Source organism: Halomonas sp. HNIBRBA4712 (genome assembly GCF_043558675.1).
Taxonomy (GTDB): Bacteria; Pseudomonadota; Gammaproteobacteria; order Pseudomonadales; family Halomonadaceae; genus Vreelandella.
In genome coordinates this window covers 113,309-170,979 of sequence record NZ_JBIFXR010000002.1, presented here as the reverse complement: position 1 = coordinate 170,979, position 57,671 = coordinate 113,309, and the positions used below count along the sequence as shown (strand labels likewise).

General features: G+C 58.8%; 46 protein-coding genes, 2 tRNA genes and 1 other RNA gene (1 of these 49 cut by a window edge). 23 read left to right on the top strand and 26 right to left on the bottom strand.

Features of this window, described 5'->3' with window-relative positions; genetic code table 11:
- Positions 1-91 precede the first annotated feature (91 nt).
- A complete protein-coding gene (locus ACGK9R_RS05150; RefSeq protein WP_394578894.1) occupies positions 92-1,351 on the top strand; it encodes a 6-phosphofructokinase in 1,260 nt (419 codons plus the stop codon).
- Positions 1,352-1,453: 102 nt separating this feature from the next.
- Here ACGK9R_RS05150 and ACGK9R_RS05145 read toward each other — a convergent pair whose 3' ends face one another.
- Positions 1,454-3,169 (bottom strand): protein kinase, encoded by a 1,716-nt coding sequence (locus ACGK9R_RS05145; protein ID WP_394578892.1) that lies wholly within the window; start codon positions 3,167-3,169, stop codon positions 1,454-1,456.
- A 313-nt stretch (positions 3,170-3,482) separates the two neighbouring features.
- Between ACGK9R_RS05145 and ppa the strand changes: the two genes are divergently transcribed.
- The 8 genes from ppa (at position 3,483) to purH (ending at position 12,154) form a co-directional block, all read left to right on the top strand.
- Positions 3,483-4,013, top strand: coding sequence for an inorganic diphosphatase (gene ppa, locus ACGK9R_RS05140; protein WP_394578890.1), 531 nt, complete (start codon positions 3,483-3,485; stop codon positions 4,011-4,013).
- A 145-nt stretch (positions 4,014-4,158) separates the two neighbouring features.
- Positions 4,159-6,015, top strand: coding sequence for a protein-disulfide reductase DsbD (dsbD, locus tag ACGK9R_RS05135; RefSeq protein WP_394578888.1), 1,857 nt, complete (start codon positions 4,159-4,161; stop codon positions 6,013-6,015).
- A gap of 222 nt (positions 6,016-6,237) precedes the next feature.
- Positions 6,238-6,711, top strand: coding sequence for an acetyl-CoA carboxylase biotin carboxyl carrier protein (accB, locus tag ACGK9R_RS05130; protein ID WP_394578886.1), 474 nt, complete (start codon positions 6,238-6,240; stop codon positions 6,709-6,711).
- Positions 6,712-6,741: 30 nt separating this feature from the next.
- Complete coding sequence (gene accC / locus ACGK9R_RS05125; RefSeq protein ID WP_394578884.1) at positions 6,742-8,082, top strand: acetyl-CoA carboxylase biotin carboxylase subunit; 1,341 nt, start codon at positions 6,742-6,744, stop codon at positions 8,080-8,082.
- A 79-nt stretch (positions 8,083-8,161) separates the two neighbouring features.
- Positions 8,162-9,076 carry a 50S ribosomal protein L11 methyltransferase gene (prmA, locus tag ACGK9R_RS05120; RefSeq protein ID WP_394578882.1) on the top strand — a complete coding sequence of 305 codons (915 nt, stop codon included), beginning with the start codon at positions 8,162-8,164 and terminating at the stop codon, positions 9,074-9,076.
- A gap of 90 nt (positions 9,077-9,166) precedes the next feature.
- The gene (gene dusB / locus ACGK9R_RS05115) at positions 9,167-10,207 is read left to right on the top strand and encodes a tRNA dihydrouridine synthase DusB (protein ID WP_394578880.1); all 1,041 of its coding nucleotides are present in this window, start codon (positions 9,167-9,169) and stop codon (positions 10,205-10,207) included.
- Entirely contained in the window at positions 10,204-10,509 is a 306-nt protein-coding gene (gene fis, locus ACGK9R_RS05110) for a DNA-binding transcriptional regulator Fis (RefSeq protein WP_394578878.1), read from the top strand. The genes dusB and fis overlap by 4 nt, the downstream gene beginning before the upstream one ends.
- Before the next feature lie 64 nt (positions 10,510-10,573).
- Positions 10,574-12,154: a bifunctional phosphoribosylaminoimidazolecarboxamide formyltransferase/IMP cyclohydrolase gene (purH, locus tag ACGK9R_RS05105; protein WP_394578876.1), complete on the top strand. Its 1,581-nt coding sequence runs from the start codon at positions 10,574-10,576 to the stop codon at positions 12,152-12,154.
- A gap of 87 nt (positions 12,155-12,241) precedes the next feature.
- Here the strand turns inward: purH and ACGK9R_RS05100 are convergent, their stop codons facing one another.
- From ACGK9R_RS05100 to ACGK9R_RS05085, 4 genes are all read right to left on the bottom strand, one after another.
- Positions 12,242-13,702: an NAD-dependent succinate-semialdehyde dehydrogenase gene (locus tag ACGK9R_RS05100; RefSeq protein WP_394578874.1), complete on the bottom strand. Its 1,461-nt coding sequence runs from the start codon at positions 13,700-13,702 to the stop codon at positions 12,242-12,244.
- 119 nt (positions 13,703-13,821) lie between these two features.
- Positions 13,822-14,373, bottom strand: a complete 552-nt coding sequence (folE, locus tag ACGK9R_RS05095; RefSeq protein WP_394578872.1) for a GTP cyclohydrolase I FolE — start codon at positions 14,371-14,373, stop codon at positions 13,822-13,824.
- Positions 14,374-14,483: 110 nt separating this feature from the next.
- On the bottom strand, positions 14,484-15,458 hold the full coding sequence (locus ACGK9R_RS05090; protein ID WP_394578870.1) for a serine/threonine protein kinase: 975 nt from the start codon (positions 15,456-15,458) through the stop codon (positions 14,484-14,486).
- A 33-nt stretch (positions 15,459-15,491) separates the two neighbouring features.
- Positions 15,492-16,175, bottom strand: a complete 684-nt coding sequence (locus tag ACGK9R_RS05085) for a ComF family protein (protein ID WP_394578868.1) — start codon at positions 16,173-16,175, stop codon at positions 15,492-15,494.
- 112 nt (positions 16,176-16,287) lie between these two features.
- On the opposite strand from ACGK9R_RS05085, the gene ACGK9R_RS05080 reads away from it, so the two are divergent.
- The 3 genes from ACGK9R_RS05080 (at position 16,288) to ACGK9R_RS05070 (ending at position 18,437) form a co-directional block, all read left to right on the top strand.
- A tRNA-Leu gene (locus ACGK9R_RS05080) sits at positions 16,288-16,372 on the top strand.
- Between the two features lie 371 nt (positions 16,373-16,743).
- Positions 16,744-17,373 carry a hypothetical protein gene (locus ACGK9R_RS05075; RefSeq protein WP_394578866.1) on the top strand — a complete coding sequence of 210 codons (630 nt, stop codon included), beginning with the start codon at positions 16,744-16,746 and terminating at the stop codon, positions 17,371-17,373.
- A 56-nt stretch (positions 17,374-17,429) separates the two neighbouring features.
- Positions 17,430-18,437, top strand: a complete 1,008-nt coding sequence (locus ACGK9R_RS05070; protein ID WP_394578865.1) for a hypothetical protein — start codon at positions 17,430-17,432, stop codon at positions 18,435-18,437.
- Between the two features lie 21 nt (positions 18,438-18,458).
- On the opposite strand, the gene ACGK9R_RS05065 is transcribed toward ACGK9R_RS05070, so the two are convergent.
- Positions 18,459-19,220, bottom strand: coding sequence for an SDR family oxidoreductase (locus ACGK9R_RS05065; protein ID WP_394578863.1), 762 nt, complete (start codon positions 19,218-19,220; stop codon positions 18,459-18,461).
- Positions 19,221-19,336: 116 nt separating this feature from the next.
- Here ACGK9R_RS05065 and ACGK9R_RS05060 point away from each other — a divergent pair, with 116 nt between their 5' ends.
- The 4 genes from ACGK9R_RS05060 to ACGK9R_RS05045 all read left to right on the top strand — a co-directional run bounded on the left by ACGK9R_RS05060 (position 19,337) and on the right by ACGK9R_RS05045 (position 22,960).
- Entirely contained in the window at positions 19,337-19,846 is a 510-nt protein-coding gene (locus tag ACGK9R_RS05060) for an FxsA family protein (protein ID WP_394578861.1), read from the top strand.
- A gap of 224 nt (positions 19,847-20,070) precedes the next feature.
- Positions 20,071-20,364 carry a co-chaperone GroES gene (locus ACGK9R_RS05055; protein ID WP_252108658.1) on the top strand — a complete coding sequence of 98 codons (294 nt, stop codon included), beginning with the start codon at positions 20,071-20,073 and terminating at the stop codon, positions 20,362-20,364.
- 58 nt (positions 20,365-20,422) lie between these two features.
- Positions 20,423-22,066, top strand: a complete 1,644-nt coding sequence (groL, locus tag ACGK9R_RS05050) for a chaperonin GroEL (RefSeq protein WP_394578858.1) — start codon at positions 20,423-20,425, stop codon at positions 22,064-22,066.
- Positions 22,067-22,222: 156 nt separating this feature from the next.
- On the top strand, positions 22,223-22,960 hold the full coding sequence (locus ACGK9R_RS05045) for an RNA methyltransferase (RefSeq protein WP_394578856.1): 738 nt from the start codon (positions 22,223-22,225) through the stop codon (positions 22,958-22,960).
- 69 nt (positions 22,961-23,029) lie between these two features.
- Here the strand turns inward: ACGK9R_RS05045 and ACGK9R_RS05040 are convergent, their stop codons facing one another.
- Complete coding sequence (locus tag ACGK9R_RS05040; protein ID WP_394578854.1) at positions 23,030-24,376, bottom strand: Na+/H+ antiporter family protein; 1,347 nt, start codon at positions 24,374-24,376, stop codon at positions 23,030-23,032.
- Positions 24,377-24,602: 226 nt separating this feature from the next.
- Here ACGK9R_RS05040 and ACGK9R_RS05035 point away from each other — a divergent pair, with 226 nt between their 5' ends.
- A complete protein-coding gene (locus tag ACGK9R_RS05035; RefSeq protein ID WP_394578852.1) occupies positions 24,603-25,994 on the top strand; it encodes a GntP family permease in 1,392 nt (463 codons plus the stop codon).
- 214 nt (positions 25,995-26,208) lie between these two features.
- On the top strand, positions 26,209-26,685 hold the full coding sequence (mntR, locus tag ACGK9R_RS05030) for a manganese-binding transcriptional regulator MntR (protein WP_394578850.1): 477 nt from the start codon (positions 26,209-26,211) through the stop codon (positions 26,683-26,685).
- 15 nt (positions 26,686-26,700) lie between these two features.
- Here the strand turns inward: mntR and ACGK9R_RS05025 are convergent, their stop codons facing one another.
- The 19 genes from ACGK9R_RS05025 to ACGK9R_RS04935 form a co-directional block, all read right to left on the bottom strand.
- Complete coding sequence (locus ACGK9R_RS05025) at positions 26,701-27,402, bottom strand: RES family NAD+ phosphorylase (protein WP_394578848.1); 702 nt, start codon at positions 27,400-27,402, stop codon at positions 26,701-26,703.
- Positions 27,396-27,794, bottom strand: coding sequence for an antitoxin Xre-like helix-turn-helix domain-containing protein (locus ACGK9R_RS05020; protein ID WP_394578846.1), 399 nt, complete (start codon positions 27,792-27,794; stop codon positions 27,396-27,398). The genes ACGK9R_RS05025 and ACGK9R_RS05020 overlap by 7 nt, the downstream gene beginning before the upstream one ends.
- Before the next feature lie 74 nt (positions 27,795-27,868).
- Positions 27,869-28,630: a DUF3750 domain-containing protein gene (locus ACGK9R_RS05015; protein WP_394578844.1), complete on the bottom strand. Its 762-nt coding sequence runs from the start codon at positions 28,628-28,630 to the stop codon at positions 27,869-27,871.
- A gap of 225 nt (positions 28,631-28,855) precedes the next feature.
- Positions 28,856-30,049, bottom strand: coding sequence for a peptidoglycan-binding protein (locus tag ACGK9R_RS05010; RefSeq protein WP_394578842.1), 1,194 nt, complete (start codon positions 30,047-30,049; stop codon positions 28,856-28,858).
- Positions 30,050-30,202: 153 nt separating this feature from the next.
- Positions 30,203-32,299: a protease Lon-related BREX system protein BrxL gene (gene brxL / locus ACGK9R_RS05005; RefSeq protein ID WP_394578840.1), complete on the bottom strand. Its 2,097-nt coding sequence runs from the start codon at positions 32,297-32,299 to the stop codon at positions 30,203-30,205.
- A gap of 72 nt (positions 32,300-32,371) precedes the next feature.
- Complete coding sequence (gene pglZ / locus ACGK9R_RS05000) at positions 32,372-35,002, bottom strand: BREX-1 system phosphatase PglZ type A (RefSeq protein WP_394578838.1); 2,631 nt, start codon at positions 35,000-35,002, stop codon at positions 32,372-32,374.
- 147 nt (positions 35,003-35,149) lie between these two features.
- Positions 35,150-35,989: a fructosamine kinase family protein gene (locus ACGK9R_RS04995; protein ID WP_394578835.1), complete on the bottom strand. Its 840-nt coding sequence runs from the start codon at positions 35,987-35,989 to the stop codon at positions 35,150-35,152.
- 192 nt (positions 35,990-36,181) lie between these two features.
- Positions 36,182-36,466 carry a hypothetical protein gene (locus ACGK9R_RS04990; protein WP_394578833.1) on the bottom strand — a complete coding sequence of 95 codons (285 nt, stop codon included), beginning with the start codon at positions 36,464-36,466 and terminating at the stop codon, positions 36,182-36,184.
- On the bottom strand, positions 36,463-37,158 hold the full coding sequence (locus ACGK9R_RS04985; RefSeq protein ID WP_394578831.1) for a DUF6977 family protein: 696 nt from the start codon (positions 37,156-37,158) through the stop codon (positions 36,463-36,465). The genes ACGK9R_RS04990 and ACGK9R_RS04985 overlap by 4 nt, the downstream gene beginning before the upstream one ends.
- 1 nt (position 37,159) lies before the next feature.
- Positions 37,160-38,116 carry a DarT ssDNA thymidine ADP-ribosyltransferase family protein gene (locus ACGK9R_RS04980; protein WP_394578829.1) on the bottom strand — a complete coding sequence of 319 codons (957 nt, stop codon included), beginning with the start codon at positions 38,114-38,116 and terminating at the stop codon, positions 37,160-37,162.
- Between the two features lie 38 nt (positions 38,117-38,154).
- Positions 38,155-38,682 carry a hypothetical protein gene (locus tag ACGK9R_RS04975; RefSeq protein WP_394578827.1) on the bottom strand — a complete coding sequence of 176 codons (528 nt, stop codon included), beginning with the start codon at positions 38,680-38,682 and terminating at the stop codon, positions 38,155-38,157.
- Between the two features lie 45 nt (positions 38,683-38,727).
- A complete protein-coding gene (gene pglX, locus ACGK9R_RS04970) occupies positions 38,728-42,414 on the bottom strand; it encodes a BREX-1 system adenine-specific DNA-methyltransferase PglX (RefSeq protein ID WP_394578824.1) in 3,687 nt (1,228 codons plus the stop codon).
- Positions 42,411-43,862 (bottom strand): ATP-binding protein, encoded by a 1,452-nt coding sequence (locus ACGK9R_RS04965; protein WP_394578822.1) that lies wholly within the window; start codon positions 43,860-43,862, stop codon positions 42,411-42,413. Before ACGK9R_RS04965 ends, pglX begins: the two co-directional genes overlap by 4 nt.
- A gap of 111 nt (positions 43,863-43,973) precedes the next feature.
- The gene (brxC, locus tag ACGK9R_RS04960) at positions 43,974-47,657 is read right to left on the bottom strand and encodes a BREX system P-loop protein BrxC (protein WP_394578820.1); all 3,684 of its coding nucleotides are present in this window, start codon (positions 47,655-47,657) and stop codon (positions 43,974-43,976) included.
- 113 nt (positions 47,658-47,770) lie between these two features.
- Positions 47,771-48,394, bottom strand: coding sequence for a DUF1788 domain-containing protein (locus tag ACGK9R_RS04955; RefSeq protein WP_394578818.1), 624 nt, complete (start codon positions 48,392-48,394; stop codon positions 47,771-47,773).
- Positions 48,395-48,556: 162 nt separating this feature from the next.
- The gene (locus ACGK9R_RS04950) at positions 48,557-49,156 is read right to left on the bottom strand and encodes a DUF1819 family protein (protein ID WP_394578816.1); all 600 of its coding nucleotides are present in this window, start codon (positions 49,154-49,156) and stop codon (positions 48,557-48,559) included.
- 119 nt (positions 49,157-49,275) lie between these two features.
- Positions 49,276-49,372, bottom strand: an RNA gene (ffs, locus tag ACGK9R_RS04945) — signal recognition particle sRNA small type.
- A gap of 52 nt (positions 49,373-49,424) precedes the next feature.
- Positions 49,425-49,501 (bottom strand) — tRNA-Met (locus tag ACGK9R_RS04940).
- A gap of 114 nt (positions 49,502-49,615) precedes the next feature.
- A complete protein-coding gene (locus ACGK9R_RS04935; protein ID WP_394578814.1) occupies positions 49,616-50,545 on the bottom strand; it encodes a choline ABC transporter substrate-binding protein in 930 nt (309 codons plus the stop codon).
- A 212-nt stretch (positions 50,546-50,757) separates the two neighbouring features.
- Between ACGK9R_RS04935 and betI the strand changes: the two genes are divergently transcribed.
- The 5 genes from betI to ACGK9R_RS04910 all read left to right on the top strand — a co-directional run.
- A complete protein-coding gene (gene betI / locus ACGK9R_RS04930; protein ID WP_394578813.1) occupies positions 50,758-51,342 on the top strand; it encodes a transcriptional regulator BetI in 585 nt (194 codons plus the stop codon).
- A 41-nt stretch (positions 51,343-51,383) separates the two neighbouring features.
- Positions 51,384-52,853 carry a betaine-aldehyde dehydrogenase gene (gene betB, locus ACGK9R_RS04925; RefSeq protein ID WP_394578811.1) on the top strand — a complete coding sequence of 490 codons (1,470 nt, stop codon included), beginning with the start codon at positions 51,384-51,386 and terminating at the stop codon, positions 52,851-52,853.
- Between the two features lie 46 nt (positions 52,854-52,899).
- Positions 52,900-54,594: a choline dehydrogenase gene (gene betA, locus ACGK9R_RS04920; protein ID WP_394578809.1), complete on the top strand. Its 1,695-nt coding sequence runs from the start codon at positions 52,900-52,902 to the stop codon at positions 54,592-54,594.
- 234 nt (positions 54,595-54,828) lie between these two features.
- Positions 54,829-57,315 (top strand): acyl-CoA dehydrogenase, encoded by a 2,487-nt coding sequence (locus ACGK9R_RS04915; protein ID WP_394578807.1) that lies wholly within the window; start codon positions 54,829-54,831, stop codon positions 57,313-57,315.
- Positions 57,316-57,581: 266 nt separating this feature from the next.
- Positions 57,582-57,671: the 5' end (the start) of a glycerol-3-phosphate dehydrogenase/oxidase gene (locus ACGK9R_RS04910; RefSeq protein ID WP_394578805.1), read on the top strand. Its footprint extends 1,548 nt past the window's final position; only the first 90 of its 1,638 coding nucleotides appear in the window; the start codon lies at positions 57,582-57,584; the stop codon falls past the right edge of the window.

The window sequence follows — 57,671 nt, the reverse complement described above, 5'->3', positions numbered from 1 at the left end:
GCTAAACTTCGCGCCGATCATGGCGCGATTGGCCGCGCCCGCCCCGGCCGACCCCGCTCATTTACGTCGATTCAGGAGTTAAAAGGTTTCCATGGCTCAGCATAACGCCTTCTACGCCCAGTCCGGTGGCGTCACCGCCGTCATCAACGCAAGCGCCTGTGGCGTCGTCGAAGCCTGCCGTCAGGCGCCCGACCAGATCGGCAAGGTATACGCCGGCCACAACGGCATCATCGGCGCGCTGACCGAGGACCTGATCGACGTCACCCAGGAGAGCGACGAGGCGATCGCCGCGCTACGCCACACCCCCGGCGGCGCGTTTGGGTCGTGTCGCTACAAGCTCAAGGACATCGAGACTCACCGTGCCCAGTACGAGCGGCTGATCGAGGTGTTCAAGGCCCACGACATCCGCTATTTCTTCTACAACGGCGGCGGCGACAGCGCCGATACCTGCCTGAAGGTGTCGCAGCTTTCCGAGAAGCTCGGCTATCCGCTGACCGCCATCCACGTGCCCAAGACCGTGGACAACGACCTGCCGATCACCGACAACAGCCCAGGCTTTGGCAGCGTGGCCAAGTACATCGCCACCTCTACCCGCGAAGCGTCGCTCGATATCGCCTCGATGTGCGCCACTTCCACCAAGGTGTTCGTACTCGAGGTGATGGGCCGCCATGCCGGTTGGATCGCCGCCGCCGGCGGGCTCGCCGGTGAAGGCGAGGGCGAGCCGCCGCACCTGATCATCTTCCCGGAAGTGGCGTTTGATCGCCGCGCGGTAATGGCGCAGGTCGATGAAAGCGTCAAGAAGTACGGCTACTGCGTGATCGTGGTGTCCGAAGGCGCGCGCTATGAGGACGGCACCTTTTTGGCGGATGCAGGCAACACCGACGCCTTCGGCCACCGCCAGCTCGGCGGCGTGGCGCCGACGCTTGCCGGTATGGTCAAGCAGGACCTGGGCTACAAGTATCACTGGGCGGTGGCGGATTATCTGCAGCGCGCCGCGCGCCATCTGGCGTCCAAAACCGACGTCGAGCAGGCCTACGCCGTGGGCCGCGAAGCGGTCAGCCTGGCGCTAGCGGGCAAGAACTCGATGATGCCGGCGATCCGCCGTATCAGCCAGGCACCCTACCAGTGGGACGTGATCTCGGCGCCGCTTGCACAGATCGCCAACCAGGAGAAGTTCATGCCGCGGGACTTCATCTCGGACAACGGGTTTGCCATCACAAAGGCCTGCCGCGATTACCTCTCGCCTTTGATTCAGGGCGAAGACTTCCCGCCTTTCGAGAACGGCCTGCCAAAAGTAGCCAAATTGAAGCTTGCCCGCGTCGAGCAGAAGCTCCCGGCGTTTTCGCTGTAAGCTTTTCTGATCCAGGCGTTGCCCACACGCGACGCCAGTAAAAAGCCGGGGCGATAGTGACATCGCCCCGGCTTTTTTAGCTCGAGTGCTTTTCAGGTGCGTTCAGCGCAAAAGCCAGGAGAGCACCAGCAGAAGCAGTAGAATGCCCGCCACGCCCTGCCAGAAACGGCGCGGTTCGCGGCGCATGTCGGTATCCATTGACACCTGGCCGAGTGATACGCGCAGCGCGTAGAGAAGCTCAGAGAGCTTGCGAAAACGCAGCGCCCGCTGCGGGTCGAGCGCACGTTTGAGCGCATCATCCAATGCCGGAGTGATCTCCGGGTTGGCGCCGCGCGCGCTCCTGTAGGAGAGCGACTCGAGATCGGTATGGCTACGCAGCCGATCCGGGGTCAGGGTGTAGGGTAGCTCGCCAGTCAGAAGCCAGTAGACCGTGGAGGCGAGCGAGTACTGATCGCTTCGTCGGCCGATGCTATCGCCCAGCGCATACTCCGGCGCGGTGTGCTCGCTGAACCCGACCTGGCGCAGAAGCTCCCCGGAGTTGCGGTGCCCTTCCATATCGCGCATATGGCAGGCGCTGAAGTCCGCCAGCACCACTTGGCCGTGGGCATCGATCAGCACGTTATCCGGCGAAATCTGTTGATGAATGATGTCGCGATGATGAAGCGCCTGAACCGCCTTGCCCAGCTGGTTGGCAATATCAAGCCGCTGCTTGAGACTCGCTTGGGGGTGACGGTCCGCCCACTCCCTGAGCGTTTCGCTTTCGATGTAGGCCATCAGGTAGTAGAGGTAGCGCCGGGGCCTGGAGGGGTCGATCACCTTGACCACGAAAGGCGAGTTGACTCGCTCCACCACCCACTGCTGAAGCAGAAAGTGCTCGAGGTAGGCATTTCTCAGCGAAAGCTCGGGGCTTGGCGCCTTCATCACCATGCGCCGCCTGGAGTGGGCGTCGCGCACCTGGTAGACCCGGGACTGGGCGTTTCGCGACAGTACCCGCTCGATCTCCAGGCCGTCGAAGCGCTGACCCGGTGAAAGCTCCGGTGGAATGGGCAGATCGCCGTAGATCAGCGCCGGGTCGTCCTCGGTCTCTTCGGGGAGTTCATCGATACGCAGGATCTGAAAGCAGAACTGATCGCCGCCGTAGCCGCGCTCCTGAGCGCGCTGCTTGGCCTCGCTGGCGAGCCCGTCGCAGGCGGCGTTCAGATCGCTTGCGTTGGCGCGAATCAGGCGCACGTAGTCCGAGGGCATCAGCGTACCGCGCACCCCCTGGGTGGTGAAGACGAAAAAATCGCCCTGCTTGAGTTCGATTCGGCTATAGTCGATATCGAGGCTGCCATCCATCCCCAGCGCCCGCGAGGGGTAGCGGTAGCCGCCCACGTCGGTGACATGGTCGCGGGTGAGCTGCTCGAACTCGGCGCCGCGCAGGCGAAACACCAGGGTGTCGCCCATGTGAAACAGGTTCGCCTCGCCGCCTTTGTAAATCATCGCCGACATCGAGGAGACGAAGCTGCCCTCCTTGACGTGCTGGCTCTGGCTATAACACCAGCTGTTGAGCGCCAGCATCACCCGCGTTGCCGAGGTCTTGATGTCCCAGTGTTCCGGCGTCGAATAGTAGTCGGACAGAAACCCGCGCACGCTCAAGTCACCGGCCTGTTTAGCCATGGTATTGCGCGAGATCGAGTCGCTGATCACCGCGCAGGCGCCCTTCAGGTTGATCAAAGGGGCCTCGGGCACGCTGACCGACATGGAGCTTCGATGCTTGCGGCGGTCCGGGGCGACGAACGCCTGGCCGTAACTGATCAGTAACTGTGCGTGCGCCAAATCATCCTCCTTGGCCTGGTCCATCCAGGGCGAGCCTCGCCCGTAAGCCTTCGACACCGGTGGGCCGTCGCTGACCCACGCTATCATACACGTTGGATGAAAGCCGCGATGCCCCGCCGATGGTCGGTAGCCGCCTTCACGTCAATGGCTTGGCGAAACAGGCTACGTTGGGTGGCAAGCAAAGCGCGGACAAATTCGACGTTTAGCGTCACGGAATTGGTAATCCTACGGTCTTGTTCGTATAATTCGTCGCAATCAGGCAATACATCAACCGCTTGAACCACTTACGTCAAAGCCAAGCCAAGGATTTCAAATGAACTTCGACCACATTCCCGCCGGGAAGGATCTGCCCAACGATATTTTTGTTGCGATCGAAATTCCGGCAAACCACGCTCCCATCAAGTACGAAATCGACAAGGACATGGGCGCGCTGCTGGTTGACCGTTTCATGGCAACGCCGATGTTCTACCCGGCGAACTACGGCTTTATTCCCCACACTCTGGCCGACGACGGTGATCCGCTGGACGCGCTAGTAGTCACGCCGCATCCGGTCGCCCCGGGCAGCATCATCCGCGCCCGTCCGGTCGGTATCCTGAACATGACCGACGAAGCCGGCGAAGACGCCAAGCTCGTGTGCGTACCGCACCCGAAACTCAGCTCGCTCTACGACGACGTTCAGGAAGTCACCGACCTGCCGGAGCTGCTGCGTCAGCAGATCGCTCACTTCTTCGAGAACTACAAGGATCTCGAAAAAGGCAAGTGGGTGAAGGTCGAGTCCTGGGAAGGCGTGGAAGCCGCACGCAAGGCGATCGGAAAGTCGGTAGCCGCCTACAAGAAGGCGTAACCCGGAACAAACGCTTTTCCCTTAAGTCGGAAGGCCGCCCTCGAGGCGGCCTTCTGCGTTCATGGCGCGTCACGTTAGCGCAGCCGCTACGCGCCCGCGCCCGGGTGCGCTATCCTGACCGGGTCACGATTTTCAGGAATTCGCTGTGTTATTGATCAAGCGCTTGGCACTGACGCTGCTACTGGGGCTTCCGCTGATTGCCCACGCCCAGTGGTTCTCCTCCGAAGGCCAATCCGATTTTCTGCCCGTGCTCGAGGCTTTTCAAAGCCAGGCCTGGCACGACGGTGAGAACGTCTATGTCGGCGTCGATATCGCGCCGGGCTACTATCTCTATCGTCACCAGCTGGGGCTCGAAGGCGCCGGCGATGAGCCGGCGGTACTCGGCGAGCCGGTGATCGCGCCGGGCGAGCCCTACAGCGACGAGTTCATGGGCGATGTCCACGTGTTTCGCGACCAGCTGGTGTTCGAGGCACCTTTTGAAGCGGCGCAGACCGGGCCGGTCACGCTCGACGTTCGCTTTCAAGGCTGCGCCGACGCCGGACTCTGCTACCCGCCGGAGCAGATCACTTTGAGCGCCGCGCAAACCTCGCCCCCGGCGGCCTTCGCCGGGTGGCAAGGCGCCGCTCAAGCACAGAGCACCACGCCCCAGGTGCGCCAGGAACCATCGTCTGACGAGGCCTTCGATGCGCCCAAAAGCGAAGACGGACGTTTTAGTGCGCTGATCAGCGAGGCAAGCCTGCCCGTGGCGCTGGGGCTTTTCCTGCTGGCGGGCATCGGGCTCACTTTCACACCCTGCGTGCTGCCGATGCTGCCGATTCTCTCCTCGATCATCGTGGGCCAGAACCCGACCCGGCCGCGCGCCTTCGCGCTCTCGGCAAGCTATGTGCTGGGTATGGCCTCGACCTACGCCCTGGTTGGTGTACTGATGGGGCTTTTCGGCGCCGGGCTCAACCTGCAGGCAAGGCTCCAGTCGGCGCCGGTGCTGATCGGCTTTGCGCTGCTGTTCGTACTGTTTGGGGTGGCCATGCTCGGCGCCTTCAATTTGCGCCTGTCGCCGCGCTTGGCCCAGCATGTCGAGCGCTGGCAGACCCGCGCGCAGCAAAGCGGCCCTTTGGGCCTGGCGCTGGCCGGGGCGCTGTCGGTGCTGGTGGTGTCGCCGTGTGTGACCGCGCCGCTGGCCGGTGCGCTGGTGTTCATTTCGAGTACGGGTGACGCCTGGATGGGGGCCCTGGTGCTATTCGCTCTTGGCTTGGGCATGGGGCTTCCGCTGCTGCTGGTGGGCACCTTCGGCACGACCCTGCTGCCGCGCTCGGGCGCGTGGATGAACGGTGTCAAGGTGGCCTTCGGGCTGCTGCTTTTCGGCGTGGCGATCTGGATGATCGAACGGCTGATCGCCGCCCCGGTGGCACTGCTCTTGTGGGCGGCGCTGGCGATCGCCACCGCCCTCATGCTGGGCGCGCTGAGCCTGGACACCCGCGGCTGGGCGCGCGCGCGCCAGACCCTCGGGCTACTGCTACTGGCCTGGGGCGTTGCGCTGGTGCTGGGTGCCGCCCAGGGCGGCAGCGACCCGCTGCGCCCGCTGGCGGGCAGCACTTTGACGCAGAGCGCGTCCGAGCGGCTTCCCTCTCCCACCTTCGAAACCGTGCACGGGCTAGACGAGCTCGAGGGCGCGCTCGCTCGAAACGACGCGTCGCTGGCCTTCGTCCACTTCACCGCGGACTGGTGCATCAGCTGCAAGGTGATGGAGCGCGAGGTCTACCCGGACCCGCGAGTGGTCGAGGCAATGAGCGACATGGCACTCATCGAGGTCGATGTCACCGATACCAACGCCGACAGCCGCGCTGCGCTCGAGGCGTTTGGCCTCTTTGGCCCGCCGAGCCTTTTGTTTTTCGAGCATGGCAATGAAATTCGTCAGGCTCGCATTCAGGGCGAGATCGATGCCAAAAACCTGGCCGAACATCTGAACGCGCTCAAACGCTTTAAGTCGCAAGCAAGCGCCTGAAACTCGCCGAACCTCGTCGAAAAACCCTCGCGCTGGACAAGCCGAGGGTTTTTCGGCAAACTCCGCCCCATATCGACCAAATACGCGTTTGCAAGGCCTTGAGGCGTGTAACGTTCGTTAACGTGCAGCTTTTAGGCTTTTTTACCACCTGGTTTACTGCGCATTTTCGCTCTTGTTTTTCAAGGGTAGCGCTTACTTTTTCACTCACATCGGGGCATCTCAATGGATATCCGCAAGGTCAAGAAGCTCATCGAACTGCTCGAAGAATCCAACATCAGTGAAATCGAGATTCAGGAAGGCGAAGAGTCGGTGCGTATCAGCCGCCACCCGGACGGCTCGAACTGGCAGCCCCAGCCGATGCCGCAGTACGGCTACCAGGGCTATAGCCAGCCCGCTCCTGCACCTGCGGCACCCGCTGCCGGCGGTGAAGCCGCCCCGGAAGCCCCGGCGGCCAGCTATCGTGGCGAAGCGGTCAACTCGCCGATGGTCGGCACCTTTTATCGCAGCCCGGCGCCGGGCGCGAAAGCCTTCGTCGAAGTTGGCGATACCGTGAAACAGGGCGACACGGTCTGCATCGTCGAAGCCATGAAAATGATGAACCAGATCGAAGCCGATCGCGACGGCGTGGTAGAGGCCATCCTGGTGGAAGACGGCGAGCCGGTGGAATTCGACCAACCCATGGTCGTCATCGCTTAATCTTTCATTTCAATACGGGTGGATTCTCCCATGCTGGACAAGGTACTTATCGCGAATCGCGGCGAGATTGCCCTGCGCATTCTGCGCGCCTGTAAAGAGCTGGGTATCAAGACCGTGGCGGTGCACTCCAAGGCCGACCGGGAACTGATGCACGTTCGCCTGGCCGACGAAGCGGTCTGCATCGGGCCGGCGCCGTCGGCTCAGTCCTATCTCAACATTCCGGCGTTGATCAGCGCCGCCGAGGTCACCGATTCGAGCGCCATACACCCCGGCTACGGCTTTCTCTCCGAAAACGCCAACTTTGCCGAGCAGGTCGAGCGCTCCGGTTTTACCTTTATTGGCCCCCGCGCCGAGACCATCCGCCTGATGGGCGACAAGGTCAGCGCCATCGAGTCGATGAAAGCGGCGGGCGTGCCGACCGTACCCGGCTCCGACGGCCCCCTTGGTGATGACGACGCCACCAACCTGGCGACCGCCAAGCGCATCGGCTACCCGGTGATCATCAAGGCCGCCGCCGGCGGTGGCGGGCGCGGCATGCGCGTGGTCCACACCGAAGGCCACCTGCTCTCGGCGATTACCGTCACCCAAACCGAGGCCCACGCAGCCTTCGGCGACGGCACGGTCTACATGGAGAAATTCCTCGAGAAGCCGCGCCACGTGGAAGTCCAGGTGATCGCCGATGGCCAGGGCAACGCCATTCACCTTTATGACCGCGACTGCTCGCTGCAGCGCCGCCATCAGAAGGTGCTCGAAGAGGCGCCGGCGCCGGGTATCGACCCGGAGGCCCGCGCGAAGGTGCTCCAGGCGTGTCGCGACGCCTGTATCGAGATCGGCTACCGCGGCGCCGGCACCTTCGAGTTTCTCTACGAAGACGGCGAGTTCTTCTTCATCGAGATGAACACCCGCGTTCAGGTCGAGCACCCGGTCACCGAAATGGTCACCGGCGTCGACATCGTCAAGGAGCAGCTGCGTATCGCCTCGGGTCTGCCGCTATCGATTCGCCAGGAAGACGTGCAGATCAACGGCCACGCCTTCGAGTGCCGTATCAACGCCGAGGATGCGCGCACCTTCATGCCTTCACCGGGCAAGGTCACGCTGTTCCACGCGCCGGGCGGGCTTGGCGTGCGTATGGATTCGCACATGTACACCGGCTACAGCGTACCGCCGCACTACGACTCGCTGATCGGCAAGCTGATCACCTGGGGGGCGAGCCGTGAAATCGCGCTGACGCGTATGCGCAACGCCCTCGACGAGCTTTTGGTCGAAGGCATCAAGACCAACATCGACCTGCAGAAGGACCTGGTGCGCGACAGCTACTTCCGCCAGGGTGGAGTCAATATCCACTACCTCGAGAAAAAACTCAGCAGCTAAGCGCTGTTTTCTCGCCCATGACGGGGTGGCCTGGCCACCCCGTTAGCGTTTTTCGCCGCCACATTTTTTGGAGAGCGCCATGCCCTGGCTACAGCTTCGCGCCCACGTCGCCCCCGAGCAGGCAGAGCTGCTCGAAGAGCTTCTGCTCGAGGAAGGCGCAAGCGCGATCGGCCTTCAGGACGCCGAAGACGACCCGGTGTTCGAACCCGACCGCGGCACCACCCCGCTCTGGCAGGATACCGTTCTCACCGGCCTTTATGACGACCTGGAAGGCATCGAGGCGATGCTTTCACGCATCGAGGCGGCCTGGGCGGAGCATATGCCCGGTGAAACCTGCCCCGCCATCGAGTACGAGCTTCTTGCCGATCGCGACTGGGAGCGCGAGTGGATGGACGACTTCACCCCGCTCAGGATGGGTGAGCGGCTCTGGATCGTGCCCAGCTGGCACGCCCCGCCGGCGCCCGAGGCGGTCAACCTGATTTTGGACCCGGGTTTGGCCTTCGGCACCGGCACCCACGCCACCACCGCGCTGTGTCTTGAGTGGCTCGACGCTCTGGCCATCGACGGCGTGCTCGAAGGCAAGCGCGTGCTCGATGTCGGCTGCGGCTCGGGGATTCTGGCGATCGCCGCGCTCAAGCTGGGAGCGGCCCGCGCCGACGCCACCGATATCGACCCCCAGGCGCTTCAGGCGAGCCGAGAGAACGCCGAGCGCAACGCCATCGCCTTCGAGCGGCTGTCGCTTTACTACCCCGAGCAGCTTGAAAGCAATGAGGGTTACCCGGTCGTGACCGCCAACATTCTCGCAGGCCCTCTAATCGAGCTTGCCGCGACCATCGCCGGTTACGTGGCGGTGGAGGGGAAGATCGCGCTTTCCGGCATTCTCGCCCACCAGGCGGACGAGGTGGTAAGCGCCTATGAGGCCCAGGGGCTTTTGATCGACGAGCCGCAAACCCGCGAGGGCTGGGTGCGCATCACCGGCAGCCGACCGCGATAATTGACCCTTGGCCTTCACGCTTGTGGTCGGTCGGCGTATCATACGCCCCTTTACACCGCGCCTGCCCGCACGTTTGATGCCTGAACCAACATGACACGAGACCCGCAACCGCTACCCGCTATCGGCCCCTACACCCTGCCCGGCCCGGTCATGCTGGCGCCGATGGCCGGCGTGACCGACCGCCCGTTTCGCAGGCTCTGCCGACGCCTGGGCGCGGGCTGGGTAGTGGGCGAAATGGTCACCGCCGACCCGACGCTCTGGAACACGCGCAAGTCTCGCCTGAGGATGGATCACCAGGGCGAGCCGTCCCCGCGCGTGGTACAGATCGCCGGCGGCGATGCGGCGATGCTCGCCCAGGCCGCCCGGCTCAACGTCGAGCTCGGCGCCGAGGTAATCGACATCAACATGGGCTGCCCGGCCAAGAAGGTGTGCAACAAGGCGGCGGGCTCGGCGCTGATGCGCGACGAGCCGCTGGTCGCCGAGATTCTCGAGGCGGTGGTCGCCGCGGTCGACGTGCCGGTCACGCTCAAGATTCGTACCGGTTGGTGCGCGGACTCCAACAACGCGCTAACGATTGCCAAACTCGCCGAGCAAAGCGGTATAAAGGCGCTGGCGATCCATGGCCGCCACCGGGAACAGCGCTATACTGGTTGTGCCGAGTACGACACCATCGCCCGCGTCAAATCCGCGCTTTCGATTCCCGTTATCGCCAACGGCGACATCACCTCACCGGAGAAGGCCGAGTTCGTGCGCCGATACACCGGCGCCGACGCGCTGATGGTGGGCCGCGCCGCCCAAGGCAACCCGTGGATCTTCGAGCAGATCAACCACTACCTGGCGTGCGGCGAGAAGCTCGCAACGCCACCGCTCGAGGCGCGCCAGGCAGTGCTCGAAGAACATATCCAGGCCCTGCACGCTTTCTATGGCGAGACCATGGGCGTTCGTATCGCGCGCAAGCATCTTGGCTGGTACCTCGAGGAGGATGCGCGCTTTCTCGAGACGCAACGCAAGTCACTAAAACAACAATTCAATGCCCTCGGCACGCCCCAGGCACAGTTTGAATGGATCAATAAAGCGATGTCGCCTGACGCCGCGGCGCTTTTGCTAGCTAAAGGAAGCCACGCTGCATGAACGAACGTTTCGTAATGAAAAGCGAAGTGAGTGCGCAAGGTGCGCCCACCCCGAGCGCGATGGATGCGCCGCAGCCCCTGAGAGAAGCCGTGGAAAGCGCGATGCGCCGCTACTTCGAGCATCTCGATGGCAGTCAGGCATCTGATCTGTACGCCATGGTGATGGCCGAAGTGGAGGCGCCGCTTCTCGCCTGCGTGCTGGAGCATACCGACGGCAACCAGACCCGCGCGGCCGACGTACTCGGGCTCAACCGCGGCACGCTGCGCAAGAAACTCAAGCAGTACGGCCTGATCGACCTGTGATTGAAAGCGACGCCCCTTTTGTGGGGCGTCGCCGTTTTTAACCCTGACCCTGACGAGCATCTTGATGGCAGAAACCACCCTAACCCCCGTTCGCCGCGCCCTACTGAGCGTCTCCGATAAAACCGGCATCGTCGACTTCGCACGCGGGCTCAGCGAGCAGGGTGTTGCGCTTTTATCGACCGGCGGCACCTTCCGCCTGCTCAAGGAGAACGGCATCGACGTGCAGGAAGTCTCCGAGCACACCGGCTTTCCGGAGATCATGGACGGGCGCGTCAAGACGCTCCACCCGAAGATCCACGGCGGCATTCTGGCCCGCCGTGGTCAGGACGACGCGGTCATGGCGGAAAACGCCATCGACCCGATCGATATGGTGGTGGTGAACCTCTACCCGTTCGAGGCGACCGTCGCCCGCGACGATTGCACCCTCGAGGATGCCATCGAGAACATCGATATCGGCGGGCCGACCATGGTGCGCGCCTGCGCCAAGAACCACGCCTACACCACCATCGTGGTCAACGCCGAGGACTACGCCCGCGTGCTGGATGAGATGGCCGTCGGCAACGGTGCGGTCAGCGACGCCACCCGCTTCGATCTCGCGGTCAAGGCGTTCGAACACACCGCCGGCTACGACGGTGCCATTGCCAACTACCTGGGCCGCAAGGTCAGCGAAAGCGACACCCGTTTCGCCCGCACCTTCAACCTGCAGCTCGAAAAGAAGCAGGACATGCGCTACGGCGAAAACCCGCACCAGCAGGCGGCGTTCTACGTCGATCCGAAAGCGACCGAGCCAAGCGTCGCCACGGCGCGCATCCGCCAGGGTAAAGCGCTCTCCTATAACAACGTCGCCGACACCGACGCCGCCTTCGAGACGGTCAAGGCGTTTAGTGAGACCGCCTGCGTGATCGTCAAGCACGCCAACCCCTGCGGCGTGGCCACCGGCGCGACGGCCCTGGAAGCCTACGACAAGGCCTTCGCCACCGACCCGACCAGCGCCTTCGGCGGCATCATCGCCTTCAACGTGGCGCTCGATGCCGAGACCGCCCGCGCCATCGTCGAGCGCCAGTTCGTCGAGGTGATCATCGCCCCCGGCGTCAGCGATGACGCCGCCGAGATCGTCGCGGCGAAGAAAAACGTGCGTCTGCTGGAAGTCGATGAGCTCAACGCAGGCGCCACCCAGCCGGCGTTCGACTTCAAGCGCGTCAGCGGCGGGCTTCTGGTTCAGGAACTCGACCAGGGCGCGGTGACTCGCGACGAGCTGACCGTGGTCAGCAAACGCGCGCCCACCGAGCAGGAGCTTGCGGATTTGCTCTTCGCCTGGCGGGTGGCGAAGTTCGTCAAGTCCAACGCCATCGTCTACGCCAAGGATGGCCAGACCATCGGCGTGGGCGCGGGCCAGATGAGCCGGGTGTATTCTGCGAAAATCGCCGGTATCAAGGCCGAGGACGAAGGCCTCAGCGTGCCAGGCTCTGTGATGGCGTCGGACGCCTTCTTCCCCTTCCGTGACGGCATCGACGCCGCCGCGAAGGCCGGCATCACTGCGGTGATCCAGCCCGGCGGTTCGATGCGCGACCAGGAAGTGATCGACGCCGCCGATGAGGCCGACATCGCCATGGTCTTTACCGGTATGCGCCACTTCCGTCATTAACCATACGGCCCATGAAAAGGCCTGGGCGATTGCCCAGGCCTTTTTACTTGCATAGCGCTGTCAGGCGGCGTCTTAAAACCCGCGCGTTCAGCTGCCCAGGTCGATACACAGGTACTTGGTTTCCAGGTACTCTTCGATCCCCTGGTGGCCGCCTTCGCGACCAAGGCCGGAGGCCTTCACCCCGCCAAAGGGCGCGGCGGCGTTGGAGATCAGACCGGTATTGATTCCCACCATGCCGTACTCCAGCGCCTCGGCGACTCGCCATACCCGGGCAAGATCCTTCGAATAGAAGTAGGAGGCAAGCCCGTACTCGGTGTCGTTGGCCATCTCGATGGCGGTCTGCTCGTCATCGAAGGGGAACACCGCCGCCAGCGGACCGAAGGTTTCCTCGTGCGCCACCTTCATTTTGTCGTTGGCGAAGCTGATCAGCGTCGGGGTGAAGAAGTTACCGCCCAGCGGATGCGGCTGGCCGCCCAGCAGCAGCTCGCCGCCGTTGTCCACCGCATCCTGAACGTGCTCGCTGACCTTCTGTACCGCCTTTTCATCAATCAGTGGGCCAATATTGACGCCCGACTGGGTGCCGTCGCCGACGGTAAGCTCGCTGTTCATCGCCACCGCGAGTTTTTCACAAAAAGCGTTGATGACGCTGGACTGCACCAGAAAGCGGTTGGTGCACACGCAGGTCTGTCCGGCGTTGCGGAACTTGGCCGCCATCGCGCCTTCGACCGCGGCGTCGAGATCCGCATCCTCGAACACGATGAACGGCGCGTTGCCGCCCAGCTCCAGCGAGATCTTCTGCACGTGCTGGGCGGCATTGGCCATCAGTTCGCGCCCCACTTCGGTGGAGCCGGTGAAGGTGATCTTGCGCACCTTGGGCGACTCGGTCAGCGCCTTGGCGATCTCGGCGGCGCTGCCAGGCACCACGTTGAATACGCCGCGCGGAATGCCCGCACGCTCGGCCAGAAGCGCAAGGGCAGTGGCGGAAAACGGCGTCTGGCTGGCCGGCTTGATGACGATGGTGCAGCCGGCGGCCAGCGCCGCCCCGGCCTTGCGGGTAATCATCGCCGCCGGGAAGTTCCAGGGCGTAATCGCGCCGACCACGCCGACGGGCTGCTTGGTCACCACGATGCGCTGGCTCGCCTTCACCGCTGGCACGGTTTCACCGTAGATGCGGCGCGCCTCTTCGGCGAACCAACGGATGAAGCTCGCCGCGTAGGCGATCTCGCCCTCGGCCTCCTTCACCGGCTTGCCCTGCTCGTAGGTCATCAGCACGGCCAGGTCGTGCTGATGCTCCATCATCAGGTCGTACCACTTGAACAAAAGGTCCGAGCGCTCCTGGGCGGTCATCGCCCGCCAGGCGGGCAGTGCGCGGTCGGCGGCGTCGATCGCCCGCTCGGTTTCCGCCCGGCCCAGGCGCGGCATATCGCCCATGGGTTCGCCGGTCGCGGGGTTGATGACGTTAATCTGCTCGCCGCTATCGGCGGCGACCCAGCTGCCGTCGATATAGGCAAACGGGCAGTACAGTCCGGATTCCTTGAGCGCTTCCATGACAGTCTCCTGATCGAAGGGGTCGTCTCGGGTGAAGAAACGTTTTGCTTCAAGAGTGTCATGCTAAGACGAATCCGCGCATTTGACCAAGGCTTTGACTGCCTGGTGGCAATTCACGCTCAATTGATCAGCGTCAGAAACTCCTGGCGTGTGGCCTGGCTGCTTCTAAAGCGCCCCAGCATCACCGAGGTGGTCATGCTCGAGTTCTGCTTTTCGACGCCGCGCATCATCATGCACAGATGGCGCGCCTCGACCACTACGCCGACCCCTTTCGCTCCGGTCACTTCCTGCACGGTTTCGGCGATTTCGCGGGTCAGGTTTTCCTGGATCTGCATGCGACGAGCGTACATATCGACGATACGCGCGAACTTGGAAAGCCCCAGCACCTTGCCATCCGGCAGGTAGGCGATGTGACACTTGCCAATGAACGGCAGCAGGTGATGCTCGCACATGGAGTAGAGCTCGATGTCCTTGACCAGCACCATTTCGTCGGTTTGGGACTCGAACACCGCGTTGTTGATGATTTCGTCCAATGACGTCTTGTAGCCCGCGTTAAGAAACTGCATCGCCTTGGCGGCGCGGGTCGGGGTATCGCGCAGCCCTTCCCGGTCCGGGTCCTCGCCGAGCGCGGTGATAATGTCGCGATAGTTGCTTGCAATGTCATCGGTCATGATGAGCCTCGTTGGGATGATGCCAGCCGACGACTGGTCAAAAGCGGTGAATTCTAAACCATGAGCGGCGCGTATTTTACCCTACCCGGGCGGTCGGTGGCAGCGCTGGTTCAGGCAAGCCAGTGAGGCGTCTCCAGTTGCAAGAGCTGTTGCTCGAGCTGGCGGATGTGCTGATCCCAGTAGCCGCGATCACTAAACCAGGGGAAGGCGCGGGGAAACGCCGGATCGCTCCAGCGCGAACAGAGCCAGGCGGTGTAGCGAATCAGTCGATAAGCGCGCAGCGGCTCGATCAGCGCAAGCTGCGCGCGGGGAAAATCGCGCACCTGCTCGTAGCCCTCAACTACTTCGTCAAGCGCTACCTGCCAGCTTTGGGGCTCGCCGGTGGGCAGCAGCATCCAGATATCCTGGATCGCCGGCGCCATCATGCAGTCGTCGAAGTCGACCAGGGTGAAGTGCTCGTCGCGCCCCAGAATATTGCCCAGGTGGCAGTCGCCGTGGGTGCGTATCAGCGGCCCGACCGACCAGTCGACGTTTGATAGCGCCTTGAGCGTTCTCTCGATCACGCTCGAGTAGGCGCGACGCTCCTGCGTATTGAGCCGCGCGCTTGCCAGCACCCGCGCCTCGGCGTCCTTGATATCTGATTGGTGATCGAAGCGCGGGCGGTGGCTGAACGCGCTCTTTTCGCTCGACTCGTGCAGCTGGCCAAGAAGTTCACCGAGAGCAAACAGGTGCGCCGGGTTCTCGAGCTCCGGCGCTTGGCCCGGGCAGTGGGGGAAAAGTGCGAAGCGAAATCCGCCATGCTCGAAAAGCGAAAGACCGGCGGCGTTGCGCCAGGGCGCGTTGACCGGCACCCCGGCCTTTGCCAGCTCGGTGAGGAAACCGTGCTCTTCGACAATGGCAGCGTTTTCCCAGCGCCCGGGGCGGTAGAACTTGGCAATCCACCGGGTGCGCTCATCGTCCTGAAACGTCAGCACGCGGTTTTCGTAGCTGTTGAGCGCGAAGGGCTCGGCGGCGGGATAAACGCCCGCAGACTCCACGGCGGACATCACCGTATCCGGCGAAAGCGCACTAAAGGCCTGGGCCATGGGGAAGCTCCCTGGAAAAAAAGCGCCATTCTATCAGCTGCGGCCAAGCGGCGTACGCGCCGGCGCCCAGAGATCGACTCGGGTGGCACCACCGCGTAGCGCCTGGCGCGCCAGCTCGTGGCCGGTCGCACCGGTGGTGATGACATCGTCGATCACGGTGATATGCGCTGGTAGCGACTCGGGCAGCTCAAAGGCGCCCTTGAGATTCGCCGCGCGCTGGCGGCGGCTGAGCGTGCGCTGGGTGGGCAAGCGCTTCACGCACTTGGCCTTTAGAAGCGGTACATCCAGCCGCCGGGCGAGCTCTGCAGCGAGCCACTGCGCCTGGTTGAAGCCGCGCTCGCGTGCCCGCGCCGGGTGCATGGGCACCGCGAGCAGCGCATCGCCTACCTCAAGCGGCGGATGCTTGAGCATCAGCTCGACCAGCAGCGTGCCCGCCCGGGGCGAGGCGTGAAACTTGAAGTCGCGTACCAGCGCCTTGATCGCCCCTTCGTACAGAAACGCCGCCCTAGTGGCGGTAAACGCCGGCGGATCCGCCAGGCAGTGGCCGCAGAGCCGATCGTGCTCTGGCGCCTTTAACGCGGCCAGCGGCTCCTGACAGCGTGGGCAAGCGCCGCGATTGTGCTCAAGGCCCGCGTAGCACGCATCGCACCAGCCTTCGATATTCGCTCTGGGCGAAAGGCAAAACGCACAGTAGCCCGGCAGCGCTTTCTTGAACAACTCCCCCGCTTTACAAAACCACCGCGGCGTTCCCATTCGCTCCCCCTTGCCCAAATTGAGCGCTAGCGTATTGACCCGGCTCGAAAAGTTGGTACCATACGCCTCGTCTTCTGCGGATGTGGTGGAATTGGTAGACACGCTAGATTTAGGTTCTAGTGCCGTAAGGTGTGGGAGTTCGAGTCTCCCCATCCGCACCAATTGATTTTCCTCGCTTTTCTCCTCCTTTCAGCACCCTCTCTAAACGCACTAGATTATCGAATGTGACCGGTTTGTGATCTCGGGACGGCGCGCATGATGCCATGAGTTTGGCTATCTTTTCTCATTTACGCTTTTCCCGTTTACGCCCTTCTTGTCAAGCAGCCCCATTGTTTGCGAAACACGTAGCCCTCGATGAAGACACTCCCTTCGCATTCAGCCTGGCACGCGACCCGAACAACTCAGCCCCCCTCCCACGCGAAAGCTGGTTCCCAACCGCTTGACCACATGCGTTAATGACGCGATGCCCTCGTCAGGATAAATTACATCGCTGTCATTCGCCGACACTCACACTCTCTCCAAAGGTACCGCCATGGAATGGCTCAATGAAAACGCCCAGGCCATCTCCGCGATCAGCAGTGTGCTTACGCTGTTCGTGTGGCTTTTTTACGCCCAGCTTCTCTACCAGGGGTTTGCCCGGCAGCGCAGCCCCCGCGTGATCATCAACCGCGGCAAGGGAATCGGTACCGATGCACTGTGCCTGGTCAGCAACATGAGCACCGAGTCCGTGTATGTTCAACACGTCATCGCGGTGCTGCACGTCGATGATCAGGAGTACAAGGTCGATATCGTGGAGTATCAACAGCAAAGCGAAGATGACGAGGAGGATTGCTACCGCACGCATCAGGGGCCGCTGGCTTCGGGGAGTCATATTCATCTGCAAAGCTTTGGCTCGATCGTCGATCAGATCAAGGCGTACTGGGAAATAAACGCGCAAACGCTTGAGCGCTCGGATCTTTCGCTCGAAATTCGCGTCATCGCCATTTACGGCCCGGAAGATCTACCGATCGGCGCCCAGCGTCACTTCGACTTGAACCTGAATGCCGACCCCAACCGCCAGCTCATCCCCCAACGGATCGATACCCAGCGCCTGGCCAGCCGCCGCGAACGTAAGCGCGTGTTAGAATGGGCCAAGGATATCGAGCTTCACAAGGCCAACTAATCGTGCAAACCCAAGGCCTGCTCGAGCGCCGGGAACATTAATCATCAGGGATCTTCATGACGTCAGTTACCGCCTCTCTTTGCATGGGGGCGCTTCTTGTTTGCTCGACCGCCGCCTTCGCTAAGCCGCTGGAGCCACTCGAGCCCGACGATAGCGATCTGCCACAGTGGGCCGCCGAACGCGTCGAGCCCTTTCGCGCCGGGGTTGGTAGCTGGGTCGACAACACCTCACGCAACGTCGATGCGTTCTTCGGCGGTGACTACTACACCGCAAGCGCGGAAAACGACTCCTACCTGCGCCTGGGCCAGGAGATCGACTGGATGGAGGGCGAAGGCGTGGACGGCGATACCAGCATTCGCTACCGCATCGACCTGCCCACCACGGAAGAGCGCCTGCGTCTGGTGATCGAAAGCGACCCGGACGAAACCCGGGGGACGCTGGCCGAAGAGGGTTCCGGCCGGCTCTATAACGACCAGCGCGACCGTTCGAGTTCGATTCTGGGCCTCGACTGGCTGGAGAGCCGCGATAAGCGCGAAAACTGGAGCAACCGCTTCGGTGCCGGTGTCCGGCTTCGCCTGCCCATCGACCCGTACGTGCGCTTCACCAGCGAGCGGCTCTGGGATATCGGCAGCGGCCCCTGGCAGCTCGAGTCGTTCAACCGGCTCTCCTGGTTCAACAATGCCGGCTATTCGGCGCGCACCCGCTGGGATTTCGGCCGCCCGCTCAGCGAGCGCCGCCACCTGCGCTTTATCAGCACCGTGCAGTGGCGCGAGGAGGAGGACACGCTCGAATACAGCGAGGTGGCCGAGCTCAATCATCGCCTGAACGACCGCAGCGCCCTGCGCTACTCGGCTATCGCTATCGGCGAAAGCGCCTCATCACCGCGGATCGAGGACTACTACCTTCAAACCCGCTACCGTCGCGACCTGCACAAGGGCATTCTGTTCGGCGATGTGATTCCGGAGCTGCACTTTCAGCGCGATACGAGCTACGACCCGCGCTGGGCGATGACGCTGCGCGTCGAGATGTACTTCCAACACGAGATCAGCCGCGACTACTTTTAAGGCGCCGCCCCGGCCAGCCGCTTAAAGGCGCAGCCCGCCGTCGCACTCGATGATGCGCCCGGTGAAGTAGTCGTTCTCGAACACGAACGCCACGCTCTGAGCGATGTGCGTGGGCTCGCCCAGATCCTTGAGCGGCACGCTCTGCTTGATCCGCTCGAGCATGTCCGGGCGCATCATCGAGGTCATGTCGGTGGCAACGAATCCCGGGGCAACGCTGGCGGCGCGGATACCGTAGCGCGCCAGCTCCTGACTCCAGGTCACACTCAGCGCGTGGAGTCCGGCCTTGGCGGCGGCGTAGTTGCTTTGGCCCTGGTTGCCCGCGCGGGAGATGCTCGAGATATTGACGATCACACCGGGGTGGCCTGCCTCGATCATCTGGGTGGCGGCTTCGCGCCCGCACAGAAACGCGCCGGTCAGGTTGACGTCGATCACGCGCTGCCAGGCCGTAAGCGACATGCGCTTTTCCACTGCGCCGCCCTTGCCCTTCACCAGCATCGCATCGTCGGTGATACCGGCGTTGTTGATACAGCCGCTGACCGGGCCAAGCGATTGCTTGATGGCGGCAAACCCCGCCTCGACAGAAGCCTCATCCGCCACATCGACCTCGAAGCCTTTAGCGTGAATGCCCCGCCCGGCAAGGGCGGCGACCGCCTCGTCGAGCGCTTGTCGCCGGGTATCCAACAGCGCCAGCCGCGCGCCCTTTGCGCCCAGGTGCTCGGCCATGGCCAGCCCCAACCCCCGGGCGCCGCCGGTAATGGCGATGATTTTGTTATCGACGTTCATGAAGCGTTCCCTTGAATCCGTTTGGCGTTGAAAAGCCGCGCTTGCTCGCGTACGCGGCTGCTTGTATTCGTGTTTTTTGGCACCATAAAGGGTACTAACGTTAGCGGGAGGCGGCCATGCCCATACTACTTTTTATCTCCATTTTCACCCTGCTCGACTTCGTCGTGCTGTTTTCGGTGGGCAGCCATATTGGCTTGATGACCACGCTCTTGCTGGTTCTACTGACCGGTTTCATCGGGCTGCACCTGATTCGCCGTGAAGGCGTTTCGACCCTGGCTCGGGCGCGTGCGCGCATGCAGGCGGGCGAAATTCCCTCTTCGGAGCTTTTTACCGGCGCGGCGCTGATTTTCGGCGGTGCGCTTTTGATGGCGCCGGGCTTTCTCTCCGACGCGCTGGGCCTGGCCTGCCTGATCCCCAACGCACGGCGGCTGATGGCCCGCGGCCTTACCTGGCTGGGGCTCAAGGCAAGCGTTTACCAGCAGGGTCAGCGCCCGGCAGGCGGCGCACAGCGTGATGAATGGAGCGCCCAGCAGCGCGATGCTCGCCAAGGGCCTGAGTCAAACGATAGCGACGGCACCACCATCGAAGGCGAATTCATCAGTCGTGACGATCAGCGGCCCAGGTAACCGGTGACCAGGCGGCGCATTTTTTCGCCTCGAGCGCGTTTTTTTTTATGGCTATGCCCTTGAAAGCAGGCTACAAGACCCCACTTTTGAAGCACACGATTCGGCAGCGGCAAATGCTACTGCCTTTAACATGAAGGCCAGTGCCTTCGCTTCTCGCGGCCCGTCCACGAGAATTCTTTTGAAACTGCCCGTCGGGCTTTGACGAACCTCAGGAGAACGAGAGCATGAATATCCGTCCCTTGCACGATCGCGTCGTTATTCGTCGCGTGGAAGAAGAACAGAAAACCGCTGGCGGCATCGTGCTACCGGGTAACGCTCAGGAAAAACCCACCCGTGGCGAAGTGCTTGCCGTTGGTAACGGTCGCATTCTCGATAACGGCGAAGTGCGCGCCCTCGACGTTAAAGTTGGCGATACCGTGATCTTCAAGGATGGCTTTGGCGTCGAGAAGCAAAAAATCGACGGCGAAGAAGTTCTGATCATGAGCGAAGCCGATATTCTCGCGGTCGTCGAAGGCTAATTCGACTGTCTCGACCCTTTACTTTCCCTTTTCATCTTTACTTCAGGAAGTAACGAACATGGCAGCTAAGCAAGTCAAGTTTTCAGATGATGCTCGTAAACGCATGGCGCGCGGCGTCGACACGCTGGCCAACGCGGTAAAAGTCACCCTGGGCCCGAAAGGCCGCAACGTGGTGCTGGACAAATCCTTCGGTGCGCCGACCGTGACCAAGGACGGTGTATCCGTGGCCAAGGAGATCGAACTGAAAGACAAGTTCGAGAACATGGGCGCGCAGATGGTCAAGGAAGTCGCTTCCAAGACCTCCGACGCCGCCGGTGACGGTACCACCACCGCGACCGTTCTGGCCCAAGCGATCGTTGCCGAAGGCCTGAAAGGCGTAACCGCCGGCATGAACCCGATGGATCTCAAACGCGGCATCGACCAGGCCGTCACCGCAGCGGTTAAAGAGATCCAGGCGATGTCCGTGCCCTGCACCGACACCAAGTCCATCGCCCAGGTCGGCACCATCTCTGCCAACGGCGACAAGCGCATCGGTGAGATCATCGCCGAAGCGATGGAAAAAGTCGGCAAGGAAGGCGTCATCACCGTCGACGAAGGCCGTGGTTTCGAAGACGAGCTGGAAGTGGTCGAAGGCATGCAGTTCGACCGTGGCTACCTCTCGCCCTACTTCGTCACCAACCAGGACACCATGTCCGTCGAACTCGAAGACCCGTACATCCTGCTGGTCGACAAGAAGATCTCCAACATCCGTGAGCTGCTGCCGGTGCTGGAAGCCGTCGCCAAGCAGGGCAAGCCGCTTGCCATCATCGCCGAAGACATCGAAGGCGAAGCGCTGGCGACTCTGGTCGTGAACAACATGCGCGGCATCGTCAAGGTCGCCGCCGCCAAGGCGCCGGGCTTTGGTGATCGTCGCAAGTCCATGCTGCAGGACATCGCGATCCTGACCAACGGCACCGTGATCTCCGAAGAAGTCGGCCTGACCCTCGAGCAGGCGAACTTGGATCATCTGGGTACCGCCAAGCGCATGACCATGTCCAAGGAAAACACCACCATCATCGATGGCTCTGGTGCCGAGAACGACATCGAAGCACGCGTTGGCCAGATCCGTGCGCAAATCGAAGAGACTTCTTCGGACTACGACAAGGAGAAGCTGCAGGAGCGTGTCGCCAAGCTTGCCGGCGGTGTGGCGGTCATCCGTGTGGGTGCCGCAACCGAAGTCGAAATGAAAGAGAAGAAGGCCCGCGTCGAAGACGCGCTGCACTCCACCCGTGCAGCGGTGGAAGAAGGCGTCGTGCCTGGCGGCGGTACTGCGCTCGTTCGCGTCATGGCCAAGGTACAGGGCCTGACCGGCGACAACGAAGACCAGAACCACGGCATCAACATGGCGCTGCGTGCCATGCAGGCGCCGCTGCGTCAGATCGTGACCAACGCCGGCGAAGAGCCCGCCGTGGTCATCAACCGCGTCAAGGATGGCGAAGGCAACTTCGGCTATAACGCACAAACCAGCGAGTACGGCGACCTGTTCGAAATGGGTGTTCTCGACCCGGCGAAAGTGACCCGCACCGCGCTTCAGTCCGCCGGTTCCGTCGCTGGCCTGATGATCACCACCGAGTGCATGATCGCCGACGACCCGGAAGAGAAAGACGCCGCGCCGGACATGGGTGGCATGGGCGGAATGGGTGGCATGGGCGGCATGATGTAAGCCCCTACCCCCTTTGTAACGCCCCTTGGCTGGCCTTTCACGGCCAGCCTACAAGAACCCCGCCTGGTGCGGGGTTCTGTTCGTTGTAGCTGACGCTTTTGAGCGCTTCAAAGCGTGCTACCATGCGCGCTTTTACTGACGCCAAGGTCATTCACCGTGCTTTCCCGAATTCGTATCGTGCTCGTTCACACCTTTCACCCCGGCAATATCGGCGCCGCCGCCCGCGCCATGAAAACCATGGGCCTTGTCGATCTCGTGCTGGTCAACCCGCGCGAATTCCCTAGCGATGAAGCCACGCGTCTGGCCGCCGGCGCCACGGATGTGCTCGAATGCGCCCGGGTAGTGACGAGTTTGAACGAGGCGGTGAGCGACTGCGTGCAGGTGATTGGCGCCAGCGCCCGCCTCAGAAGCTTGCCGCTGCCCCACTTCGATGAGCCCGATGAGATGGCCCAAAGCGCCGTTGAGAACGCCGAGCACGCTCCGGTGGCGCTGGTGTTTGGCCGCGAGCGCTCCGGGCTCACCAACGACGAGATTCGCGAGTGCACCCATCAGGTGAGCATTCCCGCCAACCCGAAGTACGGCATTTTGAACCTCTCCCAGGCGGTGCAGATTCTGGCCTATGAGGTACACCGTGCCTGGCGCCGGCGCCCACAGAGCGGCTTTAGCTACCAGCGCCCGGTCGAGGCAACGCCCCCGACCCGCGAACAGCTCGACCACTTTCAGGCCCACCTGGGCCGGCTGATGCGCGAAAGCGGCTTTCTGACCCAGCCCCACGCCCGCACCGAAGAGCAGCTGCAAACGCTCTTTACCCGCGCCGAACCCAGCCGCAAGGAACTTTCGCTACTGCGCGGTCTCTTGAGCGCGTTCGAAGCGCACCTTCCCAGGGATCGATAGGCAGCGCTAACTGACTTGAGCGCACAAAAAAGGCAGCCGAGGCTGCCTTTTCGCTTGCAGGATACGTTGTCAAAGCCACATGGCGCCGAGCCAGCCGAATGCGATCAGCGGCAGGTTGTAGTGCAGGAAGGTCGGCACCACGCTGTCCCAGATGTGATCGTGCTGGCCGTCGACGTTGAGCCCGGAGGTCGGCCCGAGGGTCGAATCCGAGGCCGGCGAGCCCGCGTCGCCGAGCGCGGCGGCGGTGCCCACCAGCACGACCGTGGCCATCGGCGAGAAGCCGAACTGCACCGCTAGCGGTACGAAAATCGCCGCAATGATCGGAATGGTCGAAAACGACGAGCCGATACCCAGGGTGATGAATAAACCGACCAGCAGCATGGTCAGCGCGGCAAGCCCCCGATTGTCGCCGAAGATCTCGAAGGCACCGTTAACCAGCGCGTCGATATCGCCGGTCGCCTTCATCACCTCGGCAAAGCCCGCCGCCGAGATCATGATGAAGCCAATCAGCGCCATCATGCGCATGCCGCTGGTGAACAGGTCGTCCGCCTCGCGCCACTTGAAGATACCGCCCATCGACAGCACGCCGATTCCCACCAGCCCGCCCAGAATCATCGAGCCGGTATAAAGCTGAAGCCCGAGCGCGGCCACGATCGCTACGGCGGACATGACCAGCCCCAGCGCGTGCGGTTTCGCCGGGGTGGTCGAGATCATGGAGGTCGTGGCCGCCACCTCTTTTTCGGCGTAGCCGCGCGGGCGCCGGTAGCTCAAAAAGAGCGCCACCAGAAGGCCAATGGCCATGCCGCCAACCGGAATCGCCATCGCCATCGGCACCATCGAGCGGGTGATTTCAAGCCCCAGCGGCTCGCCGGCGCTGTTGAGGTTGGCAAGCAGGATATCGTTGAGAAAGATCGCGCCAAAACCCACCGGCAGCAGCATGTAGGGCGCGGTGAGCCCAAAGGTGAGCGCGCAGGCCACTGCCCGGCGGTCCAGCTTCAGCCGGTTCATCAGCGCCAGAAGCGGCGGCACCAGAATGGGTATGAAGGCGATATGCACGGGGATGGCGTTTTGCGAAAAGATCGCCATCAACAGCACCGCACCAAGAAGAATCCACTTCACCCGGCTCTGGTGCGCCGCCGAGGACTCCTGGCCCAATAGCCGAATCAGGCGGTTAGCGAGCATGTCAGGGAGACCGGAGCGTGAAATCGCCACCGCAAAGGCGCCGAGCGTGGCGTAAGCCAGCGCTACCTGAGCGCCGCCGCCGACGCCGTCGTTGAAGGCGCCCAGCGTATCCTCGAGGGACAAACCGCCGACCAGCCCCCCGACGATGGCGCCTGCCACCAGCGCGAAAACCACCGAGACACGCAAAAGCGACAGCGCCACCATCACGAGCACTGCAATCATGACTGCATTCATTGAGTTACCTAAAGCCTTGTAGAGCGTTGTTAGCCTGTTAAAAAGCGCAAGGCGGCGAATATTAGCAGAATCGATCGCGTTTGAGCAGGCGCGTCCAGGGGCTGGCAGCGGCGTAAAACACGCTACGACTTTAGTCGGCAAGGGATTGCTGCCTTGCAGCATTGTGCCTAGGCTTCATTTTTCGCGCGACCCACTCGACTGAACCTCGATCAAGGCCCTGACGCTCATGAGCATGTTGGCGATTCTGATTTCTCTCGTTCTACTGATGTTTCTCGCCTACCGGGGCATTTCGGTACTGCTGCTGGCACCGCTCATGGCGTCACTGGCAGTTCTGCTCTCCGGCGACGCCGCCCTGCTGCTGCCGGTCTATACCGATACGTTCATGGGGGCGCTGGGCGGCTACGTCACCCAGTTCTTTCCGCTGTTCATTCTTGGGGCGCTGTTTGGCCAGCTGATGGCGGACTCGGGGGCGGCGCACTCGATCTCGAGGGGTATCGTCAAACGGCTGGGCACCCAGAACGTGGTGCTGACCGTGGTGATGGCCTGCGCGGTGCTCACCTACGGCGGGGTGTCGCTGTTCGTCGTGGCGTTTGCGATCTACCCAATCAGCCGCGAGCTTTTCCGCGAGGCGAATGTGCCCAAGCGCTTAATCCCCGCTTCGATCGCGCTGGGCTCGTTCACCTTTACCATGACCGCACTGCCCGGCACGCCGGCGATCCAGAACGCCATTCCGATTCCCCACTTCGGCACCAACAGCTTCGCCGCCCCCGGCCTTGGCGTGATCGCGGGGCTGATCATGCTGGGGCTGGGCATCGTCTATCTTCAGTCGCGGGTGCGCAAGGCCGCCACCAGCGGCGAGGGCTACGGCACCCATACCGAGAAGGAGCGCGACGACCAGAGCGAAGACGAGCCCGCCACCATGGCGCTCGGGCTTGCGCTGATTCCGCTGGTGATGGTGATCGGGCTCAACGCGCTGTTTACCTACGGCGTGTTCCCGGCGATGGATTTGAGCTACATCGACGCGGCGTTCGACAACGTCTCGGCCGAGAACCAGGCGGGGCTCTGGGCGATTCTGATCGCGCTGCTGGCCGCCGCTGCCTGGCTTACCATTACCCGCTGGCGCCACTGGGCGGATCTCAAGGCGACCGTCAACAAGGGGGTCTTCGGCTCGCTGCTGCCGATCTTCAACACCGCATCCGAAGTGGGCTACGGCGCGGTGATCGCGAGTCTTGCCGGCTTTGCTATCATTCGCGATGCGGTACTCAACGTCTCGCCGGGTAACCCGCTCATTTCAGAGGCGCTCGCCATGAGCGTGCTGGCCGGCATCACAGGCTCCTCCTCCGGCGGGCTCTCGATTGCGCTGCAAACCCTGGGCGATGAGTACCTGGCCATGGCGCAACAGGCGGGCATCGACCCGGAGCTGATGCACCGAGTCGCGACCCTGGCCGCCGGCGGTATGGACACCCTTCCCCACTCCGGCGCTGTGATCACGCTGCTGGCCATTTGCGGGCTGACCCATCGCCAGTCCTACGCCAACGTGGCGATGGTCACCATCGCACTGCCGCTGGCCGCCCTTGCCAGCGTGATTACACTGGGCACGCTGTTTGGCAATTTCTGAGGTCAGCGCGGCGGAGCCTGCATCGGATCAACATTCTTTACCGTTTGACCGGGTAGCATGAATCCATGCACCCGGTTTCGTAGTCGGTTAGGCCTGGTCAGGTTGTGTCGGCAGCTGATGCCCCGATCAAACAATTTAGCCTTTGCTAACAATGCTCGATACGATACGCTTACGCCCCACGGATATTTTCCTTCACCAGCAGTAAGCCTTGACCATGAGCGATGAATCCACGCCCAAGCGCCCACTGCGCAACGGCCCTAGTTTTGACGCGCTCCCCCCCGTAGAGCAGCACGCCCGACAGTACGAAACGGTGCGCAACGCCCATGAAACCGAGCTGATCGAGGATTACGTCGAGCTCATTGGCGATCTTCTGGATCATCGAGGCGAGGCACGGGCAGCGGATATCGCCAACCGTATGGGAGTCAGTCAGGCCACGGTGTCGAAAATGATTCGTAGGCTGAACGAATTGGGGCTGGTCACAAGCCAACCCTACCGCTCGCTGTTTCTGACCGAAGAAGGCAAAAGGATGGCGCAGGTTTCGCGCGAGCGCCACGACATCGTGCTGCACTTTCTACGCGCGCTCGGCGTACCCGATAGCACAGCGCGCATCGACGCCGAAGGCATGGAACACCACGTCAGCGACGAGACGCTCGCCTTCATGCAGCGCTTCACCGACGAACACAGCCGCTGACAGCGGCGTTTTGGCTCAGCGCGGCCCCAGCGCCGAAAGCCGATTGATCTGGGTAAGCCCCTCGTTCCAGACCATCTCGATATGCGTGGTCTGCACGATTTCCTCCACGTGGCGCGGTGTCATCAGTGCCCAGCAGGTCGCGCCTTCATTTCGTACCGAGCGGTAGCGAAGCCCCGGCGCCCCGGCGCGTTTGAGCCCATGACCCAGCTCGCGCGAGGCGCTGTAGCTCTGCGCATCGAAGATCGGATGGTCCTGCGCTAGTGCCAGCGCATCACGACAGCCCTGCTCGTCGAACGCACAGCGCAGCCCGCGAAACACGAAGCGCTCGAAACGAAGCCCTTCCACTCTTTCCCAGTACCTTTTTTGATGGTGACTCACCTCGGCAATGGCGGTGGCGAGCGTATCGGCGATGTAGAGCACGCCGAAGCTGCCGTCGCTAAAGCGGGAGCCGTTCGGGTTGACGTGAGTAAAGGCGGCCGCGGCGTAAGAGCAGCCGCGAATGCGAAAGGGAATTTCATCACACGGCAGCAGCGAAAGCTCGCCAAGCTCATTCTTGAGGCGTGGGTTGGTCATCGCCTGTAGCCGGTAGAGCGCCTCGAACTCCTCGGCGTCGGCGACGTCGTCGAACAGGGCAATCGGTGGAAACTTGCTGTTGATCAGCCGGTAGCCCTCGACTCGCCGAGGTGCCAGCACCGCCAGTGACTCCGGCGCTACCACTGCGCGCCTCGTAGGCTGTCGATGCGCTTGAAGGTCTCGTAGAGAGCGCCAAAATCGCCGCCGCCGATCACCTCCAGCGGCGCGCGGCCGTTGAAGTAAGGGCTGTGATTGACCAGATTGACGAAGTCGTAGACGTTCTCCGGGTTCTCGAACAGGGTACGCAGCGCGGCATGAATGTTGAGCAGGTAGCTGATGCGCGTGAGCTGGTCGCTATCGAGTTTGATTTCGGTCAGGTCGCCACGTCGAGCGCGCGCGTAGGTGGAGTGCGACACGCGCAGAATCGCCTCACCCTGCTCGCCGCTCGCCCGCCACCTGTCGAGAATGCGCACCGCGGCTTTCAAGCCTGCCGCCGCCGCGGCCTTATTGGTCGATAAGTCGCTAGCCGTTTGCATCGCGAATCTCCAAAGCAGTTATCTACAAATACTAATTCATCGAAAAAGTATCTGCAAACAAGACTCGCGACCATTTATTCGCGCTCAATGACCGGGCGCGCAAGCCCGATGCGCCCAATCCCGGGAAGCTTGAGCGCCGGGCGCAGCACATCGACCCCCAGGCTCAGCCCCAGTAGATTCAACTCGATGCCCTCATCAATCGCGAACATTACGCCGAATACGCCACCAAGCGAGAACTGATAGCCGGTACCGCTGGGCACCGGCGCCCAGAAACCGCCGAAGAGATAATCCTTGCCCACCGCCGTGACCGGCAGCACCACATCGAAACCGTCGATCTGGCGCACCATCCAGGCGATGAAACTGTTGCTGTTCGGCCCCGGCCAGACGCGATAGCGATCCGCTTGCGGGTAGCGCGACGCGGCATCAGCAATCTGCGGAATCAGCCGCGCGGCGGCATCCCCCCGGTAGTCGGCCAAAAGCGTCGGCGCCTGGCCAAACCAGGCGCGATCCGGCGTATCGCTCGACGCCACTACCGTCGGCCGGCGCCAGCTCAGCACCTGATGCAGCCGATAGCTATCCGCGCCCGCCTCCTTGGCGGCAATCCAGATATGCACGCCAAACGCCCCACGCCAGCTAAAAGCGCGAGCGGCGTACACCTGCACCACCGCTGGCGCGTAGGCCTCGGGCAGCGGCGCAAGCCCCGCGGAGTCGCGATTGGCGCTGGACCAGCTGCCGCCGGTCTCGACCCGGTCGGTCAATAAAAGCCACGCGGGGCCTGCCAGCAGCAATGCCAAAAGGAGGATCAAGCTCAAGAACCAGAGAAGCAGCGTTTTCATGGGGTGTCTCGATAAGGAGAATTAACTCGCTTTAACGAATTCGCGCGGAGCCTGCTCCAATAACATAAAAAGTAAAAATTACTCTTAAAGGTAAATGCAATAAACCTTCCTTTAAAACTCGGCAGTTTATGTTTTCTAATTTTCTATAGCGGAATTCGAGAAATGTTTACCTAATAGTTAACATTATTCCCCACAATATTGATAACGTCATGATGCTAACAATTTTCACTCTACGCCCAACACTTGCAACGTTTGGCGATCCGCTGCTCCTGTAGGAGTGAGGCCCTGCTGCTCTTGGAAACTACGCATTGCACTCCTTGAACCAGATCCCCAAACACCATCCGGTGTTCCTGCATCAAAACCGCCAGCGTTAAGCATCGTTTGAATAGCCCGATAGTCATCTTGGGTAAGATCCAGCGTTGTCCAACCGCACGCTGCGGCAACGGTATCGATCGGATCCTGGACACCTGCAAGGTCAAATTCGGCATCGTGACGTTGGCCGTTGCTATCCGTTATCCGGGTAAAGAATTTTTTAGCGTTGTATATTTGACGAAGTAGCGACTCTGCTTCGTTACCGAAAAGACCGGCTCCTTTATTGGAGGTAAGCTGCCCCCAGCGCGTCGACTCAGCCGGTAATGTATCAATTCGGTAAGTGACGTCCAGCGTATTGCGGCGAAAATCACCTCTCAAAAAATCATCCTGCAAGAATACGAATGATGTTTCCCTTTCACGGCACTGTGCAACAAGCGCGGTCAAGCCGCTAAAATTACCTGATTCATATGCTGAATAGTTAATTGCAATAAATCGCGGACTATCGTCAATAGCAGCGAGCTCTTCCTCAACAGTCCACCATCCTACTATCCGGTAACCTTCCTCATAGGCCTGTTCGAAAGGTGCCAAGCTATAATCAACATTTGGGTAATCAGGATTAGCCCAAGGCAGGCTTTCAGCTGTATCAACCATCGTGCTGTCAGCACGTTCTTCAGACATGACGCTTTCCGCTTGAACAGGCCGGTTCATTGCAGGAAACGCAATACCGTAACGAGCCTGATAATAGCCCATCTGCAACTGAGCTAAAGTCAGCTTTTCTGTTTGAACACGACTCAAAGCAACAGCTTGAATCAAGCCACCTGAGGATGCAGCCTCATCTTCGGCAGCCTCTACGCGTAATTGTTGAGATGCCATTTCTCCCAAAAGCTGCTCAGCGCGCTCTGGATCGGGCTCAACTGCTGGAAGAGTAATTTCTAATGAGGCTCCACCTACTTCTGCTTGTTGGCGGGCTTCAATCGTTGCTCGCAGTAACAGCAATGCTTCTCGACGGGTTTGGGCAAGTGTCTTGATTAAGCCGCCTTCATAAGAGGCAAGCGTTGCATCAGCATCAGCAATCTGGTCATTAAGCGCAGCGATCTCGGAACCCAATGAAGCACCTGCTTCGGCAAAGACCGCCCCGGAAAAGCAGGAATTAAGCAAAAAACCGTAGCGAGCTTACGCATCCGATACATAGAGGTTAACTCCTCCTAGACATGGGCTGGTTTTTAATACACAGAGACTAAGCCAAATAACTCATTAACCTTAATCCACCCCAAGCGCTTTGACCACTGCATCAATCGGTTCGGCATAGAAGCTGGTCTGGAACTTGGTGAACAACTCTCCGGGGATGGTAGGAATATCCATGGCGCTGCTCATGGGTAGGGTGATGCGCTTTCCACCGGCATCAAAGGCAACCTGCAGGCATTCCGCTAGGCTTTCGACAGGTTTCAGGCTGCCCCCTAGGCTCATATCGCCCAGCACGACCATTTGGCTTTGAGTAGGTTTACCTACCAGGCCTGAGGAAAACGCGACCAAGCTGGCGAGCGAAAGGTCACGCAAAACGCCGCTATTTTGTAGATCGACCACATGAAGGTGGAAATCATGCTCCAACGCCTTGCGGGCACCACTGATGCGGCTGGCGTTGGCCTTGAAGTAATCAAATGCCATTTTGACCTGCTCTTTGGCGGCGGTGGAGTTCCAGAGCCCTGACATGGCCAGCTTGCCGCTGCCTGCGGTTACCTGCATTTCGATGCGATAAACCCCCGGCATGCCTTTATCGCTGAGACCAATGGTATGCACCACGCCTGGCTTGCCCTGGCCTTCTGGAATCAGGCCGCCACCGCCCTGCTCTTTCACCGACACAAAGTGCTCTTCCAGGGTCTCTTTGTCGATGTAGCTGAAGTGGACATCGTAAAACTCCATGCCACCAATCTTTTTCAGCTGTTCTTTCACGCGGCGACGTACCTGCATGGCGTATTCCAGGCAATCGCGTACATCGTCTTTCATCAGCCCTTGTGAACCGCCGCCATGGGGAAACATCAGCTTCAGCAGGCCCGACACTGTTTTACGCACCGCGATCACGTCACGCTGGTTGAGGTTGTCACCCAACGAGAAGTAGCGATCAATAGCATCGGCGAAGCTGCGCTTACGCATCTCACGGAAAAATTCGGCTAGGTAATCAACGATAAACCCATAGCGCTGAGTGAAGAACGAGGGCCGCATCTTGGGGATTTCCCAGCCGGGAATATAGGCATGGAAGCGATCAAAAAAGGCGGCATCAATCATGGCTTCGGGAAATGGCGTCAATAGGTGGCTGGTTTTCACCAGCGACTCCACGCTTTGGTTGATGTTGCCCACAAATACCATCGAGGCTGAGGCTTCCATCTGCTCGCGCCCACGGGCAAAAGAACCAGAGGCCATGTAATCCTTCATGATCTGCACCCCGTCCTTATCCTTGAACGAGATGCCGGCCACTTCATCAAACGCCACCAAGTCCCACATACCCACCAGGCCAATGCGCCGCGAGCTCATGTTGTAGAACAGGTTAGCCACCGTGGTTTGCCCGCCGGAGACCAAAATGCTGTTGGGCGAGCACTCTTTATAGATATGGCTTTTGCCGGTGCCCCGCGGTCCTAGCTCGCAGACGTTATAGTTGTTCTCGACAAACGGAATCATCCTGGCCAGCAGATGCCACTGCACGCTCTCATCCAACTCGGCAGGTTCCATACCAATCGAGCGAATCAGCACTTCACGCCACTGAGTATTGGTGAAGCCACGACGCCCTTCAAACAGCTCGTCCATGTTCATGTGGGGCATCTGAATCGGCTTGAGCAGGCTAACGCCAAACGGCGAGCTTGTTTGCCCCTCTTCATGAAAGTAGCTGAGCGTGGCAATCACCCAAATACCGCCTACCAGCAACTTCTCGTGCTCTTTAACAATGCCTGCAGAGATTTCGGCATCTTTGATGCCCAGGTTACTGAACGCCGCTTCATAGCGGTCTTTTTTCTCATTCAGACGCACCGTGACACGATCAATCACCTTGAAGCTGCCGCGCTCACGTACGATGGATTTCACTTTCTCCGCTTCATCCGGGCGAACGTAGTTATCCGTTAAAATCGCCTTGACGTTTTCTAACCCCTTAGCGATCACGTCGGTATCGTCAGAGGCGCAGTACATACCCAACAGGTACTCCAGCACATACACGGGCACATTAGCGCCCTCTTTCACGCGCTGGGTGAGATCCTTACGCACCACGCGACCCGCAAAGTGCGTGTTGAGCAGCGTATCCAGATCAGCGTCCTGAAGGGCATCCTGAAGGGCATCGGTCACGTGCGTGGCGGAAGATGAGTCAAAATCCATGTGGGCGGTCACTCCTGAACGACGAAAAAAGCACAATGCACAAACATAAAAGCTTCCCAGCTGATGACGGGCCTAGAAAAAATCATCCGTAAACGCGAGATCAATCACCACCCGGTAGCGCTCCCGCTCGGTGCCCAGATCTTTATCGCGCAGCACCAGGAAGTAGTCGTTTTTACGGTCGAATGACGTGCCTGATAGCGAGAGGCGCACCGACTTCATGCGCTCGTTCATATTGTCGCTTGCGCTATCGAAGGTCACGACCTCTTCACTGGAAACCACCTCGCTGCCCGCGTAAATCGCCACCGACAGCGTGACCGGGCGGAGGCGCTCGCTGACCGCTTCGGTTTGCAGCAGGTCAAAACGCTGAATGTTATTAACCATCTTCAGCGATGCCTTGGGTGAAATGACTTCCACCTTGCGGCTGGTACGCTTTTCCACCTTTTCACCCCGCAGCTGCTGCACGGTGAGCACCGGCACCACAATTTCCTGGGGCATAATGCCCCCATGTACAAACCGCGCCCCGCCGACAAAGTGAAAACGGTGCGCGCCTTTAGGTATCCAGAACTGGGTGTCGCAGTTAGTGCCTGCGGTATCGCGGGTATGGCCGTGCCACACGCTGGAGTTATCGGGCAGCGACTCGCCCAGCACATAGCGCTTTTTGCTTTTGAAGGCCGACGTTGGCTTGTCTGACAGCGCCGTGCGGTCGGTAGCATCCAACGCGCTGCGCTGGAACAGGAAACCATGATCGGCGGTGACCAGCACCGTGCTGGTGTTCAAGTGCATGAGAATTTTACGGGTCAGCTGATCCAGTTCATCAATGGCATCCTCCACCGCTGCGAACGTCTCGCTTTCGGTGTTAGCGGCATCCCCACGGGCATCCACCACGTTGTGGTAAACGTACATCAGCTGCACGCCTTTGACCTTTTCGCGCCCCTCTTCACGGCTCCAGCCTTTTACGTCCTCGGCGGTCACGGCTAACGCCTCCCCGCCTAGCGCGGCTTTAAGTAACTTGCTGCGGTTCGCTGTACCCTGGGTAGATTGGCCGTTCACCAGCACCGTATCGCTGCCCGGCTGGTAGCTGAGCTCTCGGTGCGGTAACAGCGAGGCCATCCCCAGCGTGGTGTAGCTAGGCACCACACCCAACTGGCTTTTTAACGTTGCTTCGCTGTAGCGCTTGGCATTAATGCGCTCACGCAGCTCTTGTGCCGCTTCATAGCGTAAAGCATCGCTAATCACCACCACCACACGCTTTTGACGGCTAGCGCCTAGCTGGGGCTGCACCCAGTCGCGGTAAAAGTGTTGCTGGCTGGGGATATTGGGCAACTTCCAATGAGTGAGCCGCTGTTCGGCTTCCACGCGCTCGCTCCAGTTACGGGTGAGCTGGCCCAGGAACCACTCGTCATAACAGCGCTCAACAGCGGCATCCAGGTTTTTAAGCAGCTCCACGCCGGTGGCATCAGACGCCACGGCATAATGGCGATAGGCGGTATCAAAACGGTAGAGATCTGTTTGGTAAGCGTGGTAGAGCGCCTCAACACTCTCGTAATGAAAGCCTTTAGCATGCTGGTGACGCAGGCTAAACAGCGCAATCGCTGCCGTCAGTGCGGCATACAGCTGCCGATAGCGCTCGCGGCGGGCATCGTTTTTATGCCGCGATGCCCAATAACCGTCCAGGCGCGCCACAATGATGCTGTCGAACAGTTTCAGGTCGCGGGCATCCGCTGTGGGTATCGCCTGGCAGAGATCGACAATGATCTGCTTCTCCACCACCTCAAACGTCGCCACATGGCTTAGCTGCTCTAACGGCACATCCTGCAGCTTGTCATCAATGCGCTGGGCATCCGCCACCCACCCGGAGATCACATCAAACGCGGGGTAAAAGCGCGAACTATCCCGCCAGCGAGTGAGTAGCGCCCGCGAAGATGCACGCGCATTAACAGAGGGAATGGCCACCTGACGCGCCCAGTCAGGAATATCAGAAATGCTCTCGCAGTAGCCGGTAATCAATAACCGCAGCATTAGCTGGCCGAAGTTCAGCGGCGCTTCACCGCTGAGTTCTGCTTGGCTAGCGGGGTAACCCACCTCAGCCTGCAGGGCGCGCACCCACGCAGGCACCAAGGCGTACTTCTCGGCCTCGACCAACGCCGCTGGGTTGGCCTCTAACCCTAGCTCGTCTGTTACCGCTTCTTCAGCCAGATGAAACAGCAGCGTGGCGACGTCAATTGACGTTGCCCCGACCACCACGGCCAGCATCGCCAAATCCAGCTCATCTTCACTAATAGAAGGCGTGACCAAACGCTTCAGGGCCTCAATACGCTTACGACTGGCTAAAAACGCCTGCCGCTGCGCCAAGTGCTCGCGCAGTACGTGGCGTGTTAGGCCCAGCTCGTTGAAAATCATTGAGACGCGGTCGGCATAGAAGCGGCCAGAGTACAGCTTGATATCCAGCAGCCAGTCCTCTTCTGGGGCCGGCTCGGCAGAGGGAAAGTAGAGCAGCGTGGGCATTTCCGGCTCTTCCAGCTCCAGGCGTAGCTTCACACCAAGGGTAGACTCCCCCGCCATGTTGATCACCTGAACGCCTTCCAGCCCAAGCTCGCTGAGCGACTCAGCAAAGTGGCCAGGGGCGTCGTACCAGAAGACAATCCGATGGCGGTCGGTGAAGAAGGCGTGTTGTAAGCCCTGCTGGAGTTGTTCGAGCTGCATCTAGACTCCTTGCCCATACCGCATAGATCAGCGCACTGAAAGGCGCTGTTCATCCCTGCGGGTAATCAGTGATTAATAAAACGTAAGATAATGGCCGAATTCTATCACGCGCAGTATGAAAAGCGCCGAGTCAGTGGCGCGCTACGCTCAGTATGTTTCCAGCCGGGAGACCACACGTTCAACCGGGGGTCGGTAGCTTTCTCCAAACAGGAGCAGATGGTTCAGTAGCGGGTAGAGCTGAAAAAGCGCCTCTCGCCTTGGCCAATCATCGGGGGCGCTGCCATTCCAGTACGACTCAAAAAAAGCCGAACCGGGCGAGCCGAACAGCGTCAACATCGCCAGATCCACCTCTGGAAAGTGGCGGTAAACAGCAGGATCAATGATCGCGGGGCCTTGGGGCGTGAACAGCACATTGCCCGACCATAAATCGCCGTGAACTAAGCGGGGTGAAGCATCCGGCAGCCATCGCTCTAAGCCGTGAGCCAATGTTTCAAGGCGTTGACGCAATCCGTGATCCAACAGCCCCTGGTCATAGCAGGCGTTAATGAGCGGCAACAAACGTCGCTCGCGCTGAAAAGCGCGGCCATCCTTCATGGGCGCATTGGGTTGGGGCGTTTTACCGCAGGCATTATCGCGGGGCCAGCCGTGCTCGCTCCCCAAAAACCCATGCAGCTTACGCAGCCCCTCCCCTAATGCTGCCTCATCGCCATGGCGGTGAGGTACTGTTTCTAACGCCTCCATCACCAGCCACTCCCCCTGCTGGGCAAGCACCGCCGGCACCAACAAGCCGCTATTAGCGTTGGCGAGCGCCTTTAACCCATCGGCCTCACTCGCTAATCGAGCGGGGTGATCGCTCTTCACCACCACATCCCCCCCACGGGTCTGTAGCCGATACGTCGCTGCACTATCACCACCACTAAGCGGTTGAAGCGCACCCTGGGGGCTAAGCCCTGCTTCGTGTAACAATGCGGTGAGCGTGTGATTCATACGCTAGCTCTCATAAACATCCACGCTTAACTCAGTGCCGAAAAACCGAAAGCCAAGACAGACAACCTTACTCCGAAGGCTCGCTCGTTAGGCTTTTCACCAGTGCGATAGCGCGGCGTATAACATCCACAATGGCTTGCATATCTAATTGGCCGTTGTGAACTGCCTGACGGAAGTGCTCTCTAAAACCAACTACATATTCAGTTCATAATTAACGAAATCATTCCATTCATCAATTGCTTCGTCGAGAGCTCTAGAGTGGTTGCGTATCGCATCCTCTTGCTCACTTACAAACTGCTGTATACAAATACGATACATATCTACTTCATTATTAAACATATCTACTTCCCACTGAGACTGAAACTCATAAGGCTTGATAGGTTTAAAGCAACTGTGGCTAGCCTGCCAACGATCATGTGCAAATAATTCCGCAGAAGCGAATACAGAAACTAAGGCTAAAACCATACTAACTTTCATAGAAGATTCCCCTGTAATGGCTCTCTTTTTGATTTTTCATTTCTATCTGAAATAAAACTATAAAAACTTTCTGAGGAAGAAAGCGCTTTCTCTAACACACCCATGTGCACCATAGAAACATACAATGCCAACGAGTAAGCTTGACAGTTAATTGATTTAACGGGATTAAATTCAATATCTGTAAATGCAGAAAAGCCTACAATTTTTTCAGATAAATGCTTATTTTTTTGCAAGGCATTGATATACAGCCAATCATAAAAAAAAGTCTTCGGCTCGATAGGGAAGTTTTTTCCAAAAAAATTAAAACTGACTACTTCACCTGACTCTTTAAGTCTTGGATCTTTCTTTGCCTCTCTTGAACTTTTATCTAGCAAATCTCTATAAGGTCCACCTTTCTCAAATACCTTACTCGACTGAAATGCAGACTCAACTGAAAAAAATCGCTTTTTATTATTTGTCTCAATCATCAAATTGAACGCACTTAACGATACTCCCACTTCATGCAATGACTTACTTGACACTTCAAGTATTGGTGAAAATCCATGTTTTTCACTAGCTTCATGAAGTGACAATACTGACTTCTGCTTTTGTGACTTAGACATACCAGGAAACCATTGAAAATCAATCTCAAAGATCTCAACACCTGGTACACAACCAGTTTTCACAGGTATAAAAAGAGGCCTTTTCGCCATATCATGCAGTCCTTCTTTTTCTAGAATATTCTCGTGACGAAAAAAAACTGGCATCGACAAATGAATTTTTCCCAGGATAATAAAAATCAAATTGATCCATGGCACTTTTGGAATCAAAAATGAATGCGCTAATCTTATCAGCAGAGACTTTATCCAAAGAAAGCACTTCTGCTTGAGGATTAGTAGGGTCATACGTAGCTAAAGGAAGTAAAGATCTTGAAGCATCGTCCAGATCATCGTACATTTCTTTGAGTGCCGAAACAGTCCCCAAGCTACGTTTATCTTTATAAATCATTCGCCTGTCTGCTGCATTGTATTTGCAAAATAGGCAATTATTTTCCCACAGCACCGACTTGTCTATCACTAGCATAACCCAAGTAATACTAGGATCTTTGCAACGATACTTATAAAACATTTTATAGTTTGGAAAACCAATTGATAAAGATACTGATTCCCTTACTCCATCCAGCCTAAGGGCGTCGTTATATACATAACTAGCTCCACTAACATCCAACGCCGTCCTTGTTAACAATCCATTAGAAATTATATTGGGTATATTATATGCCTGTGTAAAATGCACCAGATATGGTATCTCCCTGACACTTACAAAATCTTTTATTTCATTTATCTTGTCAAATACACATGAATTAGAATTAGTTGCACTATCATTCTCTATTTGGGTGACAGCACACACCTCTTTTTTTTCATTATCATCAACTTCAAGTGAAGGCTTATTCTCCACAAAAAGGCTATTTACTGACTCTTTATCTTGCATTTCCTGAGACAAACGACTTATTCGCAGCAATGCTTCACGACGCTCCAAATCAGGCATAGCATCTACAGCAGGACTGCCTGACTTTTTATAAGACGTTTCTCCCCTATCATATCTCTCAGAGCTGTTTAGCTCATAAACCCAAACAAAAAACAAAATGACCAGAATAACTAAAAACGCCAACATAAAAACCCATCCTTTAATAGTGGTCTTAATGTAATAGTTTAAGAAACTTTTTCCAAATACTTGGATTCAAAAAAGGAAATTAAGCTTTCTGGGCTTTTATCTAAAGCTTCATAAAGCTTGACAACATCCTCATCTATCGAGTTATTTAATTTAATATAGCTGTCATAAGACAGCCTACCATCCTTAGCCATTTTTTTAGCTTCTTCAGCTTTTTGTTTTTTTCTTGCAACATCTTGCATGATAATAGACCGTATTTTTAGCTCACGCTCCTTCTTTACTTCTATCAACTTGGCCTTTGTTTTTTCAACCTGCTTCTCAGCTTCGGCGTCCAAAACATTAATGCCTTCCTGAACAGCACTTAGTGTATTGCTGGCAACACGCTTTGATTCATCTATGTATTGCTGCGTTTTGGCAGCAGGTTTAGCAATAAGCATCACCAAACCAGATAGCGTAATAAATGGAATCGCTATGTACGTTAGGTAGACTCCAACATACGTCACTGTAAACAGTGTTACTAGATAGAGACCTAGCGTTGTCCAAAACACAAATGCAGCTTTTTCGTACATTTCCCCACTCCCTTTCTTTTATTATCTATCCAATTATAATTTTAATTATTTTCCAACGACCTGCTTCACTTCCGCCAACAAATCCCCAAACTTGCCGTAATTCACCTTCACCCCATCATCCAGATCCAGCGAGATACGCTGGTCGGCGTAGTGGCGCAGCTTCTCATCGAAGGTGTTGAGTTCGGCTTGCTGCTTGTAGAGCTTGCTTAGCTCTTTTTCGATGCTTTTAGCTTCGGCGGCGGAGGTGCTGGCGTCTTTGTCTTGCTCTAGCTTTTCCACGTAGCTGGCGAGCTTGGTGGTGAGCGGGATGACGTAGTCAGTGCGCATCTCGGCCAGGGTGCTTTCGTTGTAGCGGTGCAGGTAGACCAGGCACTCAAAGGCTTTCTGCTTACCGGAGGAAAACAGCCAGTAGATGGGGCGTTTTTTGTAGGTACGCAGGTGGTCTTTGAAGAACTGGGTGCTGAGGTAGCGGCGGATGGTGTCCAGCGCGGCCTCGCCTTTCTTGGGTTTGATGGCGTGAAGGCAGAGGCTTTCGGCGACGAAATCGAGATTTTCTTGCAAATGTACCTCGCCCCAGACGGTGCGCAAGAAGTCGCGGAAGCGGTTGGTGGCGTCGTCGGGGAACCATTCCTGATCAGTGAGCGGGATGATGGCGTTATCATCTGGGGCAAAGCTAGGCGCGGGGATCTGGGCTAGGTAGTCGCGGACGGTTTCTCCCTGGCTGGCGAGAATCAAGCCGGGCTTGTCCAAAGAGTATCGGCCCACCATGCAGCCAACCGAATATGATGCAAGGTCAGCAACTATCCCGGTTAGATATTTTTCATAAGCAGAAGAGTAGCCCCCCTTGTTATTAAAATACAAATTTGAGTTCAGAGATATATCTTCTACGGCAACCATTTTTTTAGCAAGAGAGCCATAGTCTTGACAAATTAGCGAGTAGTTTTCCCTCTCTATAAAAAGCAGGCTTTCTGATCTATCTCCATGCTTTTTACCAAGAGCGAGAAAACTTTCTTTTAAACTTCTATAGTTTTTTTGTGAGACTAATGAGTTTGCTCTGAATTCGAAAGAAAGCTCGCTCTCATCATGATCTTCTTTGGAGATATCGATTGCCTTCGTCACGTTGGAATTGATTTTTTCTGAGCCAAACCCATGCTTTGGAAAAGGAACTCTTGCTATGTCTCCAACTTGAAATGTCGAGCTAGGGTTGAGCATTTCCATAAACTCTACAATCTTGGGAGAACACATCAGCGCAAGAACATCATTCAGCTTTTCTTTATCCATGAAAGCTGAAGACCCTTTTACGTCAAACATGCTTCCAGCAGGAGAGTACCTGGCTGCGAACTTTTTTGTTGCGATATCTGACCAAGTTATAGATTCTTTGAATTGATATTTTTTGGCTCTTACTGGAGCGCCATTATAATCCTTGGGTAAGCCATGAAATCTGTGAATATCATCTCCCTGCCCCCCCCAGTTAACAACTAGATCTCTGTTTCCATACCATTTTCTCCATTGCCCACCTTTATTATAAGGATACCATTTGGCATCAAAAGTGATTGATTCCTGGTTATTTTTGCAATTTAGCTGTATGTTGCCGAAGCTCACCTCGTGCCAATATCGGACAAATATCTCGTTTGACCCCGTGTGCATGCCCACTTTAATTTCTGCGATATCACCGATAGCGCCCATGGATATGAAATTGTTGTATGTAACATCGTCAATCCAATAAGCTATCGGCCTGCCGGGTATCTTTATCAGATCACTCGGCTTTGCTTCATATAGCCAGTTGCATTCGCGACTTTGGGCGGCTTCTAGTAGTGAAGCGCTCTTTTCAGCTTCGCTTTTTCCATCCACGAGCCGTAAATAAACACCACAATAGTTAGGCTTCGCTATTTTCTCCATCACAAAAGCGGTGGCAGATACGACTTCTCCGCTGATGCTGTCAAAAGCCCTGCCGCCAAGGTGGGCCATAGTAATTATAGTGGTTTTTTCCATCAGCCATGCTCGCAGCTTTTCGTAGCTGGAGAGAAACATCCACGACTGCATATTGATCTGGGCGTTGTAGCCCTGCGGGGTCAGCAGGCTGAAAGCGTGCTCCATAAAAATCGCGAACAGATCCGACTTGCTGTTGGGGTAGGCGTTTTTGGCGTAGTCCTTCAGCGCCTTATTCATGCCTTTACTGCCCATATACGGCGGATTCGCCACTACCGCATTGTAGCGCTGCGCCAATACCCAAGCCTGCTGCACTACCGGCACCAACCGCTGAGCGGCAGCTTTTTGCATCATATCGCCGCTGTTGGTGAGCTCGCTTAGTTCCTCCAACAGTGCTTTCAGCGGTGCTTCCCATTCATGGGGCACTTCAATCAGCGAGCCGAATGTTTTGGCATCTTGAAAGCGCTCAATTAAGTCGGCCATCAGCTTGTAAGTGGCGTCGTTGCTAGATAGGTCTTGCTGCTCGCTATCAAACAGGCTTTGGGATTGGCCCTGGTGCCAGTCGCCGGTAAGGTTGAGATCTCGCCATAAAGTTTTGGTATCCAGGTGCTGGCTGCTTTGCATGGCCAGCACGTTCATGCGCACGTTGCGGGTTAAAATCCGGCGGTCGTCTTCGCGGGCTTTCATTAAAAGCGCAAAGCCTGCCAACTGGGCGGCGCGGTCGTCGATGTCCAGGCCGAACAGGTTGTTTTCCAGAATCAGTTGGGGAATATCGCGGGTACGGTAGCCACGCTCTTCGTAGATCGCCTTCAGCACGTTGTAGGCTTCCACCAGAATGTGGCCGGAGCCGCAGGCGGGGTCGAGTACCTTGATGGTCTCGGGGTCGAGGCTGGCCGGGGTGATGGCGTCCAGCTGTGCCTGTACCTCGGGCTCCTGCTCGGCGGGCTCGATGTAGTACGGCATTTCGGCCTTGAGTGGCGAGCCTGGGTAGGTTTGCAGCCACTGGCGGCCTACCGAGTTCTGTACCAGGTATTGCACGATCCAGTTGGGGGTAAACAGCTGAGTGGCGGCGGGGATGTCTTCGCTTTTCACCACTTTACCGATCACCTGGTCTTTTTTCTCGCTGATGTAGAACTGGTAGAGCCAGCCAATCACTTCTACATCCTGCCAGTCCTCTTCGGGAATCGCCTCGACCAGCTCGCGGATCAGTGAATCGGTTTTGGTCAGGTTGTTGGGCAGCAGCAACTCGCTGGCGTCGTCCAGCGGCTCGAACAGGAACGGCATGGCCTCGTGCAGCGCGTGGCACTGGCCCAGCAGCAGCTCGCGGTAGAGGGTTTCATCCTGGGTGCCGTCGAGCTTTAGCTCGTGAACGCGGGCGGTGTCCAGCCCTGGTAAATCCACCTCTAAGCATTCATCCAACAGTTGGTATTGCCCGGCTTCGCCCCCTGCCCCGCTCAGCACGCGGCGGCCGTGGTCCAGGTAGCCGTGAATTTCCATATAGCGAATGGCGCACAGGCGGTTAAACCAGCTGTAGGCGGCCTGCTCTATCGCTTGGGTAAACCCATCGCGCTGCACCCACGCGGCCAGCGCTTCCCGTGCGCCTTTCTGGTGGGCGGGCACGGTGTGGGTTTGGCCATCCTGGGCGGTCATCACCAACACATCGCCCTTTAGCTCCAGGGGGGCAATCAAAGCGCCACCTTTGCCATCGGGGCTAATGCCCACCCGGGCCGCTTGGCGCGTCATGGTGTCGATAAAACGGGCGCGGGCTTTGGGGGCGTATTTTTTGATGTTGCCGGTGTTCATTGTGAATCCTTGAAAGTGTCTTGCAAAAAGCGCTGGCCTTTAGGCGTTAAGCGGTACTGTTGAAGGCGGCTATTGGGCTTTTCGGGCAGCGTCATTTCGATAAGCTGCTGATTCTGAAACCACGTCATTTGCCTTTTCAGCTGCCCCGAAACGCCCTTGTGACCAAGGGCCTTGGCAATCTCGGCTTTACCCAGGGGCCGGTCGACCAGGCATTGAAGTATCTTATCGGCCAGACTTGACTCGGGCCGTGACTCGGGCCGTGACTCGGGCCGTGACTGGGTCATTACTTGTCCAGCATGCCGTTGTTCAAGCGGCACAATAAAGCGTAGCCGGTTGGCCACCTCCTCAATGCGTGGCTCTGGCAGCCCTTGGGCGGCAGCCTCGGCAAAAATACGCTTTACGCCGCTGCCCCACTGCTCAATCAGGCCAAGCTCACGAAATACGCGGGCAATCACTGGGTTGCGAATCATCGAAACGCCGCGTTTCATGTCTTCAATCGTCATGCCGGGCATCAGTAGCCCTGGGCTTTCAATCTCGATACGGTCGTCATAAAACGCAATGCGTATGGGGCTGCCGCGTTGGGAGTAGTCGCTGTGTACCAAGGCGTTAATAATCGCTTCACGCAGGATGGTCAGCGGGATACTCCACACATCGCGGCGACGCATAGCGCCAAACTCTGCCTGCTTGAAGGCATGTTTTTTAAGAAACAGCTCGATGTCATCAACTGCTTGGGGTAACGGCGCGTGAATATCTGTCTGGTCGAAAATCTCGACCTTATCGTTACCGCGAAAACGGCCGCACTGAATCCAGGCATCTTCAAAGTGCCATTGGCGCTCGCGGCCAAACAGCAAAATTCCGCCCACGCTGGGTACCAGGCGACCTTGATACGAGACAAGTAGCCGTAACGTGCGAAGCTTATTGTCATCAAGCAGTTGTTCGCTGCTGAAGGCTTGCTGTATGGCGTTTTGGTCAAGGTCGTCACGGCTCAGTTCAAGCATGGGCTGAACGTCAAAGGTGGTTCCGCTCGCTTGGCGCTGCATTTCCTGGATGAGCGCCAACCCCGCCTGCCGATTGCTGGAACCGAGCCGCACCAGCACACCGTTTTCTTCGCCAAACGCTTTGAAAAAGTGTGGGCGTGCGCTACTCAAAAACACCTCAATACACACCAGGGTATGTTCGCCCACGCTCACCAGTTCAATATTGGGTAATAGCCGAGGGTGAATGGCATCCGCGATCATGCTGGTAAGGCGCTCTTCCATATCCAGCGGATCATCCACGCCTAGCACGGTACCATCATCGTCAACACCAATGATCAACTGGCCACCAGCCGTATTGGCAAAGGCGACCAGTGTTTTCATCAGAGGCTTTGGCGATGATAGGTCGCGCTTGAACTCAAGCTGCTTGCCTTCTGGCTCGCTTAAACGCTGCTCAATGGTTGCGGTGGTCATAGGTGTCTCGTTGACTTTTCATGTTTCTTTCCGCTTCGCTGTCCCGCGTCCCAGGACGCGGGACGGCAGTGAACAGGCATATTGGCCGTGTCAACAAAAATCGTTCGAGCACTAACGCACCTGTACACGTTTGCCCGCTGAAAGTGACCGTTCCAGCTCTTTTCTCAGCTCGTCCATAAACGCATCCACCTCGGCTTGGCTTTCCAGGTACACGCCACTATGCACGCGGCTGAGTACGTCGCTTACACGCACTCTTACCACGGGTTTGGGGGCATTTACCGCCGCCGGTGCTGTTTCGGTATGCGGGTCGTACGTTTTATCACGTAATGCCGTTTGTGGGGCTGGCTTGGCGTTCTCTGATGTTGGAGCCGGTGTTGTGGTGTTTCCCGCAGGCGCAGGCGGCTGCCGCTTGGCCGCCTCAGCCTGGGCGTGGTGAAGCGCATCCAAACTTTCTTCTTCTAATTCAACGGCAGTTTCGGTTTGCAGCTGGTAGATTTGCGCGACGCTGACCGATTGACTGACCGAGGCTTTAAGCTGCTGCAGCGGGTGCAGCAAGCGGTTGCTGAGCTCGGCGGTGCCAATGCCGCTTTTGGCTATTTCTGCGCTTACTTTGGCGATGCGCGTGTCGATACGGGCAATGGCGTGCTGGCGTTTTTCCTCTACCAGGCGGTTGTTCACCTCATCAAGCGTACGTACTAAGCCATCCACCTGGTTAAGCATGGCGTAAGGCGCTTCGGCGCGATAAATACGCTCACACTCGGCCAGCGCTTGCTGGGCTTGGGTGTTTTTCTCAAGCTCCAGGCGGTTCACCGCAAACCGGTTGAGCGCTTGTTCTAGCTGCTGCCAAGTGGTGAGCTGCTTAGTAAAGAAGTCGTTGAGATCGCGGTAGTCTTCTTCAACATCGAGCAGCGTGTCTTGCTGGCTGGCGACAGTTTTGAAGAAATCAAAGCTATCGTCTAAACGCAGCAAACGCTCCACTTCCCGCAGTGAGCTATCAATGGCGTTGCATCCAGGGAAGTTGCCCACGTCGGTTTTGCTTTTGTACGCCTCTAGCTCACGTCGCCAGTGGGATAAGCGATCTACGTAATAGGTAAACAGCTCTTTTTCGCTGGTGGGGCCTAGCTGGCCAAATAGCTCTTTGGTGAGGTTACGAGCTTTGTTGAGCACTGCATCTTCGGTTTGGCGCTTTTTCTGAAGGCGCACTTCACTGCGGCGGCGGGCGTTATTGAGTAGCTCAAAGGATTCTTTACCGCTGAGCGCGGGGCCAGCGGTGTGGAAGGTTAAGCGCCCAGCGGCATGCAGGCGACCCAGAATCAGCAGCGTTTCACCTTCTGGCCAGCCGAAGGGTCGGTTGCTAAAGCGCTCAATCAGCGGGTTCAGTGGCACCGGTTCGCCGCCATGTAGCGAGATATACTGCTCTACCTCTTTCACCGCTTGGGCGTTGCCCTCCTCGCCTTCCAGGTTAAGGTTCTGGGTGCCCAGGTCATCGGCGGTTAATACGGCCTGCAGCTCGCGCATTGGCTCAGGGCTAAGCGCCGTGAGCTGGCTCAGCTTGTTGTAGGTGTTTTCCAGCAGATAGCAGCAGGCCTCATCCAAACGGGTATTCAACTGGTTGCGGTTGAGATCTAGCTTCTGGCCAAGCGCGTAAACGTCCGCATCCAGCAGCATCTCTTCTAAACGCACTCGCAGGCGCTTTTTGCGCTCCTGGTTCTCACGGCCACGGTCAGCCAGAATGCGCTCTACGCTGTGGTCGTTAGCCGATAGGTTCAGGCGGATAAACTTATCGGTTTTCAGCAGGGTGCGCAGTTCATCGGTAAAACGCTTATCGTCGGGCAGTTTAATCAGCACCTGCCCGCCGTTATCGCCGCTTTTGTGAATGCAGCCCGCGTCGCTTAGCTGTACGTACTCCACATCCAGCGGTGAGACCACCTCCACCCTTAGCTGGCTCTGGTAGCGGCCATCCAGGGTGTGGCCATCCAGGTAGCGGCCAATGCTGTAGTCGGTTTTGTTGACCGGGTAGCGGTATTTGTTGCGGTCACGGAACGAGTCTTTGAAGATCAGGCTGGAAAGCTCTTTGTTCTCGTCGCTGCTGGTGACTTCCGTGGCTTTGATCTTTCGGGTGATGTCACGCTCTTCATTGGTGAGGAACTGGTACTCATCGCCGTTGCGGGTGATCAGGCTCTCTTTTTCCAGCCGTGCCAGGGTGGCTTCCAGCTGCTCACGAATGGCTATGCGGTCATCGTCGATTTGGGTCAGTGAGAGCGTTACCAGGTTATCGACCGTGCCTTTGACCAGATCCACATAGCGGATCATAAATAGCGTGCGCAGGGTTTCGACATCAAACGCTTCTAATACGGGGTTTTCGCTGGCCTGATCAATGGTGCGCTTCACCGCTGTATCGAGAAAACCTTCTACCGCTGTGTAGAAGCAGTGCATCGGCACCAGCGCGCCAATCGTCTTCTCTTGCACGGCTTTGGCAGCCATGTGGAACGCATCGAGCATTGAGCGCTCGCCATAGGCCAAGTGAGCACCCGTTGCCCCTACCTTGCGGATCTCTTCAAAGACTTTTTGCACCAACTGGAAGTGGTACGGCACGAAAGGATAGTTGGCGATAAAGCTCTCGGCGCCTTCGATGTTTTTTAGCGTGGGGCCAGAGCGGTCAAAGGTCAGCTGGTTACGCAGAATGGAGCCTTTGGCCTCAAACACGCCTTCCAGCTCGGCGCGTGCCGGGTCGGTTTTCACCAGCAGGCGCTTTCGGATCACTTCGTCAGAGTTGGAGCTTGAGAGCGATAAGCGGGTTTTGAAGCGTCCGGCGATTTTGGAAAAATCGTTGGCTTTTGAGGCGGTCATTTCGCCTAGCACGGCATCCATATCCGCTTGGGAGGTGACCACGATCCAGGAACGCCCACCGCAAATCGTGCCAAGGTTTTCGGTGAGCGTTTGCAGAGTCAACATCAAACGCGTGTCGCTGCCAATGAACTGGCCCACTTCATCGACCATGAACACCATGCGCTGGGTCGCTGACTGCGACTCCAAAAACTCTTTCACCCAGTGACAGAAGTTCTCTACCGAAACGCTGAAGTTGGTTTCAGATTCCTCAAACCATTTATGCGCCGCTTCAGGAGAGAGATCGAGCGCCGCCCCAATCGCCTGCTCGATATCGTCCTGGTAGAACTGATAGCCGTCTCGCTCGTCTTCCCACACCACACCACTGGCCTCGTTAAAAGCCTGCTTAAAGCGCTCATACACACCGCGTTTTTTCAGGTGGCGCTCCATGTGGGCAATGTGCGGGTAGTCGGAACTAAAGCCTTGGTGCTCGTTAAACACGCGCAGGAAAACGTTGAGGATGGGGTTGCCATCGTCATTGGAGCTGGCCTTGCTGTCGATATTAAACAGCACCACATGGGTCGGTTCACGGACAGCCTTGGCGATGTCTGCCCGGATAGAGCCGTCTACCAGCTTCTGCTCATCAAAAAAGTCGGCGGCCCGCTTGGCATTACCGTTGGCATCAAACGCTTCCTTATTTTCAAGCAGGTAAGAGAGCGTTTTCAAAAAGTGAGATTTACCCGACCCAAAGAAGCCACTCACCCAAACGCCCACGCGATTGGCGATGGAGGGGTCACCTAAAGGGGTGGTGTAAGATTCAAAAAAAGCGCGAAAGTGCTTTTCTAACTCGTTGGTGACGACATACTCATCCAGCTCTTGGTAGATGGTTTCCTGGTCACGCTGGTCGGCCTTGACCACGCCGTTGATTGACCGGCTAAGCGGTTTGAGGAAGAGCTCTTGAATGTGCATATCAGTCCTATAAATATGTAAACCCTGGGTGTTTCAAGTCAGGAGGTACCGCGATATCAAAGACCACGACTCACCAAGCGAACGTAGTACACGGAATAACGTCATCCGTTGCGCTAGGGCACAAGCGCAAACGCACGATAGTAGTTATTGCTTTCTATCCGCTTAAACAACGACATCGTCTGCCCGTCGTAACGGCCTGGATAGAACAACACCAGCGGCTTATGACCGAGCGGCCCGTGTAGCGCATTTAATAAGCTGTGCGCTCGCACCATGGGCCATAGACTGCCAACACCGGTGAGCAGTACGATATCGGGTTCATGCAACAAGGAGTGTTGGATAAGGTACGGCACAAACTTATCCATGTGCAGCGGCCCACGCAGCGCCTTGAGCAGTGCCGCATCACCTTTGCTTTTTTGCATGACAATGGCTTTATCCAGGAAGCCGCGCCCGGTCAGGTAATCCTTTAGCACTTCCAGCAGATTGACCTGCGCTATTTTAATATCGGGGTGCTGGCGTGCCATTAACGAGGGGAGGAAATTCAGGTAGGCACGCACCTGGAGTTCATGTTCAGGGGCGTAATCAAAAATCCAAAAGCCGATTTCGTTACCCAGCCCTTGGCCCGCTAAAAAATCGGGCCGCGTGATTTTTTCAGCAACCTGGTTCAAACGCGCCCGTAGCTGATCATCCTCGTGGTGGTTAAAACCGCCGAGGGGTGGGTACTGATCACTCTGTGACATGCGGATGCGTCCCTGTTTCAGGCATGTTGGATGCGAGAGGCTTTCTAATGCAAACGGCTGATTGAGCAAGACTATGCCGCCAGCTACATAGCTTGCAAGATCTACTTAGTCGCGTTTTGAAGAAGCCACGGCTTTTGACAAGCAGGCATATACTATGAGCACTTATCTCAGCAAGCGACAACAGGCACTCAAGCGGACATGCTGGTAGGTTTCAAGCAAGCTTTTTAGTTCTGGACGCAGCAGCAGGGGCCGTAACTTGCGCGAGCGACTGGACGCCAATATGCCGACTTCCGCCAGCATACGATACACCACCTGCCCCATTTTACGTTTGGAGCTTTCCGCCCACCCTGCGATTGCGTTATCACGGTGGGCACGCTCGGCTAAAAACTCATCCCATCGGTAGGACTGAAGCGCCTCCGCCTGGGTTAAGAACGCATCTGTAACAACACTTTCAAGAAATTCGACGAGTAGAAGATTACGTGCCATAGCCGCACAAAAGGACACCTGCGTGGCGAGCTGGTCATCGCCATCGCGCAGCGCTTGCCAAAACGGTGGCTCCAACTTCTCTAAGCGCTTGCGAATCGCTTGCCCTGCACGCTTGGCCGTCGCTGGTCGGTTTTTCTGCAAACAGTTATCAACGATGATTGCTTGGCTCCACTGCTCTTCATCGGCATCAGACAGCAGCAAATTGGCAACGGCACGGCTTTCGCGCACCATCAGCCCACCGCCAATGAGGTCTGAGTTGTAGCTAAACGAAGTCACAAAGCGCTCTGTTGCCGTTGATTTGTAAAACCGAAAAAGTGTGTTTAAAACCTATTGAACACCTTACTACAAAGCCAGACAGACGAAATACAAGAAGGGTATAGCGGAAATGGAGGCGGCCCCAAAAGCCACATCCCGGCACACGCATCCACCACTACCGTTGCTCCCTTCCGGGCCTGGCGGGGTTTGCAGCTTCGCGTTGCGGGAGGACCCAAGGGGCCACCATAGTGATACAGACATTTGAAAGCCGACTGTATCCTGCGTGATGTGGTGGCTACGCCCTGATTTGAACAGGGGACCCCATCATTATGAGTGATGTGCTCTAACCAGCTGAGCTACGTAGCCTTTGCCTCATCAGCGGGTGCAGAGTATGCCTATTGCGGATGAAAAAGGCAAGCCAAAATGGCCTGCCCTTCTCGCTAACTAGCTAAAACCCATGAAACTTCGGCTGTGCGGGGATTACAGCGCCTCGCGCACGGCAGGCAGTCCCTCGTCGCCTTCACGGGTGGTCACGCCGTCGAGCCAGGCTTCGAGCACGTCGTCGTGCTCTTTCAGGTAGGCGTTGGCGGCGTCGCGGGCGGCCACGCCGTCATCCATGATCGAAGCCATCAGCTCGTTTTCCATCTCGAGCGTGAAGCTCATGTTACGAAGAAGCTGGCCAACGTTGGGGCACTCTTCGACGAAACCGGCGCGGGTGTTGGTATAAACCGTCGCACCGCCCAGGTCCGGGCCGAAGTAGTCGTCAGCGTCCGCCAGGTACGCCATGTCGAAGTTGGTGTTCATCGGGTGCGGCTCCCAGCCGAGAAACACCATCCACTCTTCGTTGGGCACGCGGGTTCTGAGTTCCGAGAGCATACCCGCTTCGCTGGAGTCGACCACCTGCCAGTCGCCCAAACCGTAGGCGTCGTCTGCGATCATCTGTTCGATCAGTTCGTTGCCATCGTTGCCCGCCTCGATACCGTGAATGCGCCGCTCGAACTCGTCGGCGTGCTCGGCCAGATCCTCGACGGAGGTGACGCCGGCGTCATATACGTACTGCGGCACGGCGAGGGTGTACTTTGCCCCTTCCAGGTTCTGGGTAAGGCGCACCACGTCGCCATCTTCCACGTAGGGGTCGCTGATCGACGCCATCGACGGCATCCAGTTGCCCAAAAACACGTCGAAGTCGTTATTGCGCATACCGGCGTAGGCGATCGGTACCGACACCGTATCCACCCGCGGGGTGTAGCCCAGCGCCTCGAGCACTTCGCTGGCAAGCGCGGTGGTCGCGGTAATGTCGGTCCAGCCCACCTCGGCAAAGCGCACGGTGGTGCATTCGTCGGCCAGCGCCGCCGCCGGCAAGGTGGCTAGCGCCAGTGCACCCAGTTTCATCATGTTTGAATGACCCATTCATCATCTCCCTTGTTGAAGTGTGCGTATCGTCTTTCGTTCTGTCGTCTTTTACCCGGTCGATTGTCGAGCCACCCGAAAGCGAAGATCAACAGGAACTTTTTATTGATTGAACGTTCAATAAAAAAATGCCACCATACACAGGTAATCACGACGAGGCCCGCTTTTCAAGACGATAACCGGCCTCGCCGCCAACCGGTAAGGAGATCGCCGTGCCTAAAGTGGGAATGGAGCCAATACGCCGCGAGCAGCTAATCAAGTCGACCATGGCGGCCATCGACGAAGTGGGCCTGGCCGAGGCGACGGTGATTCGGATCGCCCGTCACGCCGGCGTATCCGCCGGGATCATCAGCCACTATTTCGGCGGCAAGGACGGTCTACTGGAAGCCACCATGCGCCAGATTCTGACCGACCTGAGCGAGGCGGTGGCCCGGCGTCGCGAGGCCTTGAGTGATACGTCGCCCCGCGCACAGATTGGCGCGATCATCGAAGGGAACTTCGATCGCAGCCAGGTCACGGGGCCGGCGGCGAAAACCTGGCTCGCCTTCTGGGCCAGCAGCATGCACCGCCCGGCGCTCGCCAGGCTCCAGAACATCAACGACCGGCGCCTCTACTCGAACCTGTGCCACCAGTTTTGCCGTGTCATGCCCCGCGCCCAGGCCCAGGACGCCGCCGGCACGCTGGCGGCGATGATCGACGGCCTCTGGCTGCGCGGTGCCCTCGCCCCCCAAGGGCTCGACGCCGAGGCGGCAAGACGGCTGGCGCTGACCCAGTGCGACCGGCTGCTCGAACTTTAAGTTTTTTCATCATTGACCGTTACGTTACCCAGGAGTGTTCGATGACCACACGCGACATTCAGCCCCTTTTCATCAACGGCGCACCGGTACCGGCGACGTCCGGCGAGACCTTCAGCGTCACCAACCCTTTTGATGGCAGCGAGCTTGCCGTGATCGGCCAGGCAAGCGAGCAGGACGTGGATAGCGCCGTGCAAGCGGCCAAGCGCGGCCAGCGCCTCTGGGCGGCGATGACCGGCATGGAGCGCTCGCGGGTGCTCTTGAAAGCCGTGGCGCTACTGCGCGAGCGCAACGACGAGCTCGCCCGCCTCGAATCGCAAAATACCGGCAAGCCGCTGAGCGAAACCGAAAGTGTCGATATCGTCACCGGCGCCGACGCGCTCGAGTACTACGCGGGGCTGGCGCCAGCGATCGAAGGCAGCCAGATTCCGCTGCGCGAGGACTCCTTCGTCTACACCCGGCGCGAGCCGCTGGGTGTGATCGGTGCGATCGGCGCCTGGAACTACCCGATCCAGATCGCCTGCTGGAAGGCGGCGCCTGCGCTCGCCGCCGGTAACGCGGTGGTGTTCAAGCCGAGCGAAGTCACCCCGCTCACCGCGCTCAAACTCGCCGAGATCTTCACCGAGGCGGGCCTGCCGGCGGGCGTGTTCAACGTGGTGCAGGGCGATGGGCGCGTCGGCGCGATGCTGACCGAACACCCGGGCATCGCGAAGGTCTCCTTCACCGGCGAAGTGGGCACCGGTAAGAAGGTGATGTCCGCGGCGGCGAGCTCGTCACTCAAGGAAGTGACCATGGAGCTTGGCGGCAAGTCGCCGCTGATCGTGTTCGCCGATGCAGATCTCGACCGCGCCGCGGACGCCGCGATGATGGCCAACTTCTACTCCAGCGGCCAGGTCTGCACCAACGGCACGCGAGTGTTCGTCGAGGCGAGCGTCAAGGCAGCGTTTGAGGCGAAGCTTGTCGAGCGCGTCAAGCGCATCAAGGCTGGCGACCCGCTCGACGCGGAGACCAATTTCGGCCCGCTGGTGAGCTTCGAACATCAGGAGAAAGTGCTCTCCTACATCGAACTGGGCAAGGAAGAAGGCGCACGGGTGCTGATCGGCGGCGAGCGCTGGAACCAGGGCGCATTCGAGAACGGCGCCTGGGCGGCCCCGACGATCTTTACCGACTGCCGCGATGACATGCGCATCGTGAAAGAGGAGATCTTCGGCCCGGTGATGTCGGTTCTCGCCTTCGATGACGAGGTCGAGGTAATCCAGCGCGCCAACGACACCCACTACGGGCTCGCCGCCGGCGTTTTTACCGAGTCGCTCAACCGTGCACACCGCGTGATTCACCGCTTCGAAGCGGGCATCTGCTGGATCAACACCTGGGGCGACTCGCCTTCGGAAATGCCGGTAGGCGGCTACAAGCAGTCCGGTATCGGCCGCGAAAACGGCGTCGAGACCCTTGCCCACTACACCCAGACCAAATCCATCCAGATCGAGATGGGGCCGTTCGAGTCGGTCTTCTAACGCTTTACCGCGTTCGAACCCCGTGAATCGACTCAAGAGGTTATCCATGACACAACTGCGTGAATATGACTACATCATCATCGGCGCGGGCTCGGCGGGTAACGTGCTCGCCACCCGCCTGACCGAAGATCAAAGCGTCAATGTACTGCTGCTCGAAGCCGGCGGGCCGGATTACCGGCTCGACTTTCGCACCCAGATGCCGGCAGCGCTCGCCTTTCCACTACAGGGCAAGCGCTACAACTGGGCCTTCGAGACCGACCCGGAACCTTACATGGACGACCGGCGCATGGAGTGCGGCCGTGGCAAGGGCCTGGGCGGCTCGTCGCTGATCAACGGCATGTGCTACATCCGCGGCAATGCGCTGGACTATGACCAGTGGGCGACGCTGCCGGGCCTCGAGGAGTGGGACTACCAGAGCTGCCTGCCCTACTTCAAGAAGTGCGAGACCCGGGATATCGGCGCCAACGCCTACCACGGCGACGGCGGCCCGGTCAGCGTGACCACGCCGAAGAAAGGCAACAACCCGCTCTACCGCGTTTTTATCGAGGCGGCGAAAGAGGCGGGCTACCCGGAAACCGAGGACGTCAACGGCTACCAGCAGGAGGGCTTCGGCCCGATGGACCGCTTCGTCACGCCCAAGGGCCGGCGCGCCTCCACCGCTCGGGGCTATCTGGACATCGCCAAAAAGCGCGACAACCTGACCATCGAGACCCACGCGGTCACGGATGTGATCGAGTTCGAAGGTAAGCGCGCCGTGGGCGTGCGCTACGAGCGCAAGGGCCAGATGCAGCAGGTGCGCGCCCGGCGCGAGGTGCTGCTGTGCGGCGGCGCGATCGCCTCGCCGCAGATTCTGCAGCGCTCCGGCGTGGGTAACCCCGCGCATCTCGAGGAAATCGGCGTCGACACCGTGCACGCCCTGCCCGGTGTGGGCGAGAATCTGCAGGATCATCTGGAGATGTACATCCAGTACGAGTGCAAAAAGCCGATCTCGCTCTATCCGGCGCTGAAGTGGTACAACCAGCCGAAAATCGGCGCTGAGTGGCTGTTCAAGGGCACCGGCACCGGCGCCAGCAACCAGTTCGAGTCCTGCGGCTTCATTCGCTCCCGCGACGATGAGCAGTGGCCGAACCTGCAGTACCACTTTCTGCCCATCGCCATCAGCTACAACGGCAAGAGCGCGGTCGAGGCCCACGGCTTCCAGGCGCACGTGGGCTCCATGCGCTCAGAGAGCCGCGGGCGTATCCGACTGACCTCGAAGGACCCGCACGCCGCGCCCAGTATCCTGTTCAACTACATGTCGAAGGAGAAGGATTGGGAAGAGTTTCGCGACGCTATTCGCCTGACCCGCGAAATCATCGCTCAGCCGGCCTTCGACGAGTACCGCGGCCGCGAAGTCGCCCCGGGCCCGGACGTGCAGAGCGATGCCGAGCTCGACGCCTTCGTCAAGGAGCACGCCGAAACCGCCTACCACCCCTGCGGGAGCTGCCGCATGGGCGAGGGCGAGGACGCGGTAACCGACAGCCAGGGCCGCGTGCACGGACTAAAAGGGCTTCGCGTGGTAGACGCGTCGCTCTTCCCGATCATCCCTACGGGCAACCTCAACGCGCCGACCATCATGCTGGCGGAGAAGATTGCCGACCGCATCCGCGACCGCGAGCCGCTGCCGCGCGAAGAGGTCGACTACTTCGTAGCCGGTGATACGCCGGCCAAGCGCCACCCGAGCCAGCGCCCGGCGCTTTAAGCTCGACCCCCGCCTCTACCCAACGCCGCCCTTGTGCGGCGTTTTTTCATGTCGAGCGTTTTTGCCGCGCGCATACACTACAGTAAAAGAGCAAGCGCGGGCCTGTATCGAAGGCTTGCGACCTGTATCGAAAACTTGCGAACAGTGGCGCGAGTCTGCCACTATTCAAACAGCCGTTTAAATACGGATGTTCTACCCTCGAACAATACCGTCATAATTACATGGAGAGGTTCTATGCTCACGCTACTGCTCTTGGTGCTGGCCGTGGTCGGCCTGCTTTGGGTCATGCGCCGCGAAGCGGGCGCGGCGCCGGCCATCGGCGTTCTGGCCGTTCTCGGCCTTATCGGGCTCGTTTTCGAGGCACCGGTCATCGGCTTCATCCTGCTGTTCGCCGCGCTGGTCGTCGCCGCGGCGGGCTTGCCGGCGCTGCGTCGGCTGTGGCTCACGCCGCGCATCTTCGCCACCTTCAAGAAGGTGGCGCCCAAGGTGTCGGCGACCGAGCGCACCGCGCTCGAGGCCGGCAGCGTCTCCTGGGATGGCGAACTCTTCTCCGGCAAGCCGAACTGGGACGCCCTACTCGCCTACAAGGACGAGGGCCTGAGTGAGGACGAGCAGGCGTTTCTCGATAACCAGTGCGCCAAGGCCGCCGGCATGTGCAACGCCTGGGACATCACCATCGAGCGCGCCGACCTGCCGCAACAGCTCTGGGATTTTCTCAAGAAGGAAGGCTTCTTCGGCATGATCATCCCGAAGGAGTACGGCGGCCTTGGTTTCTCCGCCAAGGCGCAGTCGATGGTGCTGCAGAAGCTCTCCGCCAACGAGACCCTGATGGTCACCGTGGGCGTGCCCAACTCCCTCGGCCCTGGAGAGCTGCTGCTCAAGTACGGCACCGAGGAGCAAAAGAACCACTACCTGCCGCGGCTGGCGGATGGCCGCGAGATTCCCTGCTTTGGCCTGACCGGCCCCCGCGCCGGCTCCGATGCGACTTCACTTCCGGATACCGGCGTCGTCTGCAAGCAGACCGTCGACGGTAAGGAAGTGCTCGGCGTCAAGCTGACGTTCGAGAAGCGCTGGATCACGCTGGCGCCGATCGCCACCGTCGTCGGCCTGGCGTTCCGCCTGTTCGATCCGGAAAACCTGCTGGGCGATGAAGAGGATCGCGGCATCACGCTGGCGCTCATTCCCCGCGATACCGACGGCATGGAGATCGGCCGGCGCCACCACCCGATCGGTAGCCCCTTCATGAACGGCCCGATCAAGGGTGTCGACGTGTTCGTGCCGCTGGATACCATCATCGGCGGCGAGAAGATGATCGGCCAGGGCTGGCGGATGTTGGTCGAGTGTCTCTCCATCGGGCGCTGCATCACCCTGCCCTCCGGCGCCACCGGCACCGCCCGCTATGCGCTGGGCTGGAGCGGCGGTTTCACCCGCGTGCGCCGTCAGTTCAACGTGCCGGTCGCCGAGATGGAGGGCGTGCAGGAGCCGCTGGCCAGGATGGCCGCACTCGGCTACATCGCCCAGGCGACGGTCTACCAGACCGCCAACCTGATCGACCACGGCGAAAAGCCGGCGGTGCCTTCGGCGATTCTGAAAAGCCAGCTCACCGAGTTCCAGCGCGAGATACTGAGCCACGCCATGGACGTGCACGGCGGCAAGGCGGTCACGCTCGGCCCGCGCAACTATCTCGGTATCGGCTACAGCGCCAACCCGGTGGCGATCACCGTGGAAGGCGCCAACATCATGACGCGTAACCTGATGATCTTCGGTCAGGGCGCGATCCGCTGCCACCCCTACGTGCTCGAGGAGCTCGCCGCCAAGGATGCCAATGATGCAAAAGCGTTCGACACGGCGTTCTTCAAGCACGCGGGCCTGATTTTCGGCAACGCCGCCCGAGCGCTCACTTTGGGTATCGGCATTGGCAAGCCCGGCGTACCCTTCGATGCGCCGGCCGCCGCCTACGCTCAGGATATCGCGCGGCTCTCCGCCGGCTTCGGCCTGTGTGCCGATGCGGCCATGGCGAGCCTCGGCTCGGCGCTCAAGAAGCGCGAGATGCTCTCGGCGCGCCTGGGCGATGTGCTCTCGAATCTGTATCTCGCCTCCATGGTACTCAAGCAGTGGCAGGCCGGCGACAAGGTCGAAGGCGAAGAGGCACTTCTTCACTACAGCTGCCGCTTCCTGCTGCACCGTGCGGAGCAGGCCTTCGTCGAAATCTTCGACAACCTGCCTAACCGGGCGCTGGGCCGCGTGTTGAACGCCATGGTGATGCCCCTGGGCCGCCGTTGGGACAAGCCCCACGACGATTTCGCTCGTGATATCGCCCACCGTGTTTCGACCCACAGCGCGCTGCGCACCAAGCTCTTGCACAACACCTGGGACCAGGACGACGGCGAGCAGCGCAACCCCCTGGCACGCTATAACGCGTTGCTGGTCGACTACGAGCGCGCCGAGGCGATCTACCGCACGGTCAACAAGGCCTACGCCAAGGGGGAGCTACCGCAAACGGCGCTGCATCCCGAGGCCCGTGTCGAAGCCGGCCTGGAAAAAGGCATCGTCAGCGAAGAGGACGCCGCGTTCATGCGCACCTTCGAGCAGGAAGTGCTCGAAATGCTCACCGTCGATGACTTCGCCTATGACGCCTTCGCTACCGACAAATTGACGCTGATCGACCACAACCCGGCCCCCAGGGCCGCCCCGGTCAACGCCGAGGAGAGCGTCAAGTAAGCCGCCTTGCTCAGCAGCCGGCCCGCGGGCCGGCTTTTTTGTACCGGTCATTAAAATTCTGATATGGATGATCCGCCATGAAAGTGACGTTTAAAGCCGTCACCCTTTCTAATTGCGCATCCCTCAGGTAGCGCTCCCGCGCGCCTCACGGTCGTTGAATGTTCGAAAACGATCATCTATAGTTTCGTTAATGAAAATACAGACGTTTCGTTAGTGAAACATAGTGCGCACGCGACGGCGTGCCGCCCGACCGGACGGACCCTTCCATGACGCTTCGAACCCGTAATCTCGAAAAACTGCCCAGCGAAGAGTATGACGCGCTGATCATTGGTGGCGGTATCAACGGCGCCGCCGCT

What these genes read in the sequence shown, in the direction of transcription:
- ACGK9R_RS04935 (WP_394578814.1), bottom strand. Translation starts at nt 50,545, where the DNA reads ATGGGTCATTCAAACATGATGAAACTGGGTGCACTGGCGCTAGCCACC.
- brxC (WP_394578820.1), bottom strand. Translation starts at nt 47,657, where the DNA reads ATGCACATTCAAGAGCTCTTCCTCAAACCGCTTAGCCGGTCAATCAAC.
- ACGK9R_RS05055 (WP_252108658.1), top strand. Translation starts at nt 20,071, where the DNA reads ATGAATATCCGTCCCTTGCACGATCGCGTCGTTATTCGTCGCGTGGAA.
- ppa (WP_394578890.1), top strand. Translation starts at nt 3,483, where the DNA reads ATGAACTTCGACCACATTCCCGCCGGGAAGGATCTGCCCAACGATATT.
- ACGK9R_RS05060 (WP_394578861.1), top strand. Translation starts at nt 19,337, where the DNA reads ATGCCCATACTACTTTTTATCTCCATTTTCACCCTGCTCGACTTCGTC.
- purH (WP_394578876.1), top strand. Translation starts at nt 10,574, where the DNA reads ATGGCAGAAACCACCCTAACCCCCGTTCGCCGCGCCCTACTGAGCGTC.
- betB (WP_394578811.1), top strand. Translation starts at nt 51,384, where the DNA reads ATGACCACACGCGACATTCAGCCCCTTTTCATCAACGGCGCACCGGTA.
- dusB (WP_394578880.1), top strand. Translation starts at nt 9,167, where the DNA reads ATGACACGAGACCCGCAACCGCTACCCGCTATCGGCCCCTACACCCTG.
- prmA (WP_394578882.1), top strand. Translation starts at nt 8,162, where the DNA reads ATGCCCTGGCTACAGCTTCGCGCCCACGTCGCCCCCGAGCAGGCAGAG.
- ACGK9R_RS04975 (WP_394578827.1), bottom strand. Translation starts at nt 38,682, where the DNA reads ATGTACGAAAAAGCTGCATTTGTGTTTTGGACAACGCTAGGTCTCTAT.
- ACGK9R_RS05075 (WP_394578866.1), top strand. Translation starts at nt 16,744, where the DNA reads ATGGAATGGCTCAATGAAAACGCCCAGGCCATCTCCGCGATCAGCAGT.
- accB (WP_394578886.1), top strand. Translation starts at nt 6,238, where the DNA reads ATGGATATCCGCAAGGTCAAGAAGCTCATCGAACTGCTCGAAGAATCC.
- ACGK9R_RS05035 (WP_394578852.1), top strand. Translation starts at nt 24,603, where the DNA reads ATGAGCATGTTGGCGATTCTGATTTCTCTCGTTCTACTGATGTTTCTC.
- ACGK9R_RS04995 (WP_394578835.1), bottom strand. Translation starts at nt 35,989, where the DNA reads ATGAATCACACGCTCACCGCATTGTTACACGAAGCAGGGCTTAGCCCC.
- mntR (WP_394578850.1), top strand. Translation starts at nt 26,209, where the DNA reads ATGAGCGATGAATCCACGCCCAAGCGCCCACTGCGCAACGGCCCTAGT.
- fis (WP_394578878.1), top strand. Translation starts at nt 10,204, where the DNA reads ATGAACGAACGTTTCGTAATGAAAAGCGAAGTGAGTGCGCAAGGTGCG.
- ACGK9R_RS05020 (WP_394578846.1), bottom strand. Translation starts at nt 27,794, where the DNA reads ATGCAAACGGCTAGCGACTTATCGACCAATAAGGCCGCGGCGGCGGCA.
- ACGK9R_RS05070 (WP_394578865.1), top strand. Translation starts at nt 17,430, where the DNA reads ATGACGTCAGTTACCGCCTCTCTTTGCATGGGGGCGCTTCTTGTTTGC.
- ACGK9R_RS05065 (WP_394578863.1), bottom strand. Translation starts at nt 19,220, where the DNA reads ATGAACGTCGATAACAAAATCATCGCCATTACCGGCGGCGCCCGGGGG.
- ACGK9R_RS05100 (WP_394578874.1), bottom strand. Translation starts at nt 13,702, where the DNA reads ATGGAAGCGCTCAAGGAATCCGGACTGTACTGCCCGTTTGCCTATATC.
- groL (WP_394578858.1), top strand. Translation starts at nt 20,423, where the DNA reads ATGGCAGCTAAGCAAGTCAAGTTTTCAGATGATGCTCGTAAACGCATG.
- ACGK9R_RS04955 (WP_394578818.1), bottom strand. Translation starts at nt 48,394, where the DNA reads ATGTCACAGAGTGATCAGTACCCACCCCTCGGCGGTTTTAACCACCAC.
- pglZ (WP_394578838.1), bottom strand. Translation starts at nt 35,002, where the DNA reads ATGCAGCTCGAACAACTCCAGCAGGGCTTACAACACGCCTTCTTCACC.
- betA (WP_394578809.1), top strand. Translation starts at nt 52,900, where the DNA reads ATGACACAACTGCGTGAATATGACTACATCATCATCGGCGCGGGCTCG.
- ACGK9R_RS04965 (WP_394578822.1), bottom strand. Translation starts at nt 43,862, where the DNA reads ATGACCACCGCAACCATTGAGCAGCGTTTAAGCGAGCCAGAAGGCAAG.
- ACGK9R_RS04980 (WP_394578829.1), bottom strand. Translation starts at nt 38,116, where the DNA reads ATGTTGGCGTTTTTAGTTATTCTGGTCATTTTGTTTTTTGTTTGGGTT.
- pglX (WP_394578824.1), bottom strand. Translation starts at nt 42,414, where the DNA reads ATGAACACCGGCAACATCAAAAAATACGCCCCCAAAGCCCGCGCCCGT.
- accC (WP_394578884.1), top strand. Translation starts at nt 6,742, where the DNA reads ATGCTGGACAAGGTACTTATCGCGAATCGCGGCGAGATTGCCCTGCGC.
- ACGK9R_RS05090 (WP_394578870.1), bottom strand. Translation starts at nt 15,458, where the DNA reads ATGGCCCAGGCCTTTAGTGCGCTTTCGCCGGATACGGTGATGTCCGCC.
- ACGK9R_RS04915 (WP_394578807.1), top strand. Translation starts at nt 54,829, where the DNA reads ATGCTCACGCTACTGCTCTTGGTGCTGGCCGTGGTCGGCCTGCTTTGG.
- folE (WP_394578872.1), bottom strand. Translation starts at nt 14,373, where the DNA reads ATGACCGATGACATTGCAAGCAACTATCGCGACATTATCACCGCGCTC.
- ACGK9R_RS05015 (WP_394578844.1), bottom strand. Translation starts at nt 28,630, where the DNA reads ATGAAAACGCTGCTTCTCTGGTTCTTGAGCTTGATCCTCCTTTTGGCA.
- ACGK9R_RS05040 (WP_394578854.1), bottom strand. Translation starts at nt 24,376, where the DNA reads ATGAATGCAGTCATGATTGCAGTGCTCGTGATGGTGGCGCTGTCGCTT.
- brxL (WP_394578840.1), bottom strand. Translation starts at nt 32,299, where the DNA reads ATGGATTTTGACTCATCTTCCGCCACGCACGTGACCGATGCCCTTCAG.
- ACGK9R_RS04985 (WP_394578831.1), bottom strand. Translation starts at nt 37,158, where the DNA reads ATGGCGAAAAGGCCTCTTTTTATACCTGTGAAAACTGGTTGTGTACCA.
- ACGK9R_RS05150 (WP_394578894.1), top strand. Translation starts at nt 92, where the DNA reads ATGGCTCAGCATAACGCCTTCTACGCCCAGTCCGGTGGCGTCACCGCC.
- ACGK9R_RS04990 (WP_394578833.1), bottom strand. Translation starts at nt 36,466, where the DNA reads ATGAAAGTTAGTATGGTTTTAGCCTTAGTTTCTGTATTCGCTTCTGCG.